Source organism: Flagellimonas halotolerans, assembly GCF_035818535.1.
Lineage (GTDB): Bacteria > Bacteroidota > Bacteroidia > Flavobacteriales > Flavobacteriaceae > Flagellimonas > Flagellimonas halotolerans.
On the sequence record NZ_JAYKYV010000008.1, the window covers coordinates 90,692 to 148,362 of the forward strand.

At 41.7% G+C, this 57,671-nt stretch carries 59 protein-coding genes and 1 tRNA gene (1 of these 60 cut by a window edge); 38 read left to right on the forward strand and 22 right to left on the reverse strand.

What is annotated here, in order from left to right:
* From VM932_RS11100 to VM932_RS11130, 7 genes are all read left to right on the forward strand, one after another.
* On the forward strand, positions 1-1,290 hold a 1,290-nt coding region (locus VM932_RS11100), incomplete at its 5' end, for a DUF7151 family protein (protein WP_428979827.1).
* Positions 1,291-1,367: 77 nt separating this feature from the next.
* Entirely contained in the window at positions 1,368-3,341 is a 1,974-nt protein-coding gene (locus tag VM932_RS11105) for a T9SS type B sorting domain-containing protein (protein WP_326278917.1), read from the forward strand.
* A 24-nt stretch (positions 3,342-3,365) separates the two neighbouring features.
* Positions 3,366-4,298: a PorP/SprF family type IX secretion system membrane protein gene (locus VM932_RS11110; RefSeq protein WP_428979736.1), complete on the forward strand. Its 933-nt coding sequence runs from the start codon at positions 3,366-3,368 to the stop codon at positions 4,296-4,298.
* A gap of 56 nt (positions 4,299-4,354) precedes the next feature.
* A complete protein-coding gene (idi, locus tag VM932_RS11115; RefSeq protein WP_326278856.1) occupies positions 4,355-4,888 on the forward strand; it encodes an isopentenyl-diphosphate Delta-isomerase in 534 nt (177 codons plus the stop codon).
* Positions 4,885-5,292 (forward strand): 6-pyruvoyl trahydropterin synthase family protein, encoded by a 408-nt coding sequence (locus VM932_RS11120; protein WP_326278857.1) that lies wholly within the window; start codon positions 4,885-4,887, stop codon positions 5,290-5,292. The genes idi and VM932_RS11120 overlap by 4 nt, the downstream gene beginning before the upstream one ends.
* Before the next feature lies 1 nt (position 5,293).
* Positions 5,294-6,262: a type I phosphomannose isomerase catalytic subunit gene (locus VM932_RS11125; RefSeq protein WP_326278858.1), complete on the forward strand. Its 969-nt coding sequence runs from the start codon at positions 5,294-5,296 to the stop codon at positions 6,260-6,262.
* Between the two features lie 28 nt (positions 6,263-6,290).
* Positions 6,291-6,563: a hypothetical protein gene (locus VM932_RS11130; protein WP_326278859.1), complete on the forward strand. Its 273-nt coding sequence runs from the start codon at positions 6,291-6,293 to the stop codon at positions 6,561-6,563.
* Here the strand turns inward: VM932_RS11130 and VM932_RS11135 are convergent.
* The 3 genes from VM932_RS11135 to VM932_RS11145 all read right to left on the reverse strand — a co-directional run bounded on the left by VM932_RS11135 (position 6,560) and on the right by VM932_RS11145 (position 10,919).
* The gene (locus VM932_RS11135) at positions 6,560-7,258 is read right to left on the reverse strand and encodes a DUF4369 domain-containing protein (protein ID WP_326278860.1); all 699 of its coding nucleotides are present in this window, start codon (positions 7,256-7,258) and stop codon (positions 6,560-6,562) included. The two genes, VM932_RS11130 and VM932_RS11135, sit on opposite strands and share 4 nt — an antisense overlap.
* Positions 7,259-7,303: 45 nt before the next feature.
* Complete coding sequence (locus VM932_RS11140) at positions 7,304-8,566, reverse strand: DUF819 family protein (protein WP_326278861.1); 1,263 nt, start codon at positions 8,564-8,566, stop codon at positions 7,304-7,306.
* 154 nt (positions 8,567-8,720) lie between these two features.
* On the reverse strand, positions 8,721-10,919 hold the full coding sequence (locus tag VM932_RS11145) for a DUF5916 domain-containing protein (RefSeq protein ID WP_326278862.1): 2,199 nt from the start codon (positions 10,917-10,919) through the stop codon (positions 8,721-8,723).
* Positions 10,920-11,071: 152 nt separating this feature from the next.
* On the opposite strand from VM932_RS11145, the gene VM932_RS11150 reads away from it, so the two are divergent.
* Positions 11,072-11,842 carry a S1/P1 nuclease gene (locus tag VM932_RS11150; RefSeq protein ID WP_326278863.1) on the forward strand — a complete coding sequence of 257 codons (771 nt, stop codon included), beginning with the start codon at positions 11,072-11,074 and terminating at the stop codon, positions 11,840-11,842.
* 5 nt (positions 11,843-11,847) lie between these two features.
* Here VM932_RS11150 and VM932_RS11155 read toward each other — a convergent pair whose 3' ends face one another.
* Positions 11,848-12,720, reverse strand: a complete 873-nt coding sequence (locus VM932_RS11155; protein WP_014033504.1) for an AraC family transcriptional regulator — start codon at positions 12,718-12,720, stop codon at positions 11,848-11,850.
* 214 nt (positions 12,721-12,934) lie between these two features.
* On the opposite strand from VM932_RS11155, the gene VM932_RS11160 reads away from it, so the two are divergent.
* A complete protein-coding gene (locus tag VM932_RS11160) occupies positions 12,935-13,312 on the forward strand; it encodes a hypothetical protein (RefSeq protein WP_326278864.1) in 378 nt (125 codons plus the stop codon).
* Between the two features lie 48 nt (positions 13,313-13,360).
* Here the strand turns inward: VM932_RS11160 and VM932_RS11165 are convergent, their stop codons facing one another.
* On the reverse strand, positions 13,361-13,993 hold the full coding sequence (locus tag VM932_RS11165) for an MOSC domain-containing protein (protein WP_326278865.1): 633 nt from the start codon (positions 13,991-13,993) through the stop codon (positions 13,361-13,363).
* 151 nt (positions 13,994-14,144) lie between these two features.
* Positions 14,145-14,498 (reverse strand): DUF6249 domain-containing protein, encoded by a 354-nt coding sequence (locus VM932_RS11170; RefSeq protein ID WP_014033507.1) that lies wholly within the window; start codon positions 14,496-14,498, stop codon positions 14,145-14,147.
* 133 nt (positions 14,499-14,631) lie between these two features.
* Here VM932_RS11170 and VM932_RS11175 point away from each other — a divergent pair, with 133 nt between their 5' ends.
* Entirely contained in the window at positions 14,632-15,210 is a 579-nt protein-coding gene (locus tag VM932_RS11175) for an RNA polymerase sigma factor (protein WP_326278866.1), read from the forward strand.
* Entirely contained in the window at positions 15,203-15,613 is a 411-nt protein-coding gene (locus VM932_RS11180; RefSeq protein ID WP_326278867.1) for a hypothetical protein, read from the forward strand. The genes VM932_RS11175 and VM932_RS11180 overlap by 8 nt, the downstream gene beginning before the upstream one ends.
* Here the strand turns inward: VM932_RS11180 and VM932_RS11185 are convergent.
* Positions 15,610-15,969 (reverse strand): DoxX family protein, encoded by a 360-nt coding sequence (locus tag VM932_RS11185; protein ID WP_326278868.1) that lies wholly within the window; start codon positions 15,967-15,969, stop codon positions 15,610-15,612. The genes VM932_RS11180 and VM932_RS11185 overlap by 4 nt on opposite strands.
* Positions 15,970-16,035: 66 nt before the next feature.
* A complete protein-coding gene (htpG, locus tag VM932_RS11190; RefSeq protein ID WP_326278869.1) occupies positions 16,036-17,922 on the reverse strand; it encodes a molecular chaperone HtpG in 1,887 nt (628 codons plus the stop codon).
* 328 nt (positions 17,923-18,250) lie between these two features.
* Here htpG and VM932_RS11195 point away from each other — a divergent pair, with 328 nt between their 5' ends.
* From VM932_RS11195 to VM932_RS11205, 3 genes are all read left to right on the forward strand, one after another.
* Entirely contained in the window at positions 18,251-18,907 is a 657-nt protein-coding gene (locus tag VM932_RS11195) for a TetR family transcriptional regulator C-terminal domain-containing protein (protein ID WP_326278870.1), read from the forward strand.
* A 5-nt stretch (positions 18,908-18,912) separates the two neighbouring features.
* Positions 18,913-20,223: an ABC1 kinase family protein gene (locus tag VM932_RS11200; protein ID WP_326278871.1), complete on the forward strand. Its 1,311-nt coding sequence runs from the start codon at positions 18,913-18,915 to the stop codon at positions 20,221-20,223.
* A gap of 95 nt (positions 20,224-20,318) precedes the next feature.
* Positions 20,319-21,329, forward strand: a complete 1,011-nt coding sequence (locus VM932_RS11205) for a 3-oxoacyl-ACP synthase III family protein (protein WP_326278872.1) — start codon at positions 20,319-20,321, stop codon at positions 21,327-21,329.
* 120 nt (positions 21,330-21,449) lie between these two features.
* Here the strand turns inward: VM932_RS11205 and VM932_RS11210 are convergent, their stop codons facing one another.
* A complete protein-coding gene (locus VM932_RS11210; protein WP_326278873.1) occupies positions 21,450-23,900 on the reverse strand; it encodes a TonB-dependent receptor in 2,451 nt (816 codons plus the stop codon).
* Between the two features lie 348 nt (positions 23,901-24,248).
* On the opposite strand from VM932_RS11210, the gene VM932_RS11215 reads away from it, so the two are divergent.
* Entirely contained in the window at positions 24,249-24,608 is a 360-nt protein-coding gene (locus VM932_RS11215) for a CoA-binding protein (protein WP_326278874.1), read from the forward strand.
* Here the strand turns inward: VM932_RS11215 and VM932_RS11220 are convergent.
* A complete protein-coding gene (locus VM932_RS11220) occupies positions 24,592-26,079 on the reverse strand; it encodes a sodium:solute symporter (protein ID WP_326278875.1) in 1,488 nt (495 codons plus the stop codon). The two genes, VM932_RS11215 and VM932_RS11220, sit on opposite strands and share 17 nt — an antisense overlap.
* A 76-nt stretch (positions 26,080-26,155) precedes the next feature.
* Here VM932_RS11220 and recR point away from each other — a divergent pair, with 76 nt between their 5' ends.
* From recR to VM932_RS11290, 14 genes are all read left to right on the forward strand, one after another.
* Entirely contained in the window at positions 26,156-26,776 is a 621-nt protein-coding gene (gene recR / locus VM932_RS11225) for a recombination mediator RecR (protein ID WP_326278876.1), read from the forward strand.
* 80 nt (positions 26,777-26,856) lie between these two features.
* Positions 26,857-28,221 carry a dihydrolipoamide acetyltransferase family protein gene (locus VM932_RS11230; protein ID WP_326278877.1) on the forward strand — a complete coding sequence of 455 codons (1,365 nt, stop codon included), beginning with the start codon at positions 26,857-26,859 and terminating at the stop codon, positions 28,219-28,221.
* A 72-nt stretch (positions 28,222-28,293) separates the two neighbouring features.
* Positions 28,294-29,067 (forward strand): 3'-5' exonuclease, encoded by a 774-nt coding sequence (locus VM932_RS11235; protein ID WP_326278878.1) that lies wholly within the window; start codon positions 28,294-28,296, stop codon positions 29,065-29,067.
* 30 nt (positions 29,068-29,097) lie between these two features.
* Entirely contained in the window at positions 29,098-29,709 is a 612-nt protein-coding gene (locus VM932_RS11240) for a fumarylacetoacetate hydrolase family protein (protein ID WP_326278879.1), read from the forward strand.
* Complete coding sequence (locus VM932_RS11245; protein ID WP_326278880.1) at positions 29,709-30,047, forward strand: Hpt domain-containing protein; 339 nt, start codon at positions 29,709-29,711, stop codon at positions 30,045-30,047. The genes VM932_RS11240 and VM932_RS11245 overlap by 1 nt, the downstream gene beginning before the upstream one ends.
* Complete coding sequence (locus tag VM932_RS11250) at positions 30,048-31,298, forward strand: competence/damage-inducible protein A (RefSeq protein ID WP_326278881.1); 1,251 nt, start codon at positions 30,048-30,050, stop codon at positions 31,296-31,298. It begins immediately after the preceding gene.
* A 74-nt stretch (positions 31,299-31,372) separates the two neighbouring features.
* Positions 31,373-31,600 carry a 50S ribosomal protein L28 gene (rpmB, locus tag VM932_RS11255; RefSeq protein ID WP_100817573.1) on the forward strand — a complete coding sequence of 76 codons (228 nt, stop codon included), beginning with the start codon at positions 31,373-31,375 and terminating at the stop codon, positions 31,598-31,600.
* 28 nt (positions 31,601-31,628) lie between these two features.
* Positions 31,629-31,811 (forward strand): 50S ribosomal protein L33, encoded by a 183-nt coding sequence (rpmG, locus tag VM932_RS11260; RefSeq protein ID WP_100817574.1) that lies wholly within the window; start codon positions 31,629-31,631, stop codon positions 31,809-31,811.
* Between the two features lie 38 nt (positions 31,812-31,849).
* Positions 31,850-32,002: a DUF4295 domain-containing protein gene (locus tag VM932_RS11265; RefSeq protein ID WP_014033527.1), complete on the forward strand. Its 153-nt coding sequence runs from the start codon at positions 31,850-31,852 to the stop codon at positions 32,000-32,002.
* 175 nt (positions 32,003-32,177) lie between these two features.
* Positions 32,178-33,134 carry a signal recognition particle-docking protein FtsY gene (gene ftsY / locus VM932_RS11270; protein ID WP_326278882.1) on the forward strand — a complete coding sequence of 319 codons (957 nt, stop codon included), beginning with the start codon at positions 32,178-32,180 and terminating at the stop codon, positions 33,132-33,134.
* Positions 33,135-33,138: 4 nt separating this feature from the next.
* On the forward strand, positions 33,139-34,803 hold the full coding sequence (locus VM932_RS11275; protein ID WP_326278883.1) for an amidase family protein: 1,665 nt from the start codon (positions 33,139-33,141) through the stop codon (positions 34,801-34,803).
* 116 nt (positions 34,804-34,919) lie between these two features.
* Positions 34,920-36,221, forward strand: coding sequence for a 30S ribosomal protein S12 methylthiotransferase RimO (gene rimO / locus VM932_RS11280; RefSeq protein WP_326278884.1), 1,302 nt, complete (start codon positions 34,920-34,922; stop codon positions 36,219-36,221).
* A gap of 319 nt (positions 36,222-36,540) precedes the next feature.
* Complete coding sequence (locus tag VM932_RS11285; protein ID WP_326278885.1) at positions 36,541-37,020, forward strand: DoxX family membrane protein; 480 nt, start codon at positions 36,541-36,543, stop codon at positions 37,018-37,020.
* Complete coding sequence (locus tag VM932_RS11290; RefSeq protein ID WP_326278886.1) at positions 37,017-38,633, forward strand: Gfo/Idh/MocA family protein; 1,617 nt, start codon at positions 37,017-37,019, stop codon at positions 38,631-38,633. The genes VM932_RS11285 and VM932_RS11290 overlap by 4 nt, the downstream gene beginning before the upstream one ends.
* Positions 38,634-38,726: 93 nt before the next feature.
* Here VM932_RS11290 and VM932_RS11295 read toward each other — a convergent pair whose 3' ends face one another.
* Positions 38,727-39,482, reverse strand: coding sequence for an anti-sigma factor (locus VM932_RS11295; RefSeq protein WP_326278887.1), 756 nt, complete (start codon positions 39,480-39,482; stop codon positions 38,727-38,729).
* Positions 39,479-40,042, reverse strand: a complete 564-nt coding sequence (locus tag VM932_RS11300; RefSeq protein WP_326278888.1) for an RNA polymerase sigma factor — start codon at positions 40,040-40,042, stop codon at positions 39,479-39,481. The genes VM932_RS11295 and VM932_RS11300 overlap by 4 nt, the downstream gene beginning before the upstream one ends.
* 119 nt (positions 40,043-40,161) lie before the next feature.
* Between VM932_RS11300 and VM932_RS11305 the strand changes: the two genes are divergently transcribed.
* Positions 40,162-40,680, forward strand: a complete 519-nt coding sequence (locus VM932_RS11305; RefSeq protein WP_326278889.1) for a fasciclin domain-containing protein — start codon at positions 40,162-40,164, stop codon at positions 40,678-40,680.
* 66 nt (positions 40,681-40,746) lie between these two features.
* On the opposite strand, the gene VM932_RS11310 is transcribed toward VM932_RS11305, so the two are convergent.
* Genes VM932_RS11310 through VM932_RS11320 form a run of 3 tightly spaced genes read right to left on the reverse strand, consistent with a single transcriptional unit; the run spans position 40,747 to position 42,606 of the window.
* Entirely contained in the window at positions 40,747-41,880 is a 1,134-nt protein-coding gene (locus tag VM932_RS11310; protein ID WP_326278890.1) for a serine hydrolase, read from the reverse strand.
* A gap of 10 nt (positions 41,881-41,890) precedes the next feature.
* Positions 41,891-42,148: a hypothetical protein gene (locus VM932_RS11315; protein WP_293169232.1), complete on the reverse strand. Its 258-nt coding sequence runs from the start codon at positions 42,146-42,148 to the stop codon at positions 41,891-41,893.
* Between the two features lie 5 nt (positions 42,149-42,153).
* Positions 42,154-42,606, reverse strand: a complete 453-nt coding sequence (locus VM932_RS11320; protein ID WP_326278891.1) for an SRPBCC family protein — start codon at positions 42,604-42,606, stop codon at positions 42,154-42,156.
* A gap of 117 nt (positions 42,607-42,723) precedes the next feature.
* On the opposite strand from VM932_RS11320, the gene VM932_RS11325 reads away from it, so the two are divergent.
* The 6 genes from VM932_RS11325 to VM932_RS11350 all read left to right on the forward strand — a co-directional run bounded on the left by VM932_RS11325 (position 42,724) and on the right by VM932_RS11350 (position 49,523).
* Positions 42,724-43,605 (forward strand): peptidyl-prolyl cis-trans isomerase, encoded by an 882-nt coding sequence (locus tag VM932_RS11325; RefSeq protein WP_326278892.1) that lies wholly within the window; start codon positions 42,724-42,726, stop codon positions 43,603-43,605.
* On the forward strand, positions 43,589-44,989 hold the full coding sequence (locus VM932_RS11330) for a peptidylprolyl isomerase (protein ID WP_326278893.1): 1,401 nt from the start codon (positions 43,589-43,591) through the stop codon (positions 44,987-44,989). The genes VM932_RS11325 and VM932_RS11330 overlap by 17 nt, the downstream gene beginning before the upstream one ends.
* A gap of 4 nt (positions 44,990-44,993) precedes the next feature.
* On the forward strand, positions 44,994-45,947 hold the full coding sequence (locus tag VM932_RS11335; protein ID WP_326278894.1) for an AAA family ATPase: 954 nt from the start codon (positions 44,994-44,996) through the stop codon (positions 45,945-45,947).
* Positions 45,948-46,051: 104 nt separating this feature from the next.
* Positions 46,052-48,319, forward strand: coding sequence for an aconitate hydratase (locus VM932_RS11340; RefSeq protein WP_326278895.1), 2,268 nt, complete (start codon positions 46,052-46,054; stop codon positions 48,317-48,319).
* 80 nt (positions 48,320-48,399) lie between these two features.
* On the forward strand, positions 48,400-48,960 hold the full coding sequence (locus VM932_RS11345; protein ID WP_326278896.1) for a TlpA family protein disulfide reductase: 561 nt from the start codon (positions 48,400-48,402) through the stop codon (positions 48,958-48,960).
* The gene (locus tag VM932_RS11350; RefSeq protein WP_326278897.1) at positions 48,957-49,523 is read left to right on the forward strand and encodes a TlpA family protein disulfide reductase; all 567 of its coding nucleotides are present in this window, start codon (positions 48,957-48,959) and stop codon (positions 49,521-49,523) included. The genes VM932_RS11345 and VM932_RS11350 overlap by 4 nt, the downstream gene beginning before the upstream one ends.
* An 8-nt stretch (positions 49,524-49,531) precedes the next feature.
* On the opposite strand, the gene VM932_RS11355 is transcribed toward VM932_RS11350, so the two are convergent.
* From VM932_RS11355 to VM932_RS11385, 7 genes are all read right to left on the reverse strand, one after another.
* Positions 49,532-49,984: a sterol desaturase family protein gene (locus VM932_RS11355; protein ID WP_326278898.1), complete on the reverse strand. Its 453-nt coding sequence runs from the start codon at positions 49,982-49,984 to the stop codon at positions 49,532-49,534.
* Entirely contained in the window at positions 49,981-50,823 is an 843-nt protein-coding gene (locus VM932_RS11360) for a phytoene/squalene synthase family protein (RefSeq protein WP_326278899.1), read from the reverse strand. The genes VM932_RS11355 and VM932_RS11360 overlap by 4 nt, the downstream gene beginning before the upstream one ends.
* Positions 50,820-52,280, reverse strand: coding sequence for a phytoene desaturase family protein (locus tag VM932_RS11365; RefSeq protein WP_326278900.1), 1,461 nt, complete (start codon positions 52,278-52,280; stop codon positions 50,820-50,822). The genes VM932_RS11360 and VM932_RS11365 overlap by 4 nt, the downstream gene beginning before the upstream one ends.
* A 6-nt stretch (positions 52,281-52,286) precedes the next feature.
* Positions 52,287-53,186, reverse strand: coding sequence for a MerR family transcriptional regulator (locus VM932_RS11370; RefSeq protein WP_326278901.1), 900 nt, complete (start codon positions 53,184-53,186; stop codon positions 52,287-52,289).
* A gap of 232 nt (positions 53,187-53,418) precedes the next feature.
* Positions 53,419-55,029: an alanine/glycine:cation symporter family protein gene (locus VM932_RS11375; protein WP_326278902.1), complete on the reverse strand. Its 1,611-nt coding sequence runs from the start codon at positions 55,027-55,029 to the stop codon at positions 53,419-53,421.
* A 106-nt stretch (positions 55,030-55,135) separates the two neighbouring features.
* Complete coding sequence (locus tag VM932_RS11380; protein WP_326278903.1) at positions 55,136-56,239, reverse strand: hypothetical protein; 1,104 nt, start codon at positions 56,237-56,239, stop codon at positions 55,136-55,138.
* A 160-nt stretch (positions 56,240-56,399) separates the two neighbouring features.
* Positions 56,400-56,483, reverse strand: a tRNA-Leu gene (locus VM932_RS11385).
* A 165-nt stretch (positions 56,484-56,648) separates the two neighbouring features.
* Here VM932_RS11385 and VM932_RS11390 point away from each other — a divergent pair.
* Together VM932_RS11390 and VM932_RS11395 are read left to right on the forward strand one after the other, a co-directional pair.
* On the forward strand, positions 56,649-57,209 hold the full coding sequence (locus tag VM932_RS11390) for an RNA polymerase sigma-70 factor (RefSeq protein WP_326278904.1): 561 nt from the start codon (positions 56,649-56,651) through the stop codon (positions 57,207-57,209).
* Positions 57,210-57,330: 121 nt separating this feature from the next.
* Positions 57,331-57,671 carry the 5' portion of a FecR family protein gene (locus tag VM932_RS11395; protein WP_326278905.1) on the forward strand. It continues 613 nt past the right edge of the window, so only the first 341 of its 954 coding nucleotides appear in the window; it begins with the start codon at positions 57,331-57,333; the stop codon falls past the right edge of the window.

A 57,671-nucleotide genomic window follows, 5' to 3' on the forward strand; every position in this document is an offset into this window, starting at 1 on the left:
CAGGGTCCGGTCGGAGAGCAAGGTCCACAAGGTCCAGTAGGATTGCAAGGACCAACTGGTGAACAAGGCCCACAGGGTCTAATAGGCGAACAAGGTCCAGTAGGTGACAAAGGAGAGACCGGTGACAAGGGCCCACAGGGCGACCCTGGCATACAGGGTCCGCAAGGTCCGATAGGTGAACAAGGTCCGGTCGGAGAACAAGGTCCCCAAGGAATACAAGGAGAACAGGGTCCGGTCGGAGAGCAAGGTCCACAAGGTCCAGTAGGATTGCAAGGACCAACTGGTGAACAAGGCCCACAGGGTCCAATAGGAGAGCAAGGTCCGCAAGGCCCGATTGGTGAACAAGGCCCCCAAGGAATCCAAGGCGAACAAGGTCCTGTTGGAGATAAAGGAGGAACAGGTGATAAGGGAGAGACCGGTGACAAGGGTCCACAGGGCGACCCCGGCATACAAGGTCCGCAAGGTCCGACTGGTGAACAAGGCCCGGTTGGAGACAAAGGAGAAACAGGCGATAAGGGAGAGACCGGGGACAAAGGCCCACAGGGCAATCCCGGCATACAGGGACCACAAGGCCCGATGGGAGAGCAGGGTCCCATTGGCGAACAAGGCCCGCAAGGTCCAGTAGGATTGCAAGGTCCAACTGGTGAACAAGGTCCACAGGGGCCAATAGGAGAGCAAGGTCCAATTGGCGAACAAGGTCCTGATGGACTTGCTAATTTAGTTGTTACAACTGCGGAACCCGCAGGGCTTAACTGTACAGCTGGAGGAGTAAAAGTCGAAACTGGAATTGACGATAATAATAATGGTACATTAGATGTTAGTGAGGTTGATTACACAGAATATGTTTGTAATGGCGACCCTTCAACAGATGATCAAAAAGCATCAGAAGTGGACTCAGATACTCCGGTAGATGTAGACGGTGATGGAAACACGGAAGCTACGGTAGAGGACGTAATTCAGGATATAGCGCCAATTACATCCAAAGCAGCAAGAATATTTTACCCGCCTTCTATTGCTATTGATGCTTCAACCAATGGCACTTTTAGTCTTGACCTTTACCAAGAATATATCAACCAGTATGGTTCGCCAACAGTCGGAAGTATAGGGGCACCTGCTGCAATTCCAACTTATAGTCGTACCGATTTGTATTACTACGTAACCTATGCAGACCCTACGGTGTTCGACACTGGAAGTATGACAATCGATGCAAATGGTAATTTGAATTATACCGTTCAGGCACAACCTGCCGACTACAATGCATTGATCAACGTGGTTTTTGTAGTAAAATAATAAGGACTAAAGACGGATAGAATTTGAAATCAAACACCTCATATAAGTCTTTACTCATTGGACTGTTCATTTTCTTTATGGGAATGAACTTTGCAAATGCACAATTCTTGCTACAAGCACCCGACACTGGCGATGAATATAACTATCAATGGTTTGAGGCATCGGATACTGGAACTGTTTTGGGAACCAATTCATTTTATGAGTCTACCCAACCAGGTGTCTATTTTGCCACTTATGATGGTACACTCTGCGGGTCCAATGCTACGGGTTATTTTATATTGACCGATTGCGAAGCACCCAACAATGAGGTGGTCTTGGATATTTCAGCTAGTGTTCCTTCGGGAGCTACCGTAAGCTGGAGTCCAGCGCTAAGTGGGGATCAAACCAGACCTACCGTTACAAGTACCCAAACTGTAATGAGGTATGTGGCCACTATTACAAAAATGGGTAATAGTACAGAACTACCACGTTTTACGGTGGTATGCATGAGTCAAGCAGCAAACTTGATGAATGACATGATTGCTGTTAATGAAGACGAATCGGTTGCCATACCTATGTTTGGTAATGATTTCGATATACCGACTGAAGGCACTTTGACGATTGCTAATCCATCAAACGGAACAGTGAACATTGATGACAATGGAACCCCCAATGACCCATCAGATGATCTGGTGACCTACATGCCTAACCTAGATTTTAATGGCAATGATGGTTTTGATTATACCATTTGTAATGCTTTTGGGGATTGTAGTACAGCGACAGTTACGATTGATGTGCTTCCAATTGTGGATGCCAACGACGATTCGTTATCTACCGATATAGGTGTGGAAGCGGTTGTTTCTTGGCGAACCAATGATAACGATATACCTACTACGGGTTCTATCACAGCTACAGACCCATCCAACGGAGCCGTTGTTTTAAATGATAATGGTACGGCTGGTGACCCCTCTGATGATAATATTGCCTACTTGCCTGATTCTGGATTTACAGGTACGGATTCTTTCGAATATACAGTATGTGACGCAAATGGAAATTGTAGTACCGCAACGATTACGGTAATCGTTAATCCTTCAGGAATTGATTTGGATAGTGACAATGATGGTATTGTGGACAGTTTTGAGGATTTGAACGCAGATAACGATAATGACCCGTCTACAAGTCCAACGGACACCGATGGCGATGGTATACCCGATTATTTGGACATTGATAGCGATAATGATGGTATTCCAGATAACATTGAGGCACAACCTGTCTTTGGCTACATTGCCCCAAGTTTAGCGGATGAAAACGGTAACGGTTTGGACGATGCGTTCGAAAATGATGGAAATGTGGGATTGATTCCTCTTGATTCCGATAATGATGGTATTCCAGATTATGTTGACGAGGATAGCGACAACGACAATGTACCGGATGTCATTGAAGGGCACGACCATGACCATGAAGGTATTGCAGATGTGGAGTTAATCGGTTCCGATAAGGATAACGACGGTTTGGACGATGGTTACGAAGGGGAAACAGTAATCGACATTGATGTAAACGATGAAATGGATGACCCAAGTACAACCTTGCCAGATAACGATTCTGACGATATCCCGGATTTTAGGGATTCCGATGATGACGATGACGGCATCGAAACCATAGATGAAGATTTGGATATGGATGGAAACTATGCCAACGATGATTCCAACGAAAATGGTATTCCAAATTACCTAGATCAAGACTTGGGTGAGTTGACCGATACAGAAGAAGAACCCGACCCAATCAATGTAATTACACCAAATGGTGATACGGTACATGATGTGTTTACCATAAAATATATAGAAAACTACCCGAACAACACCGTGCGAATTTACAATAGATGGGGGGTAATGGTTTTCCAGACCAAGTCCTATAATACCAGCGGTAATGTGTTTGATGGTACTTCCCAAGGAAGGGTTACCGTGGATAAGGATAACAAATTACCAGTTGGCACCTATTTCTACGTAATAGATTATGAGGGTCAAAATGGAAACATGAAACAAATTTCAGGTTATCTATACATAAACAGATAAAGAATGGTTACTGTGGGGAAAAAGATGTTTAAAGGAAAAATGCAATGGTTGTTTGCGCTGTTTCTATTTGGTGTGGCGAGCATGCATGCACAACAAGATGCACAGTACACCCAATATATGTACAACACGGTAAGTGTTAATCCGGCCTACGCAGGTTCACGGGGTCACTTGAGCATTGCAGGCCTGTACCGTAACCAATGGTTGGGGCTCGATGGGGCACCAGAGACCCAAACATTAAATGTTCACACACCGGTTGGCTATCGCGGTGTTGGTTTGGGATTATCTATTGTAAACGACAAGATCGGACCTACCTCCGAGACCTATTTTGATGTGGATTTCTCCTATACCATAAAAACTTCAGATGAAGGTAAATTGAGTTTTGGTCTTAAGGGAAGTGCCCACATGTTGGACATACGCTATTCCGAACTCGATGAGTTTGAGGTGGACCCACAACTACAATCGCAACAAGATATTCAGAATAAATTTTCACCGAACATTGGGGCTGGTGTATACTACCATACCGATAAATTTTATGCAGGTATTTCGGCTCCAAGAATGTTGGAGACCACCCATTTTGACTCATCCTCGGCTTCTACGGCCAAGGAACAGATGAACCTTTACCTGATTACAGGATATGTTTGGGATCTGAACCCATCATTAAAGTTTAAGCCCACACTTTTGACCAAAACGGTACAAGGGGCACCATTACAAGTGGATCTCTCCGCCAACTTTATGTTGAACGAAAAATTTATTGGTGGAGTGGCCTACCGCTGGGATGCCGCGTTTAGTGGACTTATGGGCTTTATGTTGTCCGATCAATTTATGATCGGTCTCGCTTATGACCGTGAGATATCGGAACTTGGAGCGGCCACCTTTAACGATGGTTCCTTTGAAATCATTTTAAGGTATGATTTTATCAGAAATATCGGAAACATGAAATCCCCACGTTTCTTTTAGGAAGAATTTAAATACCTATTCCCGTTATTTTATCGCAAAGGTCATATTTTTACCAAATGAGAGAGGAAAATGTGATACTTGTAAATGAAAAGGACGAACCCATAGGTTTAATGCCCAAAATGGAAGCCCATGAAAAGGCATTGCTTCACCGGGCATTCTCGGTTTTTGTGATGAATGCCAAGGGAGAGACCATGCTCCAGCAAAGGGCCAAGGATAAATATCATTCCCCATTGTTGTGGACCAATACATGCTGTAGCCATCAACGGGAAGGAGAAAGCAATATTGATGCCGGCAAGCGCAGGCTCATGGAAGAAATGGGCTTTACCACCGAACTCAAGGAACTTTTCAATTTTGTGTACAAGGCCCCTTTTGACAATGGCCTTACCGAACACGAGTTCGACCATGTGATGGTGGGATATTTTGAAAACGAGCCCAATATCAATCCAGATGAAGTTGCCGATTGGAAATGGATGCATCCAAAAGATATTAAAAGGGATATGGCAGAAAACCCTGAAGAGTACACCGCATGGTTCAAAATTATTTTTGAACGTTTCTACGACCATCTTATGCAAAACACCCAGGCACAATGAAAGTAAAAGCAAGTAGAAAGGCCAGCTTCAATGCTGCGCATAGATTGTACAGACCAGATTGGGATGACGAAAAAAACAATGCAGTCTTTGGAAAATGCAACAACCCAAAGTTTCACGGACATAATTATGACCTTATAGTCAGTGTTACAGGGGAAATTGATCATGAAACCGGCTTTGTTATGGATTTAAAAGCCCTCAAGGAATTGATCAAGGAACATGTGGAGGAAGCTCTGGACCATAAAAACCTGAATCTGGATGTTCCAGAATTCGAGAATTTAAACCCTACAGCCGAAAACATAGCGGTAGTGATATGGAACAAGTTGAGGCCCCATATAAGTAAAGATAAGGAGTTGGAGGTTGTACTCTATGAAACCCCTCGAAATTTTGTAACCTATACAGGATAAGATGAGCCTATATCCATTAAAATTTAAACCGATACTTAAGGAAAGACTTTGGGGAGGCACCAAATTAAAAGATGTTTTAAACAAACCCATTGAAAGCGATATTACTGGCGAAAGTTGGGAACTCTCCGGAGTCCATGGTGATATTTCTGAAGTATCCAATGGGGACTTGGTGGGAACTTCGCTTCAACATTTGATGAATGAACAAGGAGAAGCACTTTTGGGAAAGAGTGTTATGGAACGTTTTGGGAACGAATTCCCCATACTCATCAAATTTATTGATGCCAAGCAAGACCTTTCCATACAATTGCACCCCAACGACGAGTTGGCCAAAGAACGACACAATTCCTTTGGAAAAACGGAGATGTGGTACATTATGGATGCCGACCCTGGCGCTAAACTGATTGTGGGTTTCAATAAAGATGTAGAAAAACAAGAGTACATTAAAAGTATTGAAGAGGGCACTTTAACCGATTTGATGAACTATGAAGAAGTAGGGGAAGGGGATACGTTCTTTATCAATACGGGAAAAATCCATGCGATTGGGGCTGGTGTACTCTTGGCAGAGATTCAGCAAACTTCCGATATTACCTATAGAGTTTTCGATTTCAACAGAAGGGATAAGGACGGAAACCTAAGAGAATTACACACTTGCTTGGCCGTTGATGCCATCGATTATGAAAAAAAGGATGATTTTAAGATAGATTATCCGAAACTACCAGATGCTGTCAACCCGATGGTGGATTGCCCATACTTTAAAACAAATTTTATGGAGTTGGCCCAACCTTTAAAACAAAATGTAACGGATAGGGATTCTTTTACAATTTATATGTGCGTTGGTGGAGAAGCAACCATTAACAACGATTGGGGAAGCGCATCCCTTAAAAAAGGGGGAACTGTTCTTGTTGCTGCATCAAGTAATTATGTAGATATTGATACCCAAGGAGCTAAACTTTTAGAAGTTACCATTTAATACTATCTTTAAACAAAACTGCTGCATTATGCCAAGTATTCGTGATTTAAAAAAAGATGTCAATTTTGTCTTGGGAGACATTATTGAGGCTGTTTATATATGGGAAGCCGGCTCAGGTAACAAAGAATCTGAAGAAGGAACCGTAATCATAGACGAAGCTATTGAGGTGTACGACAACCTCATGGATAAAATCAATCAAAAAAAGATAGAGGACACTAAAGCCCACTTTAAGTCCATACGAAATGAATTGGAGGAAAAGGCCACTAAATTGGTTGAACAGCTCAATAGCCTTGAAGCTTAATTATTTTTATCCAAAAATTCTTTGAATTTTTTTCCGTATTTGGATGCTGCTACCTCAGGTGTCAATCCTTTGTAAATAGAATCCAAGTACTTTGGATTTGCCTCGCTGGCCTCTGTCATCATAATATAGGGAGTGGCATAAGAATCCCCATTGTTGAGGCCAAAATTTAAGGCATATCGGTATCTGCTGATCGTGTTTTGATTCATCAATCGTTGAATGGAGTCCAAAGCAACGGAATCTTCCTGTAATTCGGGGGTAGAGGCTTGCTGTGCCAGTGTTAGTTCTTTGATGTTGAATTTTGAAGCCATTTCGTAAAACTCCAAGAGCTTTTCATGGGATTTGGAACCTGAAATTTCGACATTGGTATCAAAAGTGTTCCAAGCCGTATTGATTACAATGTTCCCCGACTCTCCAAAAAAGGTAATTCTATCGTTGATGTCATTATTGTCTTCCTTCTTTAGGTAGAGATAAAATATCTCTGGTTCGACAACTTCGGTCGAAAAACTAAATGCCCCGTCTCCCTTTATTTCCAAAGAATCCAAAACAGCCAAGGTGGAATCCTTGAATTGTTGTAAATAAAGGGTTCCCTTTTTAAGTCCTTTAATGTTTCCACTAACGGTCATGGTGTTTTCCGTAGGCTGTTCACATGACAGTACGGTAATTCCAACAAGCAATACAAACAAAATCCGCTTCATTATATAATTTTAGCTCGGCAAATATGCATAATCTTCTGAAAATATTTAAACATTTGAGGCGACTTCCATCAACAAAGCGCATAAATAGGCTCCTGCCGTACCCACAACATAGCCGAAAACAGCCAACAGAATGCCCACAGAGGTCAAGGAAGGGTGGAACTCAGCGGCAACAACGGGAGCAGAAGCAGCCCCTCCTACATTGGCCTGACTGCCCACGGCCAAGAAAAAGAAAGGTGCTTTTATGATTTTCGCCATCAAAATAAGCAGCCCGGCATGGATGGTGATCCAAATTAGTCCAATGGCAATAAGCCCCGGGTTGTCCAGTACTTTGCCCAAATCCATTTTCATTCCGATGGTCGCCACTAAAATATAAATGAACATGCCACCAATTTTACTGGCCCCGGCACCTTCATAATTTTTGGCTTTGGTAAACGAGAGACCGATTCCGATAGCGGTGGCAAAAACAACCATCCAAAGAAATTCGGACCCAAGGGAGGACAATATTTTTTGTGGATTTCGGATGACCTCAAAATTGTGCTGTAAAAAACTGGCAAAATGATGTCCAGTTAAATGGGCAATACCTACCCCCACAAATGCAAAGAACAACAACATAATGAAATCCTTGAGTGTGGTAACCCTTGCAATTTTTTCAGTGTGGGTAGATACTTTTACCTTGAGCGCTTCTATGGATGAGGTGTCGGCCTTGAGCCAACGGTCAATTTTGTCCGTTTTGCCCACTCCCAAAAGGATGATGGCCAACCATAGGTTGGCGACTACAATGTCTATAAGCACCATGCCTCCGTAACTTTCTTGATTGTATTTGAACACTTCGAGCATGGCAGCTTGGTTGGCACCTCCCCCGATCCAGCTTCCTGCGATGGTGGCAAGCCCTCTCCAAACAGCATCTGGTCCAACACCCCCCACTGTTTCTGGAGAAAATATAGAAACAATCAAAATGGCGATAGGTCCACCTATTACTATGCCCACGGTTCCAGTTAAAAACATGACCAAGGCTTTGGAACCTAGATTCATAATGGCTTTTAGGTCAATACTTAATGTCATCAAAATTAAGGCTGCGGGAAGAAGATAGCGACTGGCCACATAATAAGTGTTGGACGATGACTCGTCTATAATACCCACACTGGCCAAAATAGCAGGTAAGAGGTAGCACATGAGTACCGTAGGGACCACACGATAAAATTTGGACCAAAACCCTATTTTAATGGATGAGGTATAAAAAACAAAACCTAAACAGAGGCAGAGCAGTCCAAATATTACGGTGTCTTGGGTAAAAGGTAGTTGGTCCATAGAATTTGTAAGCTAATTGCCCAAATATAGGAAAATCGTCGAGGTGGTGGTTTAGCCACTTAAGGTTTTGAAATGTTACTGATTCCATCCTTCTTATTCTGATGGCATATAAAGCAAAACCGATGAACAAAACACTATTGGGATTTAATGTTTGCTAGATGTTTAACCAATACGTAAACTTTAAATTAATGGAACGACTTCGAGGCATAAAGGAATTGACAAAGTAATTGTCGTTGTACACCAAAAATAGGTCGGACAGGGGAGCAAAGCGCCACTGTAAACGCGAATTGAACCCTAAATTGTCCAGTTGGTTGCTATATTGGATCAGTGTGGACCAAAAAACAGACTTGTTGAAGGTTATATCTATTTTGGGGCTCACCAACAAAAGGTCCTCGCTCTCGTAGGGTTGCGGTAGTTTAATGCTGTTATAGTTTAGACCCAAGGAAAACAGCATTGTTGGTTGGAGTCTAAGGCTCATGTCTCCTTCCAAAACAAACCGCGTACCGTTATAAAAGTCTCCATACCCTGGTTGTACCGAATACGAAAATACCCGTCTCCTGTCGCTTTGAAACCCCATTTCATAGCTGGTATAATAAAATCCTACATTGGCAGGTAGTTCGGTGCCCCCGTCCGTACCTGTTGGATCAAAAGTCTCGGTAAGGTATGTATAACGATTGAATAGCCTGACAGCAAATTCTTCTTGTGATTTAAATTTGGCTTGCCAACTGGAAAAAATCGCATAATCTGTGTTCATGTAATCTAGGGTAGGTCTCCAAATTACATTGGGACTGAACCGGAACCCATGAAAATTTAGTTTTCCTTTTTGTGGCCAAAAATTGAATTCTACAAAAGGTCTTGCAGCCACAATATCTTGCCTGCGTACATATCCCAAATCTGAACGGAAGTCGTTGCCCACAAAATTTCCACGAACCCCAAAGTTTAGGAATCTGGAGTTATATCGCAGATCTAGACCTCCCGAAGCATCACGGTCCCCTATATCGTGGGCAAAGGATTTATGGTAGAAAAACTTGCCTGTCCAAGTATTGTTTACCGATGCCAGATTATAGTCCATCCCAACCACTCGGTTGTACCTGTCGGTTTGCTCAAGAAAATCGTAATCCCCAAAACTTTGACGGTTTACAAAAATGAAACTAAGGTTGGAACGGGAAAACATTTTTTTCTGAAGTGCAAAAACCGTATTGTTGTTGCTGGGGATTTCGTTTTCCTTATCTTCTTCGGTTTGAAGGTTTAACAGACCAAGCCGCCAATTTTTATTTAACTTTCCACTTAGTCTTATCCCGCCCACGATGCCATTTTCTATGGTTTCATCGTCTGCGTTTTGTGCAATCCCTATTCTTCGAGAGAAAAAGGGGTTGGCATCCCTTTCGTTTCCAAAAGAACCAAAAAGGTCGCTGTTGTCTATAAAGAACTGGCGTTTTTCGGGCAGCGAAACCTCAAAACGGGAAACGTTGGTAATCAAATTGTCTACTTCTACATTCGAAAAATCCGGGTTTAGGGTAACGTCCAAGTTCATACCGTTGCCTATGGAAATTTTTGCATCCCCACCAAAATCAAACTTGCTCAGATCTTCATTGTTTTCATAGTCCTTTCCCACAATGCCGTTTACATAAGGAATAAGGGCCATAGGGGTTCTGGATTTTCCTAAAGGCTTTTCAAATACCATATCGCCCATAAACGCCAAGCTGTACACGAGCTGATTTTGGGGTATTTTTATCCAAGTACTGGTTTCGTTGGTCTGCATATCAAACCTATAGCTGTTGAAACGCCACTTGGTCTCTCCTTGCTTAAACTTAAAAGATGTTAAAGGAATTGCAATTTCGCAGATGTAGTATCCATCATATACTTTTGCCTCTCCTTGCCACTTTACGTCCCATGATGTGGTAAAACCGCTTGGACCGGACCCGCCATTGGAGATCAAAGCTTCTCTCCGGACACCATAGGGGTTCATACCAAAAAGGAAAGCATTGGTGCCATCGTTAAAGGTATCGAACATTAAACTGATATTGTCATTGCCGCCTGCTCGGTAATCCCTTTTTAAAGATGGAATCACATAGTCGTCCCCTTCAGTGTCCAATCTAATGCCAACATAAAGTGTAGTGCTGTTGTACACCATCTTAATATCTGTCTGTTGTCCTGCCAGCGTGGTGTCCGAAGGAAAATATTGATGAAAATTGTTGGCGCTTTCAGAGGTTTCCCAGACACTTTCATCCAAGATACCATCTACTTTAATGATATCGTTTATGAACTTAACCGTAAAGGTTTTAGGGCTGGATTGGGAAAACAGGGCAATAGGGAGCAAGATTGTAGCGAGTACAAAAAGTTTTCTTAACATTGGTTTAGTTTAGTTGGTTTAACAAAACTACGGGATAGGTAGTTAAAAAAATCCCAAAATTCTGAATTAGATTGTTCTTTGGTAAAACATTCTGAAAATTAGCCGTGATTTGTTTTAATAATCACCTTCGCTATTCTAAAAGACATTAAAAAATGAAAAGAACCTTGTTGCTATTGCTTTTATTTCCCTTTATAGTTTTTGGTAATACTATTTGGGGGAAAACCGGACATCGTGTTACCGGACAAATTGCACAAGAATATTTAACAGGAAAGGCCAAAAGGGCTTTGAACGATTTATTGGATGGGCATAGTCTGGCTTTTGTCTCCACATTTGCAGACGATATAAAAGCGGACAGGGCCTATTCAAAATATTCGGCATGGCATTATGTCAACTACCCATTGGGGACGAGTTATAAGGATTCGAAAAAAAGCAAACATGGTGATATTGTTACGGCAATCGAGGAATGTATATCCAAGGTAAAGGATAAGAAAAATACGCGGGAAGATCGTGTTTTCCATTTAAAAATGTTGGTTCACCTTATTGGGGACCTGCACCAGCCCATGCACGCGAGCAGGGGTGAGGACAAAGGAGGTAACGACATTCAAGTACAGTGGTTTGGCGAGGGAAGCAATTTACACAAGGTATGGGACAAAAACCTGATCGAATCTTATGGGATGACCTATACGGAACTGGCGTCCGAATTGGACGGGGTAAATCGCAAGGAACGTAAAAAAATCCAAGAGGGAACCATTTATGATTGGGTCGATGAATCCCACGAAATTTGCGCAGTACTATACGAATCTGTTGAAGTGGGCGATAAGCTGGGATACCGTTATTCCTACGAATATAACGATCTATTGTTCCAACAGCTCCAAAAAGGAGGATTGCGGTTGGCCAAGGTCTTGAATGATGTGTTCGGGTAAGAGCTTTAGGATTGCAATACCGTTTTCAATTGATTTCTATATTCCGAAGGGTTTTGCCCGGTAAATGCCTTGAAGGACTTGTTAAAGTGTGAGAAGTTGTTGAAACCACTATCATAACACACTTGGGTAATGCTCATGGGCTGTTCCGCCAACAGTTTGGAGGCGTGCACCAATCTATACTCGTTAACAAATTGGGTAAACGTTTTGTGGGTGATTTTTTTAAAGTATCTACAAAAAGAAGGTACCGTCATACTCACTATATCGGCAATTTGCTCCAAGCTAATGTCCTCTTTAAAGTTAGCCTTTACATAATTGAAGACAATATTGATACGGTCGTTGTCCTTTACCTCGGTCTCAATGGAAAATCCTTCAGCGTTCAAAACATTCATTTCGGTAGAGGTAGCCAAAATGTTCAATATATTAAGGATGGACAGTAACCTTTGGAAATCTGTCTGGTATTCCAGGATTTCCATTTTTTCCCCAACTTTCATTTTGGTCTTTCCAGAAAAGGCGATGCCCCCTTTGGCAACCTCGAACAATTTCTGAATATTTTTCATCTCAGGGATATTGAAAAAATCACTTCCCAGAAAATCCACCTTCATCTGTACCAAAGTCTCACTCTTGTTGCCGGTAAGCTTATCGGTAAAGCCACAATGCGGTAAATTGGAACCAATAAGGATAAGGTCCCCGTTCCTATAATAAGATACGTGACTGCCTATTTGCCTTTTGCCAGACCCCCCGTTCACATAAACCAACTCCAATTCTGGGTGGTAATGCCAACCATTGTTCTTGTTCTCATTGTTTGCGTTGAATTTTTGAAACGCGAACGAGTGGCCAAAACTTGGGGCTATTGCTTCAAATGCAGGTTTTTGGATCATTTAGCGCAATTTTTCCTTTTAATACCATAAAGGTAAAAAACTAATTACCGTGCAAATATCTACAATGTTAACTTAAAGTTATGCTATTTTATCATTAATACTATGTTAAAACGCTTACCATGTTAATATAGCACATAAACTGGAAAAGATGGTGGTATTTCAGTGCACCAATGCAGCGTACATTTGTACTGTAATCTTAAAAAAACGAAGTGTTATGAAAGTAGTAAAGAATTTAACAGTAGCAGCAGTCCTTTTGATATCCTCTTTGGGAATGGCTAACGGAAACACAACCGATTTTGGTAAAAAAGTAGTAGCCAAGTACGAGGTTGAAAAGAATTTGGTAAAAGTAAACCTTGATCCTGTATTTGTAAAGAAAGGTCAAAAAATTATGATGAACCTTTTGAACATTTCTAAAGGTAAGGTGCTTTTAAAGGTATACGATAGCGAAGGCAGACTTGTTTTTGATGAAGCTATCGACGGTGACATCGTTGTTGAAAAAGCATTCAACTTTGAAAAAGCCTTTAAAGATGAATATACCATAGTTGTAGTGGACAAATTCGGTACCTACAAGAAAACTATGGAGGTAAGATAGTTTGTTTAGTTAATTTTTATGTGCATTGGGGGCGAGAGCCCCCTTTTTTTATGCCCATTTTTTAAGTTTTTCTCTTTTGTTGGGCGGGAGGGCTTCATTTTTTATGGCCAGTTCCAAAACATCCTGGTCTTTTGCTTTGGAAAAAATCAACGTATAGAATTCCTGAACGGTCAAAGGGTTTTTGGACGCTTCTACCAGTTGCATGGAATCACCAACACGTACTGTACCCGGTTGAAAAACACGAACATAGGTTCCGGGAAAGCCATGGTCTATAAATTGCTTCAGTATATTTTGGTCCTTAAATCTAATGCCCAGTTTATAGCAAGGCTCCCTTGGTTGTGTTATCTGGACCAGTGCAGAGCCTAGTTTATAAATACTGCCTATCCGTATTTGAGATTCATTCAAGCTGTCAAGAGTCAAATTTTCTCCGAACATGCCCCAATCCCATTCCAAATGGGGATATTTTGCTTTCCAATAGGGATAGTTGCCGGCAGAAAACAAATAACAGGCTTTATAAATACCACCATGGTACTTTCGGTCTGCAACGGTATCGCCATGCACATCTTCCGTATCCAAAAAGAGCGGCTCTTTAACTGGGAATTTGTAAATACCCGTTGTGGTCTCTTTACCGTTCCAAATAATTTTTGTGGGTTCACCGAGGTTTGTAGAGATAACTTTCATGATGGCAAGTTATAAAAACCACCGCTTGTGGCGGTGGTCCTTCATTTAAATTTGATGTTAAGGGGTTTAATCGAAAAGAATTCCGCACATGCATGCATCGGGGTTTCCATAGAAACTGTCATTCCGTGAAAACGGGAATCTACTAAATTCTTTAATCCTCTTTTTCCAATTTCTTGGTCATGTTAAAACCTACCATGAGTCCAACACCCGCCAATAAGAAGATAGTGCCCGGGTAGGCTACTTCATCATCAACCCCTAAACTGTATACCAAAATGGAGGCTACAAAAATGGCTGCTCCAATACCGATAAGTAGTAGAGAAAGGTTAAGGATGATGATTTTCCAGAAAGGTGCTGCACCTTCCCGTTTTCCCCGGACAAAAATGCTAGCATCCGCTCCTTTTTCTATTAAAGCCAATCGTTCTTTGTTTCTTGTTGAAAAATAGAGGTAGGCAATCGCAAAGATGACTCCAAAAATTATTGGTAAAATAATTACTTCTGATCCCATAACTGTTCGTTTTAATGATTATTCGTATTTTTTTATTCATAACCTATGACGACAGTTTTCTAACTTAGGTTACATAATTTAAAAATATTATTTTTTGTGTAACCTAAACTGCACTTTTAGCGTCCAATGAGCAATGCTGACCAACAAGGAAAAGGAACTGATTTCGGAAATACGCAAGGGAAATACCCGGGCATTCTCCGATTTTGTGGACAGTTATAAGGATTTGGTCTTTACTTTGTCCGTAAGAATGTTGGGCAACAGGGAGGAGGCAGAAGAGGTTGCGCAAGATGTATTTATTAATGTATATAAGTCCCTGCCCAGCTTTAAAGGGGATTCCAAAGTTTCAACGTGGGTCTATAGAATCGCCTACAACAGCTGTTTGGACAGGTTAAAAAAAATAAAAAGGAAGAGGGTTCATACCGATTTGGACCATATCGAGCAAGTTGCCCATTCGGAAATGGATACTGCTCTGGACAAAATGGTCAGACAGGAAAGAAGCGAAATAATTGGTCAATGCCTATCACAATTATCGGCGGAAGATGCAGGAATCCTTACCTTGTTTTATTTTGAGGAAAAGAATTTGCAGGAAATAGGGCAGACAACCAATCTTTCCGTGAATACATTGAAGGTTAGGTTGTTCAGGGCAAGAAAAAAATTGGCCGGGATTATGGAAAAAAATATGAACAAAGAAATATTGGAGAGCAATGGATAAGAACGAGGCCAAAAAATTGGAAACTTTTGTGGACAAGATCATGGAAGATGCTCCATTGGAAACCCCTTCCTTGGATTTTACCCAAAATGTGCTGCAAAAATTAGAAGCTGAAACGAACAACGAGGTTTTTCAATACAAGCCCATATTGTCGGGCAGGGTTTTGTCGCTTGTATTTGCTGCCTTTGTTGCCATGTTGGTTTTAGTAGGGATGCGGTTTGGCCTTGATGATAGCCAAGGGTGGTTCAAGAACCTTCAGATGGAAGCATGGTTTAAAAATAGTTGGGGGTGGATGGAAAATTACACCTCTTCCAAAGTAATGGTGTATGGTTTTCTATTTTTGGGCCTTATGTTTTTTGCCCAAGTAACTTGGTTAAAAAAGTACTTGAACCGAACTGCCTTTTAGATATTGACGTAGTAATACGCCCAATACATCAAAAAGAATTGAAGAGGAATTCGAAGAATCAAAATCCATTTGGGAATACCTGCTGATGCTTTTTCACTGGAAAGCATATAAAAATGTACGGACAGAAACGCTGCCAGCATCAAAATTATTCCAAATACGCTCAGTTTTCGGGTAGCTTCAAAGCATATTCCAATGCCCAACAGGATTTCAGCAATGCCACTTATATATACCAAAAGTTTATGGTTGGGCAGGTACAGCGGCATAGTGCGCATGTACATTTTTGGTTTTATAAAATGCATTAAACCTGCAACCATATACATTCCGGCCATTAGGTAAAGGTGCCAAGGAGTTTCCATAAGGCTAAAAATAAGAAAGGCAGACCATAATGGACTGCCTTTACCTAAAATTTATTTTGAATGACCTTACTTGATCATATCGTAGCTTCTCGCAATAAAATTGGTAAGCTCTTCGCCTTTCAACAAACCTTTGGACAGGCGGGCCAAATCCAAGGATTGGTTGATCAACCTTTCCCGTTTCTTTGCGGTCTTGGTATTCAAGATCTCGCTGACCAATTCGTGATTGGTGTTTACGATAAGGTTGTACATATCCGGCATATTGCCCATACCGAACATACCACCGCCACCGGTTTGTTGCATTTCCTTCATACGGCGCATAAATTCGGGCTCGGTAATTATGAACGGAGAAGCACTGCTCTCCATGGCCTCCATCTGAATAGTGTATCCCTTATCGGAAATTACTTTTTCCAAATCAGCCTTTAGGCTGTCTTTTTCTTCTTCGGATAGTTTTGAAATGGCCGTATCCTCTTTTTTGATGAGGTTGTCCACATGGTCGGCATCCACTCGAACAAACGATAGGTTTTCTTTGGAAGTTTCCAATTTTTGCATCAAGTGCGGTACAATGGGGGAATCCAATAAGAGTACTTCATACCCTTTTTTCTTAGCGGCTTCAATGTAGCTGTGTTGTGCCTCTTTGTCCGAAGCATACAACACCACCAATTTGTCATCCTTATCGGTCTGGTTGTCCTTGATTTTGGCTTCCAGTTCTTCGAACGTGTAGAAGTCTCCATCAACCGATGGGTAAAGTGCGAATTTGTCCGCCTTGTCAAAGAATTTATCTTCGGAAAGCATTCCGTATTCGATGACCACTTTAATGTCGTTCCACTTCTGTTCAAAATCCTCGCGGTTGTTTTTAAAGAGCGAAGTCAGTTTATCCGCAACTTTTCTGGTGATGTAGGAAGAAATTTTCTTCACTGCACCATCAGCTTGCAGATAGGACCTGGATACATTCAAAGGAATGTCGGGTGAATCAATAACCCCTTTCAACATCGTCAAGAATTCGGGAACAATGCCTTCTACATTATCGGTAACGAACACTTGGTTCTGGTACAACTGGATTTTATCCTTTTGTATACTAAGGTCGTTGGTCAACTTTGGGAAATATAAGATGCCCGTTAAGTTGAACGGATAATCCACGTTCAAGTGAATATGGAACAAGGGTTCCTCGAATTGCATGGGGTACAACTCCCTGTAGAAGCTTTTGTAGTCTTCCTCGCTTAAATCCGTAGGTTGCTTGGTCCAAGCTGGCTCGGGGTTGTTGATGATGTCGTCCACCTCTTTGGTAGGTGCAGGTTCGTCTTCCTTGGCGCTTTCTGGTTTAGGAAGGGTTTCCGTTTTTGTTCCAAATTTGATTGGAATGGGCATGAACTTGTTGTACTTGGTCAAAAGTTCACGGATTCTCGCATCTTCCAAAAACTCGGTGGAATCCTCAGCTATGTGGAGGATAATTTCCGTTCCCCTTTCCGTTTTGTCGCTCGGTTCTATGGAAAATTCTGGAGAACCGTCGCAACTCCAGTGCACTGCCGGTTCTTCTTTATGGCTTTTTGTGATGATTTCCACTTTCTCTGCAACCATAAAGGCAGAATAGAAACCAAGACCAAAATGCCCGATGATACCGGCATCTTTACCGGCATCCTTGTATTTGTCCAAAAATTCCTCGGCACCCGAAAAAGCCACTTCGTTAATGTACTTTTTCACTTCCTCCTCGGTCATACCAATACCTTGGTCTATAATATGGATGCGTTTGTTGTCCTTGTCCACCTTAACCTCGATCATGGGATTGCCATATTCCACTTTCGCTTCCCCAATGGAAGTAAGGTGCTTTAGTTTCAAGGTTGCATCCGTAGCATTCGAAATAAGCTCCCTCAAGAAAATCTCATGGTCACTATACAGAAATTTTTTAATCAAGGGAAAAATGTTCTCTACTGAAACATTGATTTTACCTGTAGCCATCGTTTTGTTTTTTTATTCTTCTTTACCCCCTTTTCCAGTCAAAAAAAATACCAGAACGTTAAATATGACAAACTGACATTTAACTATCATAATGTCAACAGGTGAATTTTAACATAACTTTGTTTATTTTTATTTAAAAAAGATTAAACAAAATATGTATATTTACAGTGTTATAGGATGAAATTGCTATGAACTAGTAACACTATAACAAGTTTGTTTATTTATTGGTTAGGTTGTGAAAATGCACTTTCGCTCGAAAGTGCATTTTCTTTAAAAGTTTGATTGTGCCACCTCGCCACCCTTTAAACTCTCATAAAAAAATACCAAAATGGCAAATACTAGTAAATCCAAGATTACCGATGATAAAATTATAGGCCTGTTTATGGAATCTGTACTGGAACATGAAAGGGTACCCAGCTCGGTATTCAAATTTTGTAAGGAGCATAAAATAAAAGAAGAGGAGTTTTATGGATTGTTTGGCTCGTTTGAATCGCTTCAGCAATCCATTTGGAACAAATTCTTTGAGAATAGTTATGGGGTAATGCAGAAGAACGAACAATATGCTTCCATGACAAATGAGGAGAAGATGCTTACTTTTTTCTACACATTTTTTGAGAACCTGACCTTAAACAGGAGTTATGTGCTATTTATAATGAAGGAGCATAAATATTCCTTGGAAGGATTGGGCCAATTAAAGGGGGTGCGGAAAAAGTTCAAGGATTTTGCATCCACGCTCATTGAAGAGCGAAACGAGGAAAAAAACCTCAAAATCCTTAAATATAATGCACCGTTGTTCTCGGAAGGTGCTTGGTTGCAGTTTTTGTTCATTTTAAAATTCTGGATGGAAGACGGTTCCCCTGGCCTGGAAAAAACAGATATCGCCATCGAAAAGTCCGTGACCACCATTTTTCAAATATTTGAAAGTACACCATTGGAAAAAATAGTGGACTTTGGAAAATTCCTCTACAAGGAAAAATTCGTATAAGGCCCATGAAAAGTTTGGATACCATTCCCACTGGAAAAATAGAACGGGCTGGAAAACTCGTTAAAACTGGCGTTAAGATAGGCGGCAATTATGTGAAATACTACGGCAAAAAACTGGTTGACCCACAGACCAACCGAGATACACTGAATCAAGACAATGCGGAGGATATTTATGATGGCCTAAAGAGTTTAAAGGGCAGTGCCCTAAAGGTGGCGCAAATGCTCAGTATGGAAAAGAACTTGCTTCCCCGTGCCTATGTGGAAAAATTCTCCCTGTCCCAATTTTCCGTGCCACCATTGTCCGCTCCCTTGGTTCGTAAAACTTTCAAAAAGTATTTGGGGAAGTATCCAGAGGATGTTTTTGATGAGTTTGAAAAGGATTCCGTTAATGCAGCTAGCATTGGACAGGTGCATCGTGCCGAAAAGGATGGTAAAAAACTGGCCGTTAAGATTCAATATCCAGGAGTTGCCGAAAGCATTAGCAGTGATTTGGCCCTGGTAAAGCCAGTGGCCATAAAAATGTTCAATTTAAAAGGCAAGGATTCCGAAAAATACTTCAAGGAAGTAGAGCACAAATTAGTGGAGGAGACCAACTATATTTTGGAACTGGAGCAAAGTGATGAAATTACCACCGCTTGCACTGTTATTCCGAACATGCAGTTTCCAAAATACTACCGAGAGCTATCCAGTGAGCGCATCTTGACCATGGATTGGATGGAGGGAATCCATTTGGGGGAATTTACCCAAACCGATTTCGATGCTGATTTGGGCAACCAATTAGGGCAGGCGCTTTGGGATTTTTACATGTTCCAAATTCATAAATTAAGGAGGGTACATGCCGACCCACATCCGGGAAACTTTTTGGTGAGTTCGGAGGGCAAATTGATTGCAATTGACTTTGGGTGCATCAAAGAAATACCGGAAGAGTTTTACGTGCCCTATTTTGAGTTGGCCAAGGAAGAAAATATCAATAACGATAAAATCTTCATGGAGAAACTGTACGAATTGGAAATCCTGACACCCACCGATTCCGAAGAAGAACTGCAATTTTTTACGGCCCTGTTCAGGGAAATGCTCACGATTTTCACTTCACCCTTTCACAAGGAAACATTTGACTTTGGCGATAAAGTTTTTTGGGCCAAGATTGCGAATCTCAGCGAGCGCTACTCCAAAGATGAACAAATTCGAAAAATGAACGGAAATCGCGGTTCTAAACACTTTTTGTATATAAATCGCACATTTTTTGGACTTTATAATTTGTTGCACGATTTAAGAGCCAAGGTAGAAGTGAACCATTTTGAAAAGTATATGGACTAATTTCCTTAATAAATATCCGGTTCTTGGGATATATTTTTTACTTTTCCATTAATTAGCCTAGGACTTTTTAAAGATTCAATATTAAGCACTTTATAATGTATAACTCAAGAATATCAGGATTGGGATTTTACGTCCCTGAAAATGTGGTCACTAACGACGATTTGTCCAAAGTGATGGACACGAATGACGAATGGATTCAAGAACGGACCGGTATAAAGGAAAGGCGACATGTTGTAAAAGGGACCGATACCACCACATCCATGGGGGTAAAAGCGGCCAAAAAAGCAATTGAACGTGCAGGTATTGATAAAGACGATATTGATTTTATCGTTTTTGCTACATTAAGCCCCGATTATTACTTTCCTGGCCCCGGGGTTTTGGTACAACGCGATTTGGGATTAAAAAGAACTATAGGGGCACTCGATGTTCGAAACCAATGTTCTGGTTTTGTCTACGGAATCTCCGTTGCTGATCAATACATAAAAAGTGGCATGTACAAAAATGTGCTAGTTATCGGTTCCGAACTACATTCCCATGGTTTGGACATGACAACAAGGGGTAGGGGCGTATCCGTAATTTTTGGGGATGGTGCAGGAGCTGCCGTGTTAACCCAAGAAGAAGATGCTTCTAAAGGGATTCTTTCCACCCATTTACATTCCGAAGGGCAACATGCCGAAGAACTTTCCTTGATTGCGCCCGGAATGGGCAAAAGATGGGTGAACGATATTATTGCAGATGCAGACCCTGAAGATACTTCGTATTACCCTTATATGAACGGGCAATTTGTGTTTAAAAATGCGGTGGTTCGTTTTAGCGAAGTGATTATGGAGGGTTTACAAAAAAACAATCTGGGCCCTCAGGATATTGATATGCTGATTCCGCATCAGGCCAACTTGCGGATTTCACAATTCATCCAAAAGAAATTTGGGTTGAAGGACGACCAAGTCTTCAATAACATCATGAAATACGGAAACACCACGGCCGCATCCATTCCGATTGCTTTAACAGAGGCATGGGAAGCAGGTAAAATCAAACAAGGTGATTTAGTGGTGCTTGCTGCTTTTGGCAGTGGATTTACTTGGGGCAGTGTAATCATTCGGTGGTAGCCAATATCGTCACAATAAAAGTAAGAATAAAATAAAACCCCGATCCTTTAGGATCGGGGTTTTTGATTAATGCCCCCACAAGATAACCAACCAACACTCAATATGAGGCATCAATACATTTTATAAAATTCCACCACCATTTTGTTTGGTGTTGCTATCTCTTCTTTTGCGTTTTTTGGCGCTATTTTTTCCACTTCCAAATCGGTAGGATAGACCAACGTACACATTATTGCTTTCCCAGTTAAAGGCACCTTCTTGTGCATAGGGGTAATCACCTTCAAAGGCGAAGCGCATGGTGTTGAAAATATCGTTATAGTTTAAGCTAAGGGTCCCATTGCCCTCGGCAAAGCTGTAGCGCGCGCCCAAATTCACAAAATACATGGGTTGGGCATCAAACTGTATGCTTTTGTTTCGTCCACGGTAAAAGCCAAAGGCTTGCAACGTCAATTTTTTGGTCACGGTGAAGCTATTGTTCATTCTAAGGTTCCAGGCCGTGTTATCGACCTCCACTCTTTCTTCAACAATATCGTCCTCGCTTGGGTTGGGATCCGTAGAGTTCAACGTTTCCGTAATACCTCTTTGCGTCTGCGAAAAAAGGTCGAAACTGCCGTTAATGTTCCACCATTTAATGGGCTTGTAGTTAGTGGATAGCTCTACCCCGTAGGCAGAGGTTTTATCAAAGTTGTCAAAAGTGAGAATGGTCTTGTTCAAATCCAAGCGGTCTATATAAATCGCCCTGTTGATTTCGTCTGAAATGCTTCTGAAAAAAACACCGCCCGTAACACTACCGTTTTTGATTCTTTTGGTGTAATTGGCTTCATAGGAGCTTGTAAACTGGGGAACCAAATTTGGGTTACCAAAGGAAGATATCAAAGGGGTGGCAAACTCTCGGATTGGGTTTACTTGTTGCAGCCCCGGTCTGTCCACACGTCTGCTATAACTAATTTGTACCTGATCTTTTTCGTTGGGTTTGTAGGTAACAAAAGCGGATGGATATATTTCGGTATACTTGTCGGTAAAGGAACGTACCGCATTGGTATCCGCTTTTACCTGCACATCTTCTACCCGAACACCCATTTGGTAGGACCATTTCTCGTAGGACTGTCCAAAAGTGGCGTAGGCGGAATAGATATCCATATCATATACAAATTTTGTGGATGGCGTTGGTACCAAGTTTCCTTCGGAATTAAAAGTTTGGCCAGTGGACGAATAATCCACCTTGGTCTCAAAATTTCTGGATTGCAATCCCACTTCCAACTTGGAAATACTGTCCAGCGGATTCACGTAATCTAAATTGGCCGTAGTTTGGGTGCGTTCGGTATCCACAAAATCCATATAATCCGGATAGGTAGATGCTCCAGTGGAGCTAAAATCGGCATCTTGTTCGCTTTCAAACTGGTTGTGGTCCACTTCCAGCTCTATGTTGTGCCCTTCCTTGTCAAAGTCCAGTTTATAGTCAAAATTGTATTGCTCGCTCCGGTTGTTGGAGTCGTCAAAGAACAATTGGGTCACATTTCTGGATGGATTGTTGAAATACGAGACTTCGGTTTTGCCATCACCTTCTCCTTCATAAATATTTTGATTGGTAAAGAAGGATATGGTGTTTTTGTCATTCAAATAGAAATCGACCCCCACTTTATAGAGATGGGATTTGTTGTTATTGAAGAAATCAAACTTTTGGCGTGAGTTTTCCCCGATGCGGAGAATGCTTCCATCGTTGACCCATTTACCGATATTGTTCCCGTAATTTCCATAAAAGTTGAATTTGCCATTACGGTAGTTCAAGTCGATAGAGCTATTGAATTTGGCCTCGATACCTTTGGTAAGGCCCATGTTCACGTTTCCGTTGAAGCCAATGTTTGCATTTTTGTGCAAAACAATATTGATGATGCCGCTCATCCCTTCGGGATTGTACTTGGCAGACGGGTTGGTGATCAGTTCTATGGATTTTATGGATGTGGACGGAATTTGCTTGAGCAATTGTGCAACGGGCACGTTGGACAATTTTCCATCGACCATGACCCGCACATTGGAATTTCCACGAAGGGTAATATCGCCTGTTTGGGAATCCACATTAACGGATGGAATGTTGTTCATAATGTCCGATGCCGAAGCACCTGCGGTCGTAAGGTCTTTCCCTACATTGATTACCTTTCTGTCCACACGTTGTTCTATGGTGGTTCGTTCGGCCACTACCTCAACGCCTTCCAGTTCCTTGGTCTCTTCCTCCAAGGTTACGGTTCCCAAGTTCAGGTTCCGTTTCCCTTTGGCTATCACCAGTTTTTGGGAGTAGGTCTTGTAGCCGATAAACTGTACTTCAAAAAGAAAGGTGCCATCGGGCAGTTTTTCAATTTCGAAGCTTCCATCTTCGGTAGTAATACCGCCAGTTATGGTCGTTGACCCATCTTCGGATTTGATGACGACCGCCGCGTATGCAACAGGTTGTTTGCTGGTGTTGTCCACGACTGTTCCGTTAACAGAGCCTAAAGCCGTATCGGAATCGTTTCCAAAAGAATAAAATGGGGATGCAATGCACAGCAAAAGTGCAAAAAGAATGCTCACATGTCTCATGAGTTGTTCGTTTTTTGATTGATGATTCGATTGATTGATGTTACCTTTAAGACGCCCGATACTGGAGAATGTTACAGAAGAAAATTATTTTAACATTCCTTAACATAAAATATGATGGCTTTGCCCATTTTTGTAAGGTATTCTGGATTGGATGGGCAATTGCGGCAAGTCTATAAAAGAAGAAACCCCGGCAAAATACCGGGGTTATACATTGATAAGCTATACTAAACACTAACCATTAACTATAAAAATACAGTCTTACCAATGACAATATAATATATGAATAATAGACGAGTTTTCCTTTTAAAAGTTACAGTCTATATTAAAGTTTAACACAAAAATTAACAAATGTCAAAAACACTTGTCGTAGGGGCTTCTACAAACCCGGGAAGATACAGCAACACAGCAATTCGTAGGCTGGTTGACAACAATGTTGAAACAACCGCATTTGGGATACGTGGGGGAACTGTATCTGGGGTGCAAATTAAAGACAACTTGGTTGATTTTCAAAATATTGATACCGTAACTTTATATTTAAGCCCCAAAAACCAAAAGGAATATTATCAACAAATCGTGGATTTAAAACCCAAACGGGTGATTTTTAATCCGGGTACCGAAAACCCTGAGTTCTACAAAATCCTTGAAAACGAAGGGATTAAGGTGGAGGTGGCCTGTACTTTGGTGTTGTTGGCTACTGGGCAATACTAGTTTTTGGCTTGGATTTCTTGGTCCTGATCAGCCAAAGACCAATAAATGTCAATAAACCGTTGAGTGGTAACAATTCATAGCCGACCTGATACCCTCCCAAATAATCTGCAGGTACACTGGCAACCAAAACTATGGTGACCACCGAAGCTAGTGCAACTATCCAAACATAACTATCCTTGATCTTATGCTTGGTTAAGATGCCAAAGGCAAAAAGACCCAATAAAGGGCCGTAGGTATAACCGGCCACAGTGAGCAGACTATCAATAACATTGCTGCTAAGAATGTACTTAAAGGCGATAATAACAATCACCAACACTATGCTCATTACAATATGGGTGCGTTTTCTTATGCGCTTTTGCTCTTTGTCCTCTTTTTCTTCAACATTTAAAAAGTCCACACAAAAAGATGTGGTCAGGGAAGTAAGCGCACTGTCGGCACTACTATAAGCGGCAGCGATCAACCCAAGCATAAAAGTAATGGCCAAAGCCAACCCCAAACCTCCATTTAGGGCAATTTCAGGGAATAACAAGTCGGTTTTAGGGGCGCCGTCCATCAACGGAATGCCAATGCCCTCCCTTTTTGCATAGATAAAAAGCAAGGCGCCCAAAAGCATGAATAAAAATGTGACACCTACCAGTACAAAACTGAAAGAGACCATGTTCTTTTGGGCATCTTTCAAGGATTTGCAGGTCAGGTTCTTTTGCATCATATCCTGATCTAGGCCCGTCATGCAAATAGTCACGAACATTCCACCTATAAAGGATTTAATAAAATAACTTTTGTTCAAAAAACTATCCGTTATTAAAAAGTCATTGTAATTCTTTAATTCTTCCGAAGCCAAGAACTCTCCAAAACTCCATCCCAATTCCTTGTTTATCATTACAATGGAAAGGATTACGGCCAAAATCATAAAAAGTGTCTGCAGGGTATCGGTCCAAACAATGGTTTTTATTCCCCCTTTGTTCGTGTAGAGCCAAATCAATACAATGGAAATGACCACCGTAAACTCAAAACGAACCCCAAGGTCATCAAAAACAAATTGCTGTAAAACGATGGCGACCAAATACAATCTGAAAGCGGCACCCAAAACCCGGGATATAAAAAAGAAAAACGCCCCGGTACGGTGGCTTACTTTTCCAAAACGATCAAGCAAATACTCGTAAATAGAGGTGAGGTTCAGTTTGTAATACAGGGGCAACAATACAAATGCCACTACAAAATAGCCAAAAAGATACCCAAGAACCACCTGCATATAGGTCAATTGGCTATCTCCCACCCATCCAGGAACCGATATAAAAGTTACACCCGATAGCGAGGCACCTACCATTCCAAAGGCAACAACATACCATGGGGATTGCTTGCCGGCCTTAAAAAAATCGGCGTTGGAATCGTTTTTACCAGTAAAGTAAGAAATAAGGATGAGCACCATGAAATAGGCACCTATAAGCAACAGAATTTGTGTGGCTGTCATATTTGCAATTTGATTTGCAAAATACGAAAGTAAATTGGTAAAGGTAAAATCGTAATTTTGTAATAGAATTGATGCTATGGAATTTTCATCGAAGCTATTGGAAAATGCAGTTTACGAAATGTCGCAATTGCCGGGAATCGGTAAGCGAACAGCATTACGGTTGGTATTGCACCTGCTAAAACAGCCCGAAGAAAGAACCGAACTGTTGGCACATGCCTTGCTAAAATTGAAGAACGAGGTCAATTTTTGTAAAAACTGTCACAATATTTCCGATACCGAAGTGTGCGAAATCTGCGCCAATCCCAAACGGGACGAAACCATAGTCTGTGTGGTGGAAGATATCAGGGATGTAATGGCCATTGAGAATACATCGCAGTACAATGGGTTGTACCATGTGCTGGGGGGTAAAATATCTCCCATGGAAGGTATGGGGCCACAAGACCTTACCATAGCATCGTTGGTGAATAAGGTGAAGAATGGAGTTGTAAAAGAATTGATATTGGCCCTGAGTTCAACCATGGAGGGCGACACCACTAATTTTTATATTTATAAACAATTGGACGGACTGGAAGTTACAACTTCCACGATTGCCAGAGGTATCTCGGTCGGGGATGAATTGGAATATGCAGACGAGATAACTTTGGGAAGAAGCATCATCAATAGGGTGCCTTTTGAAAGCTCGATCAAAGCGAATTAAATAAACATAAGTCAAAAATAAGTCGATTTCTTTAGTATTTTTGTAAAATACAAATCAAAATCACTTTGATAAATACGAATATGTCAAAATTTGAATTGAAATTACCGCAAATGGGAGAAAGTGTCGCAGAAGCTACCTTGACCAACTGGTTGAAGGAAGTGGGCGATACCATTGAGATGGACGAGGCCATCTTTGAAATTGCCACCGATAAAGTGGATTCCGAAGTTCCCAGTGAAGTGGATGGCGTGTTGTTGGAAAAGCGGTTCGAAGTAGATGATGTCATAAAAGTTGGTGAAGTGGTCGCCGTAATCCAAATAGAAGGTGAAGCTGACCATGTAGCGGATGACAGTACCGATGACGAAATGGTGGTAGAGGAACCAGCAGAAGTGCCAGCAAGGGAATTGGAAGCCCAAATGGCAGGGGTGAAAGAATCTGTTTCCTCCCCAGCACCCGATTTTTCAAATTCGGAACGATTCTATTCACCTTTGGTGAAGAATATTGCCAAGGAAGAAAATGTTTCCATGGACGAATTGGAGGCCATTGTTGGAACGGGAAAAGAAGGCAGGGTCACCAAGAACGATATTATGGCCTATTTGGAAAACCGTTCCAATGGAAACGAAACCAAAGTAGAAGCAACACCACAGCAAGAAGTCAAGACTGAAAAAGCGGCAACGCCCATAGCGCCAAAAGAAACGGTCGCGGACAAACCAAAAGAATCCAAAGTTCAAGTAGGTGCAGGAGATGAGGTAATTCCGCTCACCCGAATGGGCAAACTGATCGCCCATCACATGGTCGAGAGTGTATCCACCTCGGCACACGTACAAAGTTTTGTGGAAGTGGATGTGACCAATGTGGTGAACTGGAGAAACAAGGTAAAAAATGCTTTCCAAGAACGCGAAGGGGAAAAACTGACCTTTACGCCCATATTTATGGAAGCCGTGGCCATGGCCTTGAAAAAATATCCAATGATGAACATATCGTTGGATGGGGACAAGGTCATTAAAAAGAAAAACATCAATTTAGGTATGGCAGCGGCCCTGCCCGATGGCAATTTGATTGTTCCGGTAATCAAAAATGCCGATCAATTGAACTTGGTAGGCATGGCCAAAACCGTGAACGATCTTGCCAGTAGAGCTAGAAATAATCAGTTGAAGCCCGATGAGGTAAAAGATGGCACCTACACGGTAACCAATGTCGGTTCCTTCGGAAGTGTTTTCGGAACGCCCATCATCAATCAACCACAAGTGGGAATCCTTGCTTTGGGCGCCATCAGAAAGATGCCATCGGTCATCGAAACCGATCAAGGCGAATATATCGGAATCCGCAGTAAAATGTATCTATCGCACAGTTACGACCACCGTGTTGTAAATGGTGCCTTGGGGGGTATGTTTGTAAAAGCCGTAGCCGATTATTTGGAAGCTTGGGACATAAACAGGGAAATATAACGCAAAACCGTTCATATTCTTTTCACTATTCTTAATTTAGAAGCCCAGTGAATTTTATTTAAAAAGTCCCACATGCAATTACAATTGACTAAACCTATCTGCTTTTTTGATTTGGAGACCACGGGAACCAACGTTGCAAAAGACAGGATAGTTGAAATATCCATCCTAAAGGTTTTTCCCAATGGAAACAAGGAAAGTAAGACATGGTTGGTGAACCCGGAAATGCCGATTCCGGCAGAATCTGAGGCCATTCATGGAATTTCCAATGAAAAAGTGGCCAACGAGCCCACTTTTAAGCAGTTGTCCAAAGACATTTATGCCATGATCCGTGATAGTGATTTGGCAGGTTTCAATTCCGACAGGTTCGATATTCCCTTGTTGGCGGAAGAAATGCTCCGGGCCGATGTGGATTTTGATATGAAGAGTATGGTCTCCGTAGATGTGCAGACCATTTTCCATAAAATGGAAAAACGAACTTTGGAGGCAGCTTACAAATTCTATTGTGATAAGAATTTGGACGACGCTCACAGTGCCGAAGCCGATACTATGGCCACTTATGAAGTTTTACTCGCACAGTTGGAAAGATACCCTGAACTGGAAAACGATGTTAAAAAACTATCGGAGTTCACTACCCGAAAGCAAAATCTTGATTTTGCAGGTTTTATCGGTGTGGACGAAAATGACAACCCTATTTTTTCCTTCGGAAAGCACAAAGGAAAAACGGTGGATGAGGTCATGGAAAAAGAACCAGGATATTTTGGTTGGATTTTGAACGCCGACTTCCCGCTGTACACCAAAAAAGTACTTACCCAAATAAAGTTGAGCAAGCTCAACAATAAATTTTAAGATAAGAAGCGTTAACCCCCATAACAGATTATGAAGCTGATTTGTATAGGACGTAATTACGTTGATCATATTGATGAATTGAACAACGAGCGTCCGGATGAACCTGTGGTTTTTATAAAGCCCGATTCTGCTATTTTGCCCAAAGAGCAAGATTTTTATATCCCCGAATTTTCTCAAGATGTACATTATGAAGTAGAGGTCTTGGTGAAAATCAAAAAAGTGGGAAAACATGTTTCCAAAGAATTTGCCCATAAATATTATGATGAAGTTGGTCTGGGAATAGATTTTACGGCAAGAGACCTTCAATCCAAATTAAAATCCAAAGGATTGCCCTGGGAAAAGGCCAAAGGATTTGATGGAGCGGCCGTGGTGGGCAAGTGGTTGTCCAAAAGTAAATTTAAAAATTTGGACAATCTAAATTTTACATTGTCAAAAAATGGGGAAAAAATGCAAGAAGGGAATACCTCTTTAATGCTGTGGAAAATAGATGAAATTATAGCGTATGTATCTACGTATTTTATGCTGAAAAAGGGCGATATTATCTTTACGGGTACACCTGCCGGTGTTGGTAAAGTAAGCCCAAATGACTACCTTGTCGGTACATTGGAAGGAGAGCAACTGTTTGATATTAATGTAAGATAATGATTTACAATCTCGATAAAATAAATGAAATGGCCGAAGGTGATGAGGATTTCATTACCTCCGTAATTTCTGTGTTTTTGGAAGAAGTCCCGGAAGATTTGGAAAGCCTTGAAAAGGCAATCGGCTGTAAGGACTACGAAAACATATACAAGCTAGCGCACAAAATTAAGCCCAATGTGGATATTTTGGGCATGGAGCAAACAAGGGCCAAGGCGCTCGAAATAGAAACCTTAGGCAAAACAGCAGGCAGTATGGAGGAGATTGAGGAAAAATTCCCCATCCTTAAAAAGGATGTGCTCCAAGTGGTCACCGAACTAAAAAACGACTTCAATTTATAGATGCAAGCCGAAATAATTACCATTGGGGATGAAATTCTCATTGGCCAGATTGTAGATTCCAATTCAGCGTTCATATCCAAAGAACTCAACAAAATTGGAGTCTCGGTCTATCAAATTACTTCCGTACAGGACGATAGGGAACATATACTCAAATCTTTAAAAGAAGCAGGAGAGCGCTCTTCGGTGGTCATCATTACGGGTGGTTTGGGGCCCACAAAGGATGATGTCACCAAGCATACCCTTTGTGAATTCTTTGATGATGAACTGGTTCGGGACGATTCAGTCTTGTCTCACATTGAAGAGCTTTTCAAAAAATATATTACAACCCCAATTTCGGATTTGAACAGGGAGCAAGCCATGGTTCCATCCAAGGCTACGGTGCTGCACAACGAATTTGGTACCGCTCCTGGCTTGTGGATAAAAAAAGGGAAGACCGCCTTTGTTTCACTTCCAGGTGTACCTTATGAGATGAGAAATCTCATCACCAAATCCGTATTGCCCAAAATTGTTGAAGCATACGAACGTCCCCATATTGTTCATAAAACCATTATGACCTATGGTATGGGAGAGAGTGCCGTGGCGGAAAAACTGGAGGATTGGGAGAATGACCTGCCATCTTTTATAAAGTTTGCCTACTTGCCTAATCTTGGGAGCGTAAGGTTGCGGCTTTCTGCCAAAGGAGCGGATAAAGAAGCCTTAATGGCCGGCATAGAGGAACAGGTCAAAAAGTTGTATCCTTTGATCGGTGATATCATTTATGGTGAGGAGGAGGAAGATGGACGAGTGGAGAAACAAATCGGTACTTTGTTGACCAATAAAAAAATGACATTGTCCACGGCCGAAAGTTTTACGGGCGGCAGTATTGCAGAAAGAATTACCGCAGTTCCGGGAGCATCCAATTATTTTAAGGGAAGTATAGTGTGCTATGCCACCGAGATGAAAGTAAGATTGTTGGAAGTGCCACAAGAACTTATAGATAAACATTCCGTGGTCAGCGAAGAAGTGGCCATGGCCATGGCCAATAATGTGAAGAAAAAGCTGGAAACCGATTTTGCGATTGCCACTACGGGCAACGCAGGGCCCACCAAAGGTGATTCCGATGCCGATGTTGGAACCGTTTACATAGGAATAAGCACACCAAAGGCTACTTTTGCCCAAAAATTTGTGATGGGCAAGCACAGGGAAAGGGTCGTCAAAAAGTCTGTAAACAAGGCTTTTGAGCTCTTGTACAAAGAAATTTTAAATTTCTGAAAAAGATTTTTGTACGTCCCATTAAAATGGTATAAATTTGCAGCCTCAATAAAATCACTCAAATAGTTAGGGAGATGTCTAAAGTTTGTGAAGTAACAGGAAAAAAGGTGATGTTTGGAAACAACGTTTCCTTTTCTATCAATAAGACCAAAAGGAGGTTCGATGCGAATATCTCCAAGAAGAGATTTTATATTCCGGAGGAAGATCGTTGGGTAACCTTGAACGTTTCTGCCCGTGGGTTGAAAATCATCAACAAGAAAGGAATCTCTGCTGTCTTGAAGGAAATCAATTCCAAAAAGTAAGTTGTAAAAGCATTATAAGTACAATACAATGGCAAAGAAAGGAAATAGGGTTCAGGTAATTTTAGAGTGTACAGAACACAAAGAATCTGGTATGCCAGGTACTTCTAGATATATTACCACAAAGAACAAGAAAAACACGCCAGATAGGATGGAGATTAAAAAGTACAATCCTATCCTTAAGCGTATGACCGTTCATAAAGAAATTAAGTAATAGCTTTTTACAAAGTAAAGAGCAAAAAAATATAAACCATGGCAAAGAAAACAGTAGCAACGCTTCAGTCATCATCCAAAAGATTGACAAAGGCCATCAAAATGGTAAAATCCCCAAAAACTGGAGCTTACACTTTTGTAGAGTCTGTAATGCCACCAGAAATGGTAAATGACTGGTTGAACAGCAAATAAGGAAAAACTTCCTTGCACACTATAGAAGCCGCTTTTTAGCGGCTTTTTTTATTTTCTTGATTTTGTATTTTACCAACCTCTACTACAACCATAAGGGTAATCCGTCCCGATCAAATTTTGTATTAACAAAACTCCCCTTACTTTCCTATCTTTGACCATTAGCAAAGAACACAGGATGAGTCTATTCAAAAATATATTTTCAAAGGATAAAAAAGAGACCTTGGACAAGGGGCTCGAAAAATCCAAAACCAGTTTTTTTGGTAAACTGGGCAAGGCCGTTGCAGGTAAATCCAAAGTGGATGATGAAGTATTGGATAACCTGGAAGAGGTTTTGGTAACTTCCGATGTAGGCGTAAATACTACGCTTAAAATAATAGACCGAATCGAACAACGTGTGTCCCGCGACAAATACATGGGTACCGATGAACTCAATACCATTTTACGTGAGGAAATAGCAGGTTTGCTTTCTGAGACCAATTCGGGCGAGGATACCGAAATTACCGTGCCCCAAGACAAAAAGCCCTATGTAATTATGGTTGTTGGCGTAAACGGTGTGGGTAAAACAACCACCATTGGTAAATTGGCCCATAAGTTTAAAAATAAAGGAATGAAAGTGGTGCTGGGGGCAGCCGATACCTTCCGAGCCGCCGCCATAGATCAATTGGAGGTTTGGGCCAAACGGGTAGATGTCCCTATTGTAAAACAAAAAATGGGCAGCGACCCTGCCTCTGTGGCATTTGATACCTTGAGTTCGGCGGTGGCAGAAAATGCCGATGTGGTTTTGGTGGATACCGCAGGACGTCTGCACAACAAGGTCAATCTAATGAACGAGCTTTCCAAAGTGAAGCGCGTAATGCAAAAAGTGGTCCCCGACGCGCCTCACGAGGTGCTTTTGGTGCTGGACGGATCTACGGGACAGAACGCATTTGAACAGGCCAAACAATTTACCAAGGCCACCGAAGTAACCAGTTTGGCCGTAACCAAGTTGGACGGAACAGCAAAGGGTGGGGTTGTCATCGGAATTTCCGACCAATTTCAGATCCCCGTAAAATATATTGGTGTAGGTGAAGGGATCGAGGATCTTCAAGTGTTCAATAAATATGAATTTGTCGATTCATTTTTCAAAATATAAAATCATGTTCAGATATTTTCTATGTGCCTTTTTACTGATCGGATTCATTTCCTGTAAAGATAAAAATGCGGAACCCAAGGAAGAGGTTGTCCTTTGGACACCCTATAACGATTCCGCTGAGGTTGCTGCCAATGCAGAGCACGAGAACAAGAGGATGCGCTATAAATTCATCCAAAGTAAAGTGTTAGACAAGAACGAGGTTTTTTTGCCTCTGTATGATGAAGTGTCCCGGTTCACCGAAGCGCAATACGAAAAAATGAAACCTTTGGTTTTGGAACAGGATATCCCAACCATTCAAAACCATATTGATGCAGGAACGTTCACCTACGAAGATTTGGTGTTGTTCTACCTGCACCGAATTTATACCTACGAACTGCCCAACAAAACCACCTTAAACACCATAATTGCATTGAATCCAAATGTCCTTGAAGAAGCCCGCCAATTGGATGAAAGCAAGGAGACGCATCATCCCATTTACGGTATGCCCATTTTATTGAAGGATAATATCGGAACAGCCGAAATGAAAACCACCGCAGGTGCCATTGTTCTCAAAGAAAACCAGACCGATGATGCTTTTATCGTAAAGCGCTTAAAACAAAAGGGCGCTCTTATTTTAGGCAAGGTAAACCTAAGTGAATGGGCCAATTTTCTATGTGACGGTTGTCCCAATGGTCAAAGTGCGGTTGGTGGACAAACCTTGAACCCCTACGGAAGAAGGATTTTTGATACTGGAGGTTCCAGTGCGGGCAGCGGAACATCCACCGCTGCCAATTATGCAGTAGGTGCGGTGGGAACCGAGACTTCTGGGAGCATACTTTCGCCATCCAGTCAGAATTCCGTGGTTGGTTTAAAGCCGACCATAGGTCTATTGAGCAGAACGGGAATCGTGCCTATCTCCAGTACCTTGGACACCCCAGGTCCCATGACCAAAAATGTAACCGATAACGCCATCCTTTTGGATGCCATGTTGGGCAAGGACGAAGCCGATTATAAATCGGTAAGTACGGAAAAACCAGGCATTTTATCCGCTTGGATGAGCCCTGAGCCCCTCAATGAAATTCGTCTTGGAGTGATGACAAGCTTCATGGAGGGGGACTCCATTTATGCTGCCAATGTGCAAGCTTTGCGAGAAGCTGGTGCCCAAATAGTTGCATTTGAAGCAGAAAGTATTCCTTTGGAAGGTTTCACTACGCTGTTGAATTTGGATATGAAAGAGGATTTACCTGCTTATTTAAACGCAGAGGTGAAAGATAGGGACGCCGTAAGAGTGGCATCGGTAGAAGATGTGGTCACATTCAATAATCAAGATTCTTTGGTTAGAATACCCTACGGGCAAGCACGTTTTGATGGTATTTTGGCCGATTCAACTACGGCAGAACAATTCGAAAAAATAAAGCAAGATTTGAGGGAATCAGGTAGGGCGTTCTTCAAAATAATGGAAGAAAAGCAGCTTGATGCCGTGTTGAGTATCAACAATTACCACGCAGGCTATGCTGCCGTGGCAGAATATCCCGCTTTGACCGTTCCGATGGGGTATAAAGCTGATGGCGAGCCTGAAAGCATGACTTTTATCGGAAAACCATTTTCCGAAGCCCATTTGTTGCGAATAGGCAAAGCTTTTGAAGAGCTGACCAAGGCCCGAAAAATGCCAGAAGACTATCGGGATTAACAAGCTTAGTATTGCTTTTACCTAATTACTACAAGATATACTACCGCTAAAATTATACACTAAAGTGATTGTAATGCTTTGCGTTATTGTATTTTTGCACTCCATTTATAGGAAATATGCGTACAAAATCGCTCAAAAAGAACAAAATCAATGTAGTGACCTTGGGTTGTAGCAAAAATGTCTACGACTCCGAAGTGTTGATGGGACAATTGCGTGCCAACAACAAAGATGTGGCACACGAAGAGGAAGGCAATGTTGTGGTGATCAATACCTGCGGATTTATTGCGAATGCCAAGGAAGAAAGTGTCAACACCATTTTGGACTACGTACAGCGCAAAGAAGCTGGGGATGTTGATAAGGTTTTTGTGACCGGCTGCTTGAGCGAGCGTTATAAACCGGATTTGGAGAAAGAAATTCCCAATGTGGATGAGTATTTTGGGACCAGTGACCTTCCCAATTTGTTGAAAGCGCTTGGTGCCGATTACAAGCACGAGTTGATTGGTGAGCGTTTGACCACTACACCTAAAAACTATGCCTATCTTAAAATTGCCGAAGGTTGCGATAGACCATGTTCGTTCTGTGCGATTCCATTAATGAGAGGCAAGCACAGGAGCACACCTATTGAAGATTTGGTGGCCGAGGCTGAAAAGTTGGCTGCCAATGGGGTCAAAGAACTCATTTTAATTGCACAAGACCTTACCTATTACGGTCTTGACCTTTATAAGAAAAGAAACTTGGCAGAATTGCTTCAGGCATTGGCCAAAGTCGAGGGGATTGAATGGATTCGTTTGCACTATGCATTTCCTACAGGTTTCCCCATGGATGTTTTGGAAGTGATGCGCAACGAGCCCAAGATTTGTAATTACATCGATATACCGCTTCAACATATTTCGGATTCCATACTTAAAAGTATGCGACGTGGTACCACCCAGACCAAAACCACAAAGCTGTTGAAAGACTTTAGGGAAGCCGTTCCCGAAATGGCTATCCGAACCACATTGATCGTTGGTTACCCCGGTGAAACCAAAGAGGATTTTGAAACCCTGAAACAATGGGTCCAAGAAATGCGCTTTGAACGTTTGGGTTGTTTCACGTACAGTCATGAGGAGAATACCCATGCCTATAATTTGGAGGACGATGTTCCCGAAGAGGTGAAACAAGAGCGCGCCAATATTATCATGGAAATCCAGTCCCAAATTTCTTGGGAACTCAACCAAGAGAAAATCGGGGAAACCTTCCGTTGTATCATCGATAGAAAGGAAGGGAACCATTTTGTGGGCCGCACGGAATTTGATTCCCCCGATGTAGACAACGAAGTGCTTATTGATGCTACAAAACACTATGTGAAAATCGGAGACTTTGTCAACATCAAAATTACGGACGCATCGGATTACGATTTGTTCGGTGAGCCAGCCTAAGGGTCTTGCTTAGGGGCAATATTATTTTTATCATCCAGCGTGTAATTCTTTAATGCACTTGCCATGCCTTGCGCAGCTTGGTATGTCTTCTCAACATACTTTCATTAGTTGGCGGCACTTATTAAGAGTCGCGATTTTATTGTTTTTAAACACAGACAATATGATCAACCCTTAAAAATGACATTCGTCATGGTATTTGGTGGTGGTGTTGGGTACTTTTAGTACTTCAAAATAAAAGAAGATCAGATGTGTCATTTCCCAATTCTTGATTTCTAAAACATATCAGAAGCAACGATTGTTTGCAATTAACTATATAACTATGGACCAAAATCAAAATAAACTGAAAGCAAGTGTTACCCTGCTTCGTATTTTTATCGGGTGGCACTTTTTATTTGAAGGTGTGGTGAAGATGTACAATCCCGAATGGACATCGTTTGGGTATTTGGCAACCGCGCAAGGACCTTTTGAGTGGTTTTTTACCATGTTGATCGGCGATGCAACCATAGGTTGGGTGGACACTTTGAACATTATTGCCCTTATGGTGGTAGGGGTCACCTTTACCCTTGGAATCTTCGAAAAAATCGGGGCCATTGTGGGCATTGGTCTACTGGCATTGTATTTCTTGGCCCATCCGCCATTTCCTGGTTTAACACAAATGAACGCGGAAGGAAACTACTGGTTGATCAATAAGAATTTGATTGAACTTGTGGCCTGTATTGTGATTTACCAACTACCAACAGGCAAATACTTTGGTCTGGATTACCTTAGAAAGTACAAACTTAAAACTCAGGAACAATGAAATGGACTAGAAGAGACCTTTTACTAGGATTGGGAGGCCTGCCCATACTCGGAGCTGTATGGTGGGCAGGAGCGGCAACCTCTGTAGGGTCGAGGAATAAACGCTCGGAAATATTGGAACAACTTAATATAAAGCCATCATTGCCTCCTGCAGTTCCAGGTATTGGCGGTGAACCTGTTCGAATCGGAATTATAGGCTTTGGTATCCGAGGGGAACAATTGACCAGGGCATTGGGCTTTGCTACGGACGAATGGAAAGAAGAAATGCGTTTGGAAGCCGAAGAAGACCCGAACAATAAAAGGTTGGAAGATTTTGAGAAACAAGAACGGCTCAATGTAAAGTTGGTCGGTATTTGTGATATATTCGATGTACGAGCCGAAAAATTCATTAATTCGTTCTCGACGGACGATAATCAAATAAAAAGATATTTGACCTACAAGGATATGATCCAAAGTGGCGAAGTGGATGCCGTGGTAATCGCTACCCCGGACCACTGGCATGCTCCCATGTCCATCGAAGCATTGAACAATAATGTGCATGTATATGTAGAAAAACCCATGACACATACTATTGGTGAGACCTATGCCTTGCGCGAGGCCGCCGAAAAATCCGATGCGGTTTTTGCAGTAGGACACCAACATAGGCAAACCTTGAGTTTTGGCACGGCCCGCGACATTGTGGAAAAAGGAACGCTGGGGCATGTGTCCTTGATCCAGACAAACACAAACAGGAACGATGACAACGGGGCATGGAACTACGATATCCACGAAAAAGCCAGTCCCGATACCATTGATTGGGAACAATTCTTGGGGTCGGCACCAAAGGTACCGTTCAACAAAAACCACTTTTTCAGATGGCGTAAATGGTGGGCCTATGGTTCTGGACTATCTGGAGATTTGTTGACCCACGATTACGACCGCTTGAACTGCGTCCTCAATATGGGAATTCCAGCTTCGGTAAGTGCTTCAGGTGGAATTTATACCCATAACGATGGCCGTAATGTTCCCGATGTGATCCAAGTGAACATGGAGTTTCCCGATTATAGCACGGGAAGCAGTCAAACCAAGGGCAAGGAAAAAGGGATGACCTTTTGCTATAGTGCAACTTTGGGTAACGGATTCAATAGACCTACCATTTTAATGGGGCACGATGCGACTATGGAACTGGGCAATAGATTAACGGTTTGGCCCGATGGGTCGTCTACCCGATATGCCGATATGCTGGAAATGGAAAAAATGAGACCTGACGTACCTATCTACCAATACGACCCAGCAGCGAATGCAACAGATGCCGTATCATCGGCAACATCGCAGTACTTTGCTGATAAAGGCCTAATGTGGACCTATATTGATGGAGTTCGTGTAGATTCCACCTTTTTGCACATGAGGGAATGGTTAAGTGTTATTAAAAATGGTGGAAACGTGAGCTGCGGCATCAAAGAAGGTTTTGATGAAGCTATTTCTGCCCACATGGCAGGTTTATCCTGGAAATTGGGAAGGAAAATAGAATGGAATGCAGCACGCCAAACCTTAAAGCCGATTGAAGGTATAGATTTTGACCAAGTGCTCTTGGGCAACGAAAACTGGAACATGCAACCAGAAATGGTTGGGTGAGGTTTCTTGACTTTTATGGATTCTAGTCCGGAAGGTGGGACATTGTCGAAAAGAATTTGATTCTTGGGCCAATGTCCCACTTGTCCTTTTGGATTATATGATAACGTTGGAAATTAGTTCCTCAACTGTTGGGTGTTCGCTACCGCCAGCAGGTTCTACGGTCAGGTTTAGCGATTCCGCGTTTTCGATATATTTTAAGGTTACTAACTCTTTATCGGTGGGTACAACGCCCATATTGATCATTTCTCCATTGACATCGCTCCACATTTGATAGGTTTTATCCTTGGGCAATACGGGTAATCCTTTGGGGTTGACAAATACCAGTTGACTTTTATGGTTGATGAAAGCTATGGCCTTGCCGTTGGGCGCTTTTTGGTTACCATAGAGTACCAAAGGAACCACATCTGGATTATTGATGTTCTCCAAACGATTGGCGGTGAGCCTGAACTCGGATTCCAGTTCATCCACTTGCTGCTGTAATTGGCTGGTTTGCAATTGAAGTGTGTTTAGATCGCTTTCGGCATCTTGCCATTTCACATAGAGCCAAAACGTACTTAGGCCAAAAACCAATGCAAATCCGGCCGCAATCGATAGGGGCAACCAACTTGTTTTTTTTATCTCTGGTTGACGGATGACGTTTTTTATTCTTTCTTTTACAATTAATGGCGGAGTTATGGCCTGTTCCATACCCATGCGTTCGAAATCTGCTTCCAACACATCAAAATGCTCCTTGAGCGATTCATCTTGCTTCAGGGCATCTTCCACAGCAGTGGTCAATTCTTCTGAAAGCTCTCCGGTCAGATAAAGCTCTAGAAGTCCTTCTTCCAATATCTTTTTCTTTTCCATCATGCCATTGATTCTAAAACGACCCAAATATAAACCAACATATTCGTGTACGTTTCGCGCAATTGTTTTAGTGCTTGCCTAATGTAGGACTTAAAGGTGCCCAATGGCACTCCCATTGCCTTGTGTGCTTGTTTATGGGTATAACCGCTATAATACACCAATGCAATAGCTTTTTGGTGATGAGGTTCAAGGGCTTTTATGGAACCTTTAAGTTCCGTATAATTGGGTAACTCTTCGTTAACCTCCTTAGTATCATATACACTTAAATCATTCGTTTGGATGAGCTTGTTCTTAGTTCGCATTGAATTTAACGTTGTGTTGCGTGCAATTCTGTAGGCCCAAGTATAAAATCTGCCTTTTGAGGCATCGTAGGCTGCTATGTTTTTCCAAATTTTTATGAAAGTTTCCTGTAGCAGGTCTTCAGCCTTGTCTTTATCACGGCACATGCGAAGAATTACTCCGAACAGTGCTCCGGAATATTTGTCGTATAGCTGGTAGAGGGCCTTGTCGTCACCCGAATTTAAGCGGGCGATTACCTCATGGTCTTCAAAACTGTTCTTCATTGCCAGTGTTAAAGATATGATAAAAAACTACGGTGCTCATCCATTTGCCCAAACCATGTGTAAATAATAATTGAAAGCGCTTTAAAAACAATAATCATTGAAAATTTAAATCAGAAAAAATGAAAAAATTAATCTTTGCTTTAGCCACTTGTGCTTTATTATTTTCAACCCAAGACACTAGTGCACAAAAATCCCAAGACATTGTGGACATTGCTGTTTCGGTAGATGATTTCTCAACCTTGGTGACCGCACTAAAAGCGGCTGATCTTGTGGGAGCCTTGAAGGGTGATGGTCCTTTCACGGTATTCGCTCCTGTGAATTCAGGTTTTGCCAAAATTGATTCTGAAACCTTGAACGCACTATTACAACCGGAAAACAAGGAAAAACTTGCGGCTATCTTAACCTATCACGTGGTGTCGGGCAAATTAATGGCTACCGACGTGGCAGCTGCATTGACCCAGGGAAATGGAAAAGCAGAACTTGCAACCTTGAACGGTGGGAAATTAACTGCTATGAAAAAGGACGACGATATCTATTTAGAAGATGCCCAGGGAAATTGGAGTAAAATTTCCAAAACAGACGTCGTTGCCTCGAATGGAGTGATCCATATTATTGAGGATGTTGTAATGCCCAACTGATAAAGAGTTGTTCGTTTTGATGTTGAAAAGCACCGCATTGCGGTGCTTTTTTAGTTTCGGACCTTGTTATCTTCCTCGGGTCAATTCAATTTCATAAAGTTCTCTTCCCAATTGTGCCAAAAAGGGGATGCCCACTTCGTCGTATTCGTAGGCATCATCATTAAAAATACCATCGCTATTAACCAATATCGTTGCCGTGAGCATAAAATCAACATTGTTTTTGGTGTCCTTTATATAGGCGCAATCAGTCAGGGTACCATAGGCATATCCCACTTTGTTATATATTTTGATGTGTTTGGGCATGGGTTCCGTACTGTCACCAAACATAAAAAACTTTACATAGCTATCATAAAATACATCGGGGTCATAACCTAATTGGGTCGGAAGTGTGTGCATGGCGGTCAACAAATATTTGCGTTGAACATCACTTAGGTTAAAACGTTGTTCCCTTGGGAATGCTTCAGGAAAGATGATACGTTTTAACAGTGCAGTCTGTGCTTCGATGGGATAGTAATTTTTCAACGAAAAATCAAAAGGATCCATTTGCAAAGATTCATCAGAAATAAAACCTTTTCCTTTTTCAGCCCTATTTAGTTCAAGTGGTTTTATCGGGGAATTTATAATGGGTTTGCTCAATGAGGTCGTGGAATCGTTAAGGTAAAAAACCAATGGTTTGGTAGTTACATCATCAGCATTGTCTGTTGATAAACGATGGGCTATCCTAATGGGCGAAACGCCTCTCCTTTGCATCCTTTCATTCAAGTCGTCTTGCCCTATAAACTCTACCAACCGGTTGTTGGCGGCATTGTCCGAGACGGCAAAAATTTCTGAAATGGCCTTTGCGAATGTTGAGTTTACGGAATCACCTTCAACAAAAAACCGGGTGTTTAGGGAAAGTGAGTCAAGTTCGTTGAGTTTTTCCAGAGTGGCCACCGCAGCGGGGAACTTAACCGTGCTTGCAGGATAAAAATAGTTGCTTTTGTCAACCTGAAAATCGTAATCTGTGAAAACGATGTTGTCGTTCCTTCGGTCTATTTGGGTGTATCTTATTTGGACTTCATGTGCCTCCAGATTGTCCATTACCCTGCTAATTTTGACATTCTCGGAAGAAAGCACTTGGATCAAAGGGTCGGTAGATGAATTTTTGGAGCAGGAGAGCCCCAATACAAGCAAACTCAATATCCCAAGTCTGGACCTCATGAAAAAAAGATTAAATTTCCCCCGTATATACCTGGCCCCTGTGGGGTTTCAGAATTTCCCTTGCCTCCTTTAATTCAAATTCGGCCACGACCAAAAAAGCAATACTGTGGGTGGGACTATAATGTTCTACTCCCGAAAGGTCGTGCTTTAATTCCTCTGCCTCTACAAATTCTTTGAGGTGTTTTAAATAGTGTTCGGCAACATGGGCCGCATTGGGACCTCTAAAGTCCCAAATAATCTTTATTTTTCTGTCCAAAAGCTTTTCCATGGTTTTTATGAGCCGGTTACGGATTTGCCGGTTTCGGCAAAGGATTTAAAATCTTGCATGTACTTTAAGGATTGTTTTTTAAACGCACCGGGCATAAAAAGCCCCATAAGTTTCATGCCAAATCCCGAAAATTGGAATTCAGACTCGGAAATCCAGCGGGTTTTGTCCCCTTCTTCCTTAAAATAATTTTTTTGAATGTTATGCACACCTTTGGTGTCGTAAATGGTGTGCAGTTCATCGGGAAGGTTTCTTTTGATGATGGTCTCTATCATGGTAATTTCCCGTTTGCCCATTTTGTAACTGAGACTCATTTGGGCACCTTCCTGTCCAGGGTTTTGTGATAGTTGTTCATAGTTGACAAGACCTCTTTGCCAATGTCTCATGTTTTCGGGATCATCCATCTTTTTGATGAATTCTTCCCTTGGGACATCAATAACAATTTCGGTAGTGTACTTCATGTTTGGTTTGGTTTTGCACTAATGTAGCAATTTCTGGCATCTATCTCCAACTAAAAAAATCTGTTAATGAAATTAGAACCTTCTTGTAAGGGATTTTGTAATTGTTATTTTTGCGAAATGCTTAAGCACCAAAAAAATACGCCGTTCCTTCTTTGCACTTTAATTGCAATCCTCGTTTCTTCTTGCGAGGGCATGTTCAACAAGGAAGAAGAGAAGGAACCTTTGGCAAGGGTGGACGATACTTTTTTGTACAAAGAGGACATTGCTTCCTTGATCAGGGACGACATGACAGCGGAGGACAGCACCATGTTCGTTACGAATTATATCAACAATTGGGCATCCAAGCAGTTGTTGTTGTCCAAATCAAAAATAAATCTACCCGAAGAGAAGTTGGCCGAATTTGACCGTTTGGTGTCCGATTACCGGGCCGACCTTTATACAAGGGCTTACATAGAGGCATTGGTGAACCAATCCCAGGACACTTCCGTTACCAAGGCACAGCTACAGGAGTTTTACGAGCGGGAGAAAGAAAACTTCAAACTAAACGAAAAATTGGTGCAGCTCAGGTTTGTGGGCATGTCCGAAAAGTTCTTGGACAGGGACGGTGTAGAGGCCAAAATAAAAAATTGGGACGTTTCGGATAAAAGATATTTGGACTCCATCGCGGTACAGTTCAATAAAATTCATTTTAACGATTCTATTTGGATAAGTGCATCAAGGGTAATCGAAGAAATTCCACCTTTGACGCGGGCAAATGAGGAAACCCACTTAAAAAAATCACAATTTTTTGAGTTACAAGATTCGTTAGAGGTATATTTGGGCTTGGTGACCAATGTGTTGGAAGTCAACGAAACAGCTCCTTTTGATTATGTGGAGCCGGACATCAAACAATTGATATTGAACAGGAGACGGTTGAACTACATAAAAAAACTGGAAACCGAAATTATTGATGAAGCTATTAAGAAGAATGAATTTGAGGTTTATGACAAAGAAAATTAAAGGACTTTTTATTGCATTTTTTGCACTGTTCGGTATGGTACAAGCGCAGGAAGCCGACGAAGCATTGGGCGTTAACGATTCCACCAGTAATGCCAAAAAAGTAAAATTGGACGGTATTGCCGCCGTGGTCGGGGATTATGTGATCCTGGAGTCGGATATCGACAAAACATTGATAGACCTTCAAAACCAAGGGGCATCCACCGAAGATGTTACCCGATGCAACCTATTGGGCAAACTTATGGAGGATAGATTGTACGCCCACCAAGCGGTGCAGGACAGTTTGTTGGTCTCCGACGATATGGTAAATGCCCAGAGTGACCGTCAAATACAGCAATTGACCCAACAGATAGGAAGCGTGGAGAAGATGTTGAGCTACTATAAAAAGCCCGATATGGAAAGTTTCCGCGAAGAACTTTTTGAAATCAACAAACTGCGTATGCTATCCGAAAAAATGCAGGGCAAGATTGTTGAAGAGATTGAAGTGACCCCGGAAGAAGTTCGCCAATTTTTCTATAAAATTCCGGAAGATGAAAGACCTGTTTTTGGAGCAGAACTGGAAATTGCCCAGATTGTAAAACAGCCCGAGGCCCCGGAAGAGGAAAAACAAAAGGTCATTGACCAGTTAAAGGAAATTCGCCAAGATGTATTGGAGAACGATGCGAGTTTTAATGTAAAGGCCATTTTGTACTCGCAAGATCCAGGTTCTAAATCCAAAGGAGGTTTTTATAGTATGACGAAAGAAACTCCGTTTGTAAAGGAATTTAAGGATGTAGCCTTCAGTCTTCAGGAAGGGGAGATATCGGAGCCCTTTGAAACAAGTTTCGGCTATCATATTATTTATATAGAAAAAATCAGGGGACAAGAGTTAGATCTTCGACATATCCTCATGATTCCTAAAATCCCTCAAAGTGCTATTGATAAGGCCGTAAACGAATTGGATACTATCCGCCAACAAATTTTGGATGGCAAATATACTTTTGCCGAAGCAGCCCTGAACTTTTCAGATGAAAAAGAAACCAAGTTCGATGGTGGATTGCTCCGTAACCCAGTAAACTTTGATTCCCGTTTTGAGCTGACCAAAATGGATCCAACACTATATAATCAAGTTAGGGATTTAAAGGATGGTGAAATATCCCGTCCAATTCGTGAAGATGACCAAAGGGGAGGAGCTCCCAAGTTCAAAATCATGAAGATTTCCAACCGTTATGACGAGCACGAGGCAGATTTCGCAAAAGACTACATGAAAATCCAGGAACTGGCACTAAGGGAAAAGCAGTTCAAGGCCATTAAAGAATGGATGGACGAACATATAGAGGATACTTATATCCATGTTGACTCCGAAAGTAGGGACTGCGATTTTGCAAACAACTGGGTAAAGGAATAATTGTATGTCGGATGTAGTTGCAGTAGAAAATCTGGTAAAAAAGCACCAAGATTTAAAAAAAGAGATTGCCAAGGTCATTGTAGGCCAAGATGAAGTGATCGAACAAATACTACTATCCATCTACACCGGGGGCCACTCCTTGTTGATCGGTGTTCCCGGTCTTGCAAAAACATTGATGATTAACACCATTGCACAAACCTTGGGACTGGATTTTAAAAGAATCCAGTTTACGCCCGACCTAATGCCCAGCGATATTTTAGGAAGTGAGGTCTTGGACCAAAACCGAAACTTTAAATTTATTAAGGGACCGGTTTTTGGCAATATCATTTTGGCTGATGAGATCAACCGTACACCACCAAAAACCCAAGCAGCTTTGCTGGAGGCCATGCAGGAGAGGGCGGTGACCATTGCTGGAAAGCAGTACAAATTGAATCGACCCTATTTTGTACTGGCCACACAAAACCCGATAGAGCAAGAAGGCACCTACCCATTGCCCGAAGCGCAATTGGACCGCTTTATGTTCGCCATAGAGCTGAAATACCCCTCGATTGAAGAGGAAATCCAAGTGGTAAAATCCACTACTACGGATGATCAGGTCCAGATAAACACACTTTTCAATGCCGACGAAATCATCGAAGTACAGCATTTGGTAAGACGTATTCCCGTGCCAGACAATGTTGTGGATTATGCGGTTAGGTTGGTCAATAGAACAAGGCCGGACCAAGAAGGTGCATCCGATTACGTAAAAAGTTATATTGATTGGGGAGCAGGCCCGAGGGCGTCACAGAACTTGGTTTTGGCAGCTAAGGCCCATGCGGCCATTAATGGTAAGTTCTCTCCGGACATCGAAGATGTTAAGGCAGTTTCCCTGGGAATCCTTCGCCACAGGATCCTAAAAAACTACAAAGCTGAGGCTGAAGGCATCAATGAGGAAAAAATTATCACGGAATTATTGTAAAAAATAGGAAAGTCAACACTTATTTAGTGCGATTCTAATTCCAAATTACTTCTCATTTTAGTAAATTTACCGAATTACGAAAATCTTAAAAACTCAATTGTATAATGGCATTTGATATAGACATGATTAAGGGTGTTTACGCTTCCATAGGGGAACGTGTGGAAAAAGCCCGTGAATTGGTGGGCAAGCCCCTTACACTTTCCGAAAAAATCTTATACTCCCACCTTTGGGACGGTAAACCCGAAAAAGCATTTGTAAGAGGCAAGGATTACGTTGACTTTGCACCCGATAGAATCGCTTGTCAAGATGCAACGGCGCAAATGGCCTTGCTTCAATTTATGCAGGCGGGTAAGGATAAAGTAGCGGTGCCCACAACGGTTCACTGTGACCACTTAATCCAAGCCAAGGATGGCGCAGCATCAGATTTGAAGCACGCCAACGAAACCAGTAAAGAGGTTTTTGACTTCTTGGGGTCTGTATCGAACAAATATGGAATTGGATTTTGGAAACCAGGTGCAGGTATTATTCACCAAGTTGTCTTGGAAAATTATGCATTTCCTGGAGGTATGATGATCGGAACCGATTCCCATACCGTAAACGCCGGTGGATTGGGAATGGTGGCCATTGGTGTCGGTGGGGCCGATGCCGTGGATGTAATGGCAGGAATGGCCTGGGAGCTAAAATTCCCCAAGTTGATCGGTGTCAAATTGACCGGTAAGCTATCTGGTTGGACAGCCCCTAAAGATGTTATTCTAAAAGTGGCCGAAATTCTTACCGTAAAAGGGGGGACAGGTGCCATTGTGGAATATTTTGGCCCAGGAGCAACTTCCATGTCCTGTACTGGTAAAGGAACCATCTGTAACATGGGTGCGGAAATTGGAGCTACAACTTCCACATTCGGTTATGACGAATCCATGGAACGCTATTTAAGAGCTACGGACAGGTCCGATGTTGCCGATGAAGCCAATAAAGTTAAAGAACATTTGACCGCTGACCCAGAGGTGTATGCCAATCCAGAACAATATTTTGATCAAGTAATCGAAATAAACCTTTCCGAATTAAAGCCTTTGCTGAACGGACCATTTACCCCGGATTTGGCAACAGAAGTAGGAACAATGAAAGAAAAGGCCGAGAAAAACGATTGGCCTTTAGCTGTTGAGTGGGGATTGATAGGATCTTGTACCAACTCTTCTTATGAAGATTTATCGAGAGCATCATCCATTGCACAACAAGCTCTGGACAAAAAACTGAAAACAAAAGCTGAATTTGGTATCAACCCAGGTTCGGAACAAGTAAGATATACTACGGAGCGTGATGGTATCCTTGAGATATTCGAAAAATTGGATGCTACGATCTTTACCAATGCCTGTGGACCGTGTATTGGCCAATGGGCACGATACAAAGATCCAAAAAACGCACCAAAGAACAGCATTGTTCACTCCTTCAACCGAAACTTCGCAAAGCGCGCCGATGGAAACCCCAATACACACGCTTTTGTAGCTTCGCCCGAAATGACCGCTGCAATCGCCATTGCAGGTCGTTTGGATTTTAACCCCTTAACGGATAAGTTGATCAACGAAGATGGGGAAGAAGTAATGTTGGATGAACCGACAGGATGGGAATTGCCACCAAAAGGTTTTGAAGTTAAGGAAAACGGTTACGAAGACCCGTTGGAAGATGGAAGTGGAGTAGAGGTTAAAGTGGCTTCGGATTCCGAGCGCTTGCAATTGTTGGAACCATTTGTGCCCATCAAAGCAAGCGATCTTCAGGGTATGAAATTGTTGATAAAGGCCTTTGGAAAATGTACCACGGACCACATCTCCATGGCAGGGCCATGGTTGCGTTTCAGGGGGCATTTGGACAATATTGCCAATAATACTTTGATAGGCGCCGTAAATGCCTTTAACCAAAAGACAAACTTCGTTAAAAACCAAATTACAGGTGAGTACGGAGGTGTTCCCGATACCCAGCGTGAATACAAGAAAAAAGGAATCATGACGGTTGTTGTGGGAGACCACAACTACGGTGAAGGTTCATCAAGGGAGCATGCGGCCATGCAGCCAAGGCACTTGGGTGTTGCCGTTGTATTGGTAAAATCCTTTGCAAGGATCCACGAGACCAACCTTAAGAAACAAGGTATGTTGGCCTTGACCTTTGCCAATGAGGACGATTACGATTTGATCCAGGAGGATGATACGTTCAATATTGTTGATGCCGCTGAGTTTGCTCCTGACAAACCTTTGACCATCGAAGTAGTGCACTCTGATGGAAGTAAGGATACCATCGTAACAAACCATTCGTACAACGATGCGCAAATCAAGTGGTTCAACGAAGGTTCGGCCTTGAACTTGATCAAGAAGCAGAATGCTTAATTGTATCTAATATAATCTGTAAAAACTCCTGATGTTGTAAAAGATGTCAGGAGTTTTTAATTTTTGATAAATAATTTTCAATGAAGATCAACAAAAAGACCATTCTCAATGTTGTATTGATTCTTTTTATCCTATCGTTTTTTGTGACCCCGATCGGTTACTACGGGAAAATTTGGTTGAACAGGGCGTTTGCATTCTCTCCTGAGATCATCGATAAGGGCGAGCAACAAAAAATCACCGATTACGATTGGAAGCTAAAAGATGCAGAATGGAACTTTTTCAACTTTGAAAAATCCAAAGGAAAGGTAATCTTCATCAATTTATGGGCTTCATGGGGATTGCCATCGGAAGCAGAGCTTGCAAGTATTCAGGAATTGTACGACAAATATAAGGATGGAGTTGATTTTTACATCATCACCAATGAGGAGAGAGCACCTGTTGAGGCTTTTATGGAAGAGCACGAATTTACATTCCCAGTAACCTATTTGATCATAGGCGAAAAAATGCCCATTGATCCCAGCGAGGTGCCTTCTTCCTATTTGATCGATAGATCAGGAAGCATTGTGATTCACGAAGAAGGAATTTCGGATTGGAGCACCAATAAAGTTTATAAATTAATGGAACGGTTAATCGCAGAATGAAAATCACCAAGGAACAGATCGGCAACGCTATATGGATTTTGGCCATAGTTCTTATATTGTTTACTCCATTGGGATTTTATCCACGGGTATGGGTCAATAAAATTGTTGCTACAGTGATTAGTCCAAGCACTGTGGACAAGGATGAACAAACTAGGTTGAAAAACTATAACTGGAACCTTGTTGATCTAAAGGGTAAATCAACCAACCTCCAATCAAAACAAGGGGAAGTTATTTTGGTGAACGTTTGGGCAACCTGGTGCCCGCCATGTGTTGCAGAACTTCCTGGATTTGTGGAATTGTACTCGGATTATAAGAATAAAGTCGAATTTGCCTTCGTGGCCAATGATGAAAAACAAAAAGTTGAGGCATTTCTAAAGAAAAAAGGGTATGATTTACCAGTATATTTTCAAGCATCGGCCACACCAAAGGAGTTGGAAAGTAGTAGTATTCCCGTAACCTATATTATTGATAAAAAGGGCAATGTAGTGGTGGATAAAACGGGAGCCGCCAATTGGAATTCCGACAAGACCCGTAGCCTGTTGGATAAGTTGATTTCCGAATAGCCATTATTTTATTTCTTCTTAAAATATTTGAAAGGGACGACCAACATTCCAAAACATTCCCCGTCTTCTTTGCCCAAATGTTTATGATGGATTTTATGCGCCCTACGTACTCCTTTCGCATACCAATTGTTGGCATTCCTAAATATTTTAAAGCGTTGGTGAATAAATATATCGTGAACCGTAAAATAAGCAATGCCATAGGCCAAAATGCCAAATCCTAACGGCCATCCATACCAAAACGAGGTGTAACTGCCCAAGTAAAACAACGTCATGCTAACGACGGCGTAAAAAATAAAGAAAGCATCATTTCGCTCAAACCAGGAATCATGATCTTTTTTATGGTGGTCCTTATGCAGGCTCCATAGAAAACCATGCATCACGTATTTATGGGTAAACCATGCCATAAACTCCATAAAGCAAAAAGTTGCCAAAAATATCAGTATCCAAAGTGCTACTTTCATTGTACCAGTTGTAATTTATAATTTACATACGATTGTGCCAACAGACCAAATTTTTGATAGTTGGGGACACGGATCCTAGTGTTTTTTATCTCCAGAGGAGGTGTGCCCTGCAATTTTTGAAGCAGTTTTTTATAATATCTATACGCGGTATAAACTCCAAACTTGGCTTGTTCGGGCAACTGTACAATTCCTGAGTACCCAAGCGCAAAATCGGCCTTGATCTCGTTTACGATACGCTTTTTGGACTCCTCGTCCAGTTCCATCAAGTTGGTGTTCGGAAAATAGGCCCGGTTCAAATGCTCGTAATCAGCTTTTAGATCACGTAAAAAGTTCACTTTTTGAAAAGCGGAACCCAAAGCCATGGCCGATTCTTTCAAATTTTCATACTTTTCCTTGTCCCCTTTTACAAATACACAAAGGCACATCAACCCAACAACATCGGCAGAACCATAAATATACTCACGGTATTCATCAAAAGTCTCATAGTTTTTCTTGGTAAGGTCCATGCGCATGCTTTTCATAAAGGACGTTACCAAATGATGCGGAATGTCATACTTGTGATAGGTATGCTGAAAGGAATTCAAAATAGGGTTCAAACTAATTTTGTCATCAATGGCCCGTTCCATGTCTTTTTCAAAGGCATTGAACAATTTGGCCTTGTCGTAATCGTGAAAGGTATCCACAATTTCGTCGGCAAAACGTACAAAACCGTAAATATTGTATATATCGGAACGGATGGACGGTGCCAACATTTTGGTGGCCAACGAAAAGGAGGTGCTGTAAGACTGGGTCACGACCTTGCTGCAGTTGTAGGATACATCGTCAAAAATAGTTTTCATCTTTTTACTTCTTTAATGATTAAATCAGCCACCAGTTTTCCGGAGATCAGGGATGGTGGAACCCCTGGGCCGGGAACGGTCAACTGACCGGTAAAGAACAATTTTTTTACTTTGCTACTTTTGAGGTTAGGTCGTAAAAAAGCGGTTTGGCGCAACGTGTTTGCCAAGCCATAGGCATTGCCTTTATAAGAGTTATACTGCTCCACAAAATCGTTTACACAGAAACTTTCCTTAAAAATTACTGATTTTTTTACAGTTTGCTTGGTTAAATTTTCAAATCGGTCCATTACAATATCAAAATATTGGTCACGTACTTGTGGTGTATCTTCCAATCCAGGGGCAATGGGTACCAAGAAAAAACCTGTTTCTTTGCCATTTGGAGCCATTGTGGCATCGGTTATCGACGGAAAGTTGGCATAGAACAAAGGATTGCTGGGCCATTGGGGATTATCATAGATTTCTTGGGCATGTTTTTCAAAGTCGGTATCAAAAAACAAATTGTGATGTTCAATATTTTCCAACTTCTTGTCAAAACCTATATAGAACAACAGAGAGGAAGGGGCGTAGGTTTTTTTGTTCCAGTATTCTTCGGAATATTGTCGGTGTTTTTTGTCCAATAAAGTTTCGGAATGGTGATAGTCGGCACCGCTCACTACATAATCACCAAGATGATTTTTCCCTTTGCTTCTGATGCCCAAGACCTCTCCATCGGATACTAGAATATGTGTTGCGGGACTATTGGTGTGTATGGTTACGCCCAATTCTTCTGCCACACTTTGCATGGCCTTGATGATTTCGTACATACCACCTTTTGGATGCCAAGTGCCAAGACCAAAGTCGGCAAAATTCATAAAATTGTAGAAGGATGGGGTTTTGCTGGGTTTGGCCCCCAAAAAAAGTACGGGAAACTCCAAAGTGGATACCAACTTTGGATTTTTGAAGCGTTTACGCACCTGTTGACTTATGGTTTTAAAAAATTGGTCGACCTTTAATACGGTTTCTTTGGTTATAAGTTCCAAAGGGGAAAGACCGGGCCTCAACACCACTTTGTTGATAGCAATATTGTAATTTTCTTGGGCTTCGGCTATAAATTGTTTCAAGTGTTCGCTACTTCCCGATTCAATGCGTTCGAACTCGTTGCATATCTTTTCCATACAGTCACCTATGGTGATCACATCGTCTTCGAAGAAAATTTTATAGGCGGGGTTTAGCTTGTCCAACTGGTAATAATCCGAGGTCTTTTTGTTGAAGTCAGCAAAAAATTTATCAAAAATATCGGGCATCCAATACCAGCTTGGTCCAATATCAAAGGTAAAACCATCTTTGACCAATTGTCTTGCCCTACCGCCCGCAGTATCATTTTTTTCGAATAGTTCCACCTCAAATCCTTCTTTTGCCAAATAACATGAGGCGGATAGGGAAGAAAAACCAGAACCGATGACAATTACTTTTTCCATTTGGATTTAAAGCGATTCTATCAGTTGATTAATGGATTTAAATATTTTGATGGGACCCGAAGGTTGCTCATCCTCAAATTCTTGTATCTGATGACCCAAAACGTAAAGTTTGGAACCGGGCGATTTTTTTAACACCTTACGGAATCGTTTAAAATAATCATCAATGTCATCTTTGGTGGGTGCTACGGTAAAGTAGGAAATAAACCTGATGTTATCGTAATATTTCAGTAAATCCTCAAGACTTTCCACCGGCATGGTCTGTCCTAAATATATGGTTTTGTAGCCGTGAAGGGCCAATTGGTAATTAATGTACAAGAGCCCCAATTCGTGTATCTCGTTTTCAGGAAGAAAAAGGACGTATACTTCATTTTTTTTTGCGGGAGTTTCAAATTGAAGCTTCTCGGTATGGATGTATATTTTTTGTTTGATCAAGTTGGATATAAAATGCTCGTGGGCCGGGCTTATGGTATTGGTTTGCCATAGCAATCCAAGTTCGTTCAACAGGGGGATAAAGACCTCGTTAAAGATTTGGGTAAACGATTTCTCCTCCATGAGCCCATTGTAGGTCTTCAAAAAAAGTGATTGGTCAAAATTGAGCATCGATAGTTTCAATGAATTGAGTATGTGGTTCTTTTCACTTTTTCGCGAAACAATCTCATTGACCAATGCCGGTATTTTTTCATCCCCTAACTTGGCGATTTTGGAAATTTTGTACCCATTGTTATAAAGTAGGGTAACGTTCAATAACTTTTGTAGACTGGTAATGTTGTATGTCCGAATATTTGTGTTCGTTCTTTCAGGACGGAATAAATCATATCTCTTTTCCCAAATTCGGATGGTGTGGGCTTTTATGCCCGAAAGGTTCTCCATGTCCCGAATACTAAAAGAAGTTTTTACACTGTTCATCTTTTTTATTTAAACGTTAAACAAATTTACAATTTAAAAGATGTCATCCTAGTTATTTATCATAAATTTTGCACTAACTCTTCAAAAAGTCACGAATGTTTATGGAATTTTAACGATAAAGTCTTGTTCTCGTTATCTTCCTAAAAGCGGACAGTCTCTCCCTTGGAAAAAACTTGAACTGGCGTTTCTTGCCATTATCATGTACAATGCTGATGCCTATGGGGTCCTTTCCCTATTTTTTGGAAATCAAGTGCATATAGCCTTTGAATTCTTTTTTTACATAGGGGAACAAGATGAGCAAACCGACCATGTTTGGGAATACCAGGGCCAATATCATGGCATCTGAAAACTTTATCACAGCATCCAGGGTTATGGCAGCACCCAGCACAGTAAACAAAAGGAATATAATTTTATAGGTGAGGTCAGTGATCTTGCTTCTTCCAAAGAGGTATTTCCATGCCTGTAGCCCATAATAGGACCAAGATAGTATGGTGCTGAAGGCAAACAGGCATACAGCGGCCATTAGGACCCAGGAAGAACCGTTAATGGAATTTTCAAAAGCCAGGGATGTAATGTTCACCCCGCCCAACCGACTTCCATCAGCCATTAGAGCTTGGCCCTCTACTACATTGCCATATACAAAAACACCGTCCATGTTAAAGAGAATGATGATAACGGCTGTCATGGTACACACCAAAACAGTATCAATGAAAGGTTCCAACAAACCTACAAGTCCTTCCGATGCCGGGAATGAGGTATTAACGGCCGAATGTGCTATGGCGGCAGAGCCTGCGCCCGCTTCATTGGAAAAAGCAGCTCTTCTAAATCCTTGGATCATAACCCCTACAAATCCACCTGAAATTGTTGCTTCGGGGGTGAAGGCTTCTTTTAGGATAAGGGCAAAGGCATCATCGACCCATTCTATTTTGGAAAATATGATGAAGAGTGCCGCACCCACGTAAAGTATGGCCATAAAAGGAACCACTTTTTCCGTAACCTTGGCGATACGTTTAATCCCGCCAATGATTACAATTCCGGCCAAAATTGCAAAAACAAGGCCAATGATGCTCCCCGTGGCATCGCCGGTCAAACCAAAACGTTCTATAATCTGGGAGGCAGCTTGGTTGCTTTGGAAGGCATTTCCGCCACCAAAGGAAGCCCCCACGCAGAGTATGGCAAAAACTGAGGCCAAAAATTTGCCCAAGCGGGAAAACCCTCGCTGTTTTAACCCTCTGGACAAATAATACATGGGGCCACCATAAACATTGCCATCGGTGTCTATATCCCGATACTTTACCCCAAGGGTGCATTCCACAAACTTAGTGGACATGCCAAGCAGTCCGGCCAGTATCATCCAAAAAGTGGCTCCGGGCCCTCCAAAGGAAATGGCTACGGCCACCATGGCTATATTGCCCAGACCTACAGTACCCGATACCGCGGTGGCCAAGGCCTGAAAATGGTTTACCTCTCCCGAGTGCCCTTCATCTTTAATGGTATCCACCAAATCTCCCTCGACTTCATAAACCTGTGGTTTTGGTTTCGGGGGTGTTTTTTCAAGTTCATCGTATTTTCCTCGGACCACTTGTATGGCTGTTGAGAAATGACGGATGTTGATAAACCCAAAATAGACCGTAAAGAACAGGGCCCCCAGTATCAGAATGATAAGAATTATTGGAATGCCATGCCCGAATATGGGAACCTCTGCCAGAATCAGATTTTCCCACCATACGGCAAAGGGCATAAAGGCTTCATTTATTTTTTCGTCCAGACCTTTTTCGGATGTGGATGCTAAAATTGCATTGCTTGGAATGCATAATGTACTGTACAATAGAAATTTACCCATAATCGAAAGTTTGCCTGAATTTCGATTGTAGGTTCGGATTTTTTGGACATTGTCGGAATGAATCTCAAAATGTCAGTAACCAAATAACTGACAAATCAAAGCTAAGTCATTCATTTTCAATCTGTATGTTTTCTTTTGGGATATGGAGCCTAATTTTCCTTTCCCTGTTTTCCGACATTTCGAACAAAGTGCCTTTTAAGGGATGGTAGTGTTTGTCCCTTGTCCAATTCTTTTTGCCGAAGAGTCCATTCAGCAGCGCCTCCAATAACCTTTTAAGCTCATTGTGGTCGTTGATGTCATAGTTTTTGGAAGCTTCAAAGTTTTTTGGTTTGATTTCCAACCAATTATCGGTTGAATTTAGTTTGCGTTCGGCAAATGTTCTCAACAAGCGATAGAGGGCAGGGGTGAGCTTTACGACCCTGTTTTTATCACCAAGGAACCCAATCAGTGTAACTGAAGTTGCGCCGCTATTTTCTTTATTACCCGTCTTGGTAAATAATAGTTTTAGCTGATGGGGTTCTGGTATCACCGTTTCGGTAAGTTCCTTTACCCAGCTTAGTGCCAGGGCAAAGAACAGCATGATCAACGAAGTTTTGAAAATCGCTGAGAACAACAATAGATTAATGGTATTGTCCATCAACTTATATATTTGGGCCAAGAGCGTTACCAAAATGGTGATCAATGCTAACCAACCCAAGAGGGGAAGCCTTCTTTTTATAAAGGATTCCCATAGAACAAAGCCTAAAAATAGTAAGGTCAACAGTGCATAAACAACATCGAGTTCATTGATGACGTATGCTTCACGGACCAAAAACATTTTGAATAGGGTTGGAAACAGTGCAAATGCAAAAGGAATACCGATGATGTAGGGCCAAAACTTTGATTTTATCAAAGGAGCCAATGCCTTGGGCAAATATTTGAACCAAGGCAGGGCCATCAAAATAAACAAACTGTTAGTCAATGATAGAATACTCCTAAGACCATCTTTAAAGTGGGGGTAAAGACCATTATTGTTGAGGTATACGATTTCCACAAGCCCGGAAAAGGCCCAACAAAGCACCGAAAGAGCCAGCCAAACAGGGCCATAATCATCCTGTTTTTTCCCGATATGGTGCCAAATGGCCATTAAGGAAAGAAATGCAAAAAGGCAAACCGAAAGCTGCCACCATCCATAAAACATGGAAATTTCACTTGATACTTGTTCATCCATGCCTATCGTTTATATAAGGGATAAGTATTCAACTGTGACTGATTAGTAATTACTCGGAAAATAAATAAAAAAAGCAGAAGTAAAAAGAATGACTAAAAATAGAAGTATATCCGTAACCTTGAAAACAAAAAAAACCGCAAGATTTTGCGGTTTTCTTCTGTGCCCACGACTGGAGTCGAACCAGCACGTCCTTACGAACACTACCCCCTCAAGGTAGCGTGTCTACCAATTCCACCACGTGGGCCTTTGCAATTTTAGGTGTGCAAATATAATTTTTTTGGATAAAAGGGAAGGGTTTTAATGGCTTTTTATGGTCGATGGTTTTTAAAACCAACACGAGAACAAGTTTTCGTAAAGTTTACAATATCATAATATCCGTCCACTTTTATTTTTATGAAATTTGTCCGTGATGAAACACCCCCATACAAATGAAGCACAGCAAGAACTTGCTGTCCGGGTCAAAGCCTCGGACAGGAATGCATTTAACAGTCTGTTCTCCATGCTTTGGGAGCCCATGTACGTTTACGCAGCGTCTTTGGTAATGAACGATTCCCTGGCCAAGGATTTGGTTCAGGACATCTGGATCGATTATTGGCAACGCAGGGAAACTGTAGAGGTAAACCATATTAAGTCATATCTCTTCAAAGCGATTCGGTATAAATGTTACAATACTTTAAGGGATACCAAGTTTAACAAAACACAGATTGAGGCTGCCAATTCGATTTATATAGCCCCAGAAATGGAGTTGGAAGAAGACCTTATGGAGCTTACCGAACGTATTGATGTAAGTATGGCCGATCTCCCACAAAGATGCCAGGAAGTATTTAGGTTGAGCCGAATACACAACATCAGTAATAAGGAAATCGCGGAGCGACTGAACATTTCCCATCGCTCGGTTGAGAATCAAATTTCCTTTGCCCTCCGCAGGCTGCGCAAAGACCTTTCCATTGTTAAATCATTGTTCCTTTAAATGATGGGTTTTTTAGCTTAAGGTTAAGAGGTTTCCTGTAGTATTAAGTAATCATTAAAACAGATTTTTCGAGTGTGCGTCCCTGTACGTTTCTGGTACTTGTAGTTGAAACGGACATACAATGACTGAAAATGAGATTAAGGTTTTGATGAAAAAATACCTCAATGGTACCATTACCAAAAAGGAGGAATCACTCTTGGAGGAGTTTGACCATAAGTTGCTTTTCAAGAACCATCATAACGTTTTTAAAAATCCAAAACAAAAGAAGCGGGTAGGTCAAAAATTGGCCAAGCATATAAATAATTCCAAAAGAAGGCCAATACTAAAATGGAGCAGCGTGGCGGCTTCGTTAACCTTGTTGATTGGACTTGGATATTTTGCCTACATCTTCACCCATCAAACAGAAGTGGTAGAACCCATTGCCGAGATTACCAAAACCACGGAATGGGGACAAAAGCTACA

Bases quoted from the DNA above. Each gene is read 5' to 3' on its own strand.
- VM932_RS11205 (WP_326278872.1), top strand. From the start codon at position 20,319: ATGTATAACTCAAGAATATCAGGATTGGGATTTTACGTCCCTGAAAAT.
- VM932_RS11265 (WP_014033527.1), top strand. From the start codon at position 31,850: ATGGCAAAGAAAACAGTAGCAACGCTTCAGTCATCATCCAAAAGATTG.
- VM932_RS11170 (WP_014033507.1), bottom strand. From the start codon at position 14,498: ATGGGATCAGAAGTAATTATTTTACCAATAATTTTTGGAGTCATCTTT.
- VM932_RS11375 (WP_326278902.1), bottom strand. From the start codon at position 55,029: ATGGGTAAATTTCTATTGTACAGTACATTATGCATTCCAAGCAATGCA.
- VM932_RS11285 (WP_326278885.1), top strand. From the start codon at position 36,541: ATGGACCAAAATCAAAATAAACTGAAAGCAAGTGTTACCCTGCTTCGT.
- VM932_RS11110 (WP_428979736.1), top strand. From the start codon at position 3,366: ATGTTTAAAGGAAAAATGCAATGGTTGTTTGCGCTGTTTCTATTTGGT.
- VM932_RS11210 (WP_326278873.1), bottom strand. From the start codon at position 23,900: ATGAGACATGTGAGCATTCTTTTTGCACTTTTGCTGTGCATTGCATCC.
- rimO (WP_326278884.1), top strand. From the start codon at position 34,920: ATGCGTACAAAATCGCTCAAAAAGAACAAAATCAATGTAGTGACCTTG.
- recR (WP_326278876.1), top strand. From the start codon at position 26,156: ATGGAATTTTCATCGAAGCTATTGGAAAATGCAGTTTACGAAATGTCG.
- VM932_RS11155 (WP_014033504.1), bottom strand. From the start codon at position 12,720: ATGATCCAAAAACCTGCATTTGAAGCAATAGCCCCAAGTTTTGGCCAC.
- VM932_RS11330 (WP_326278893.1), top strand. From the start codon at position 43,589: ATGACAAAGAAAATTAAAGGACTTTTTATTGCATTTTTTGCACTGTTC.
- rpmG (WP_100817574.1), top strand. From the start codon at position 31,629: ATGGCAAAGAAAGGAAATAGGGTTCAGGTAATTTTAGAGTGTACAGAA.
- VM932_RS11200 (WP_326278871.1), top strand. From the start codon at position 18,913: ATGAAAAGTTTGGATACCATTCCCACTGGAAAAATAGAACGGGCTGGA.
- VM932_RS11355 (WP_326278898.1), bottom strand. From the start codon at position 49,984: ATGAAAGTAGCACTTTGGATACTGATATTTTTGGCAACTTTTTGCTTT.
- VM932_RS11130 (WP_326278859.1), top strand. From the start codon at position 6,291: ATGCCAAGTATTCGTGATTTAAAAAAAGATGTCAATTTTGTCTTGGGA.
- VM932_RS11230 (WP_326278877.1), top strand. From the start codon at position 26,857: ATGTCAAAATTTGAATTGAAATTACCGCAAATGGGAGAAAGTGTCGCA.
- VM932_RS11250 (WP_326278881.1), top strand. From the start codon at position 30,048: ATGCAAGCCGAAATAATTACCATTGGGGATGAAATTCTCATTGGCCAG.
- VM932_RS11360 (WP_326278899.1), bottom strand. From the start codon at position 50,823: ATGAAAACTATTTTTGACGATGTATCCTACAACTGCAGCAAGGTCGTG.
- VM932_RS11185 (WP_326278868.1), bottom strand. From the start codon at position 15,969: ATGGAAACTCCTTGGCACCTTTACCTAATGGCCGGAATGTATATGGTT.
- VM932_RS11180 (WP_326278867.1), top strand. From the start codon at position 15,203: ATGGATAAGAACGAGGCCAAAAAATTGGAAACTTTTGTGGACAAGATC.
- VM932_RS11295 (WP_326278887.1), bottom strand. From the start codon at position 39,482: ATGATGGAAAAGAAAAAGATATTGGAAGAAGGACTTCTAGAGCTTTAT.
- VM932_RS11390 (WP_326278904.1), top strand. From the start codon at position 56,649: ATGAAACACCCCCATACAAATGAAGCACAGCAAGAACTTGCTGTCCGG.
- VM932_RS11305 (WP_326278889.1), top strand. From the start codon at position 40,162: ATGAAAAAATTAATCTTTGCTTTAGCCACTTGTGCTTTATTATTTTCA.
- VM932_RS11315 (WP_293169232.1), bottom strand. From the start codon at position 42,148: ATGGAAAAGCTTTTGGACAGAAAAATAAAGATTATTTGGGACTTTAGA.
- VM932_RS11220 (WP_326278875.1), bottom strand. From the start codon at position 26,079: ATGACAGCCACACAAATTCTGTTGCTTATAGGTGCCTATTTCATGGTG.
- VM932_RS11310 (WP_326278890.1), bottom strand. From the start codon at position 41,880: ATGAGGTCCAGACTTGGGATATTGAGTTTGCTTGTATTGGGGCTCTCC.
- VM932_RS11165 (WP_326278865.1), bottom strand. From the start codon at position 13,993: ATGAAAGTTATCTCTACAAACCTCGGTGAACCCACAAAAATTATTTGG.
- VM932_RS11365 (WP_326278900.1), bottom strand. From the start codon at position 52,280: ATGGAAAAAGTAATTGTCATCGGTTCTGGTTTTTCTTCCCTATCCGCC.
- VM932_RS11105 (WP_326278917.1), top strand. From the start codon at position 1,368: ATGGGAATGAACTTTGCAAATGCACAATTCTTGCTACAAGCACCCGAC.
- VM932_RS11235 (WP_326278878.1), top strand. From the start codon at position 28,294: ATGCAATTACAATTGACTAAACCTATCTGCTTTTTTGATTTGGAGACC.
- htpG (WP_326278869.1), bottom strand. From the start codon at position 17,922: ATGGCTACAGGTAAAATCAATGTTTCAGTAGAGAACATTTTTCCCTTG.
- VM932_RS11240 (WP_326278879.1), top strand. From the start codon at position 29,098: ATGAAGCTGATTTGTATAGGACGTAATTACGTTGATCATATTGATGAA.
- idi (WP_326278856.1), top strand. From the start codon at position 4,355: ATGAGAGAGGAAAATGTGATACTTGTAAATGAAAAGGACGAACCCATA.
- VM932_RS11290 (WP_326278886.1), top strand. From the start codon at position 37,017: ATGAAATGGACTAGAAGAGACCTTTTACTAGGATTGGGAGGCCTGCCC.
- VM932_RS11145 (WP_326278862.1), bottom strand. From the start codon at position 10,919: ATGTTAAGAAAACTTTTTGTACTCGCTACAATCTTGCTCCCTATTGCC.
- VM932_RS11325 (WP_326278892.1), top strand. From the start codon at position 42,724: ATGCTTAAGCACCAAAAAAATACGCCGTTCCTTCTTTGCACTTTAATT.
- VM932_RS11320 (WP_326278891.1), bottom strand. From the start codon at position 42,606: ATGAAGTACACTACCGAAATTGTTATTGATGTCCCAAGGGAAGAATTC.
- VM932_RS11195 (WP_326278870.1), top strand. From the start codon at position 18,251: ATGGCAAATACTAGTAAATCCAAGATTACCGATGATAAAATTATAGGC.
- VM932_RS11125 (WP_326278858.1), top strand. From the start codon at position 5,294: ATGAGCCTATATCCATTAAAATTTAAACCGATACTTAAGGAAAGACTT.
- VM932_RS11345 (WP_326278896.1), top strand. From the start codon at position 48,400: ATGAAGATCAACAAAAAGACCATTCTCAATGTTGTATTGATTCTTTTT.
- ftsY (WP_326278882.1), top strand. From the start codon at position 32,178: ATGAGTCTATTCAAAAATATATTTTCAAAGGATAAAAAAGAGACCTTG.
- VM932_RS11140 (WP_326278861.1), bottom strand. From the start codon at position 8,566: ATGGACCAACTACCTTTTACCCAAGACACCGTAATATTTGGACTGCTC.
- VM932_RS11160 (WP_326278864.1), top strand. From the start codon at position 12,935: ATGAAAGTAGTAAAGAATTTAACAGTAGCAGCAGTCCTTTTGATATCC.
- VM932_RS11120 (WP_326278857.1), top strand. From the start codon at position 4,885: ATGAAAGTAAAAGCAAGTAGAAAGGCCAGCTTCAATGCTGCGCATAGA.
- VM932_RS11380 (WP_326278903.1), bottom strand. From the start codon at position 56,239: ATGGATGAACAAGTATCAAGTGAAATTTCCATGTTTTATGGATGGTGG.
- VM932_RS11350 (WP_326278897.1), top strand. From the start codon at position 48,957: ATGAAAATCACCAAGGAACAGATCGGCAACGCTATATGGATTTTGGCC.
- VM932_RS11135 (WP_326278860.1), bottom strand. From the start codon at position 7,258: ATGAAGCGGATTTTGTTTGTATTGCTTGTTGGAATTACCGTACTGTCA.
- rpmB (WP_100817573.1), top strand. From the start codon at position 31,373: ATGTCTAAAGTTTGTGAAGTAACAGGAAAAAAGGTGATGTTTGGAAAC.
- VM932_RS11370 (WP_326278901.1), bottom strand. From the start codon at position 53,186: ATGAACAGTGTAAAAACTTCTTTTAGTATTCGGGACATGGAGAACCTT.
- VM932_RS11245 (WP_326278880.1), top strand. From the start codon at position 29,709: ATGATTTACAATCTCGATAAAATAAATGAAATGGCCGAAGGTGATGAG.
- VM932_RS11215 (WP_326278874.1), top strand. From the start codon at position 24,249: ATGTCAAAAACACTTGTCGTAGGGGCTTCTACAAACCCGGGAAGATAC.
- VM932_RS11275 (WP_326278883.1), top strand. From the start codon at position 33,139: ATGTTCAGATATTTTCTATGTGCCTTTTTACTGATCGGATTCATTTCC.
- VM932_RS11150 (WP_326278863.1), top strand. From the start codon at position 11,072: ATGAAAAGAACCTTGTTGCTATTGCTTTTATTTCCCTTTATAGTTTTT.
- VM932_RS11335 (WP_326278894.1), top strand. From the start codon at position 44,994: ATGTCGGATGTAGTTGCAGTAGAAAATCTGGTAAAAAAGCACCAAGAT.
- VM932_RS11300 (WP_326278888.1), bottom strand. From the start codon at position 40,042: ATGAAGAACAGTTTTGAAGACCATGAGGTAATCGCCCGCTTAAATTCG.
- VM932_RS11175 (WP_326278866.1), top strand. From the start codon at position 14,632: ATGCTGACCAACAAGGAAAAGGAACTGATTTCGGAAATACGCAAGGGA.
- VM932_RS11340 (WP_326278895.1), top strand. From the start codon at position 46,052: ATGGCATTTGATATAGACATGATTAAGGGTGTTTACGCTTCCATAGGG.